The sequence below is a fragment of the Ferrovum sp. PN-J185 genome (assembly GCF_001581925.1).
Classification (GTDB): domain Bacteria; phylum Pseudomonadota; class Gammaproteobacteria; order Burkholderiales; family Ferrovaceae; genus PN-J185.
The window spans coordinates 346,028-403,698 of sequence record NZ_LQZA01000001.1 but is presented as its reverse complement, the minus strand read 5'-3'; the positions used below and the strand labels follow the sequence as shown (position 1 = coordinate 403,698).

Sequence of the window (57,671 nt, the reverse complement as noted above, 5' to 3'; positions counted from 1 at the left end):
GAAACACTATTCCCACTAGTATGCAAGATGGCTGTGGATTATGGGGGTATGGCGCTGGCCACTGTTAGAAAACTTAATCCTTCAAATAATCGTTTAGAAACCTTTACAAATTATGGTCAAGGCTCAGATTTTTTTCAACATGTGATTATGTCCATAGATAAGAATATTCCCGAAGGAAAAGGACCAGCGGGAATCGCGTGGCGTGAAAATAAAATGGTTATTGTTAAGGACTATCAACACAGCGAATTAACAAGACCCTGGCATAAACAGGCAAAAATATATGGTTGGGGATGTAGCGGTACGTTTCCAATACAAAAGTCTAATAAGCCTTACGCAATTATTGCCGTTTATCATAAAGATAAAGATGCATTTGATTCGGAAATAGTCGAGTTATTAAATGAAATGACACGAGATATTTCATTTGCTCTCGATAGTTATGATCGCGAAAAAGAAAAAGAAAAAATTCGTGATGAATTACTGGCAAGTGAATTACATTTTAAAGCATATTTTGATAGAGCGATGGTTGGTATGGCTGCTATGTCAGCGGTTAATGGAAAGCTTATCGAAGTCAATGATGCGCTATGTAAAATGCTTGGCTACTCTGCAGATGAACTTACTAAGATGTCTTGGGCTGAAATCACCCATCCTGATGATATTGAAATGAGCATTTCTCCTTTAAATCAAGTAATAAGAGGTGAAATTACAGAGTTTGAACTAAATAAAAGATATATAAAGAAAGATGGGGAAATTATATATGCACATATAGCTAGCCGTGGAGTATACGATCTAAAGGGCAGAATTGATTATCTGGTTACCATCATCTCCGACATCACTGAAATTAGAAACAATAAAACACAAATAGAACATTTGATTAATCATGACCCTCTTACTGGTTTAGCTAACAGATCCTCACTCAATGAATATATAGAAGCATCTGTCCTTCGTTCAAATAAATATGGGCAAAATATAGCTATCTGTTTTATTGATATAGACAAATTTAAACATATCACAGATATTTTTGGACGTGTAATTGGTGATTTATTATTAGTCGAATTTGCTAAAAGAGTTAATCATGCAACGCGCTCAATTGATACGTTAGCTCGTTTAGGTGGAGATGAGTTTGTTTTACTGTTAAACGTAATTTCAGGTAAGGATCAATGTACACGAATATTAGAAAAAATTAGAGAATCAATAAAATTACCTTTTTATATTGAAGGAAATGAAATAAGAATTACAGTCAGTATTGGCGTTGCCATATATCCAGATAATGTTACAAATGGTTTGGGATTATTGCGTCGTGCAGATCAAGCTATGTATACAGCAAAACAACAGGGAAGAAATAGAACACATTTTTATGATGCTAAAAATGATTATGCAGTTGAGGCTAGATCTGAACTATTATCAAAAATAGAAATAGCACTCATAAATAACGAACTTGAATTATATTATCAACCGGTAATCAACATGACCACAGGTGACTTATTTGGAGTTGAAGCGCTCATAAGATGGAACGATCCACAGCGTGGCTTACTCTTGCCAAGTGAATTCGTACCATTTATTGAAAACACTGATTTTGAATTTACTCTAACACAATGGGTAGTTAATCAGGTTTCGCAACAAATTGGTCGTTGGCATAAAATTGGATTAAATTTATCAGTCAGTATTAACTTACCCGCCCGTTGTCATCACTCAGAAGAACTTGTAAAAACAATTAAAGAATTACTCCATAAGCAAAAAAAATATAATCTCAAACCCATAAGACTTGAGATATTAGAAACCGCGACACTGGGAGATTTACCTTCAGCTATTCAAAGAATGAACCAATGTGTAGAAGAAGGAGTAAAGTTTTCAATTGATGATTTTGGTACGGGCTACTCATCCCTATCTTATTTAAGACAACTTCCCGCTGATGTCATTAAAATTGACCGATCTTTTGTTTCTGATATGTTATCAAACCAAAGTGACTACTCGCTGGTAAAGGGAATAGTGAATCTTGCCGAAGCATTTAATAAACTAGTAGTAGCAGAAGGTGTTGAGTCTGTTGAACATGGTCAACAATTAATAGAAATGGGCTGTCATTTTGGTCAAGGATATGCAATTGCAAAACCCATGAAAAGTGATCAAATAGAAACCTGGATTAATCATTATGAATTACCTCAAAAGTGGCAAATTCATTAAAATATTTTTTTATAAGAAAAACTTCCGCAATTTCAAAAAGCAATAAGTTAAACTTATTATTATTTATAAAATACAAAAACATCTTCCACATAAAGTATTTGATATACTTTAAGAATAATATAATTAATATTTAATGTACTATTTATTTACTTTCTTTTTTAATAAATTACACAGAACATCGGGATTACTTTAAAACACTAAAAAATAACCTTGCCATTCATAATATAAATTGATACTAAATAATTTTCCTAACACACAACAAACGTTCTCTAAAAAAAGTAATTATTGGATCCTAACCTGGTTCGCGTTCTTTTTAACTATAGTATTTACAATACTCACGGTCACAGAGTTTAAACAATATACTGAGAAAAAAGCGTTTGATTATTTCGAAAACCAGTCAAATGTAATTTTGATAAAAATTACTAACCGTTTTAATTTATATCAAGAAGCACTATTTGGTGCAGGGGCATTATTTAATACCTCAAATTTAGTAACCAGAGAACGTTTTAAACAATACGTTGATGACCTTCAACTACAAAAATTTTATCCAGGTATTCAAGGAGTTGGATTTTCGCTAATTATCCCCGCAAATAAATTACAACAACATATTTCATCAGTGAGAAATGAAGGTTTTCCAAATTACCAAATAAAACCAGAATTCAAGAGACCTCTATATACCTCAATCATTTATCTCGAACCATTCGATTGGCGAAATCAACGTGCATTTGGCTATGACATGTATTCAGAAAAAATACGTCACGAAGCAATGGATAGATCAAGAGACATTGGTTTACCGGTTATGTCTGGAAAAGTTACTCTAGTACAGGAAACCAAACAAAAAACACAATATGGTTTTCTAATTTATCTTCCTATTTATAGACCAAACATACCTCATATATCAGAAGATGAAAAAGAAAAAAATATTATTGGCTGGGTATACTCCCCTTTTCGTATTGATGACTTCATAAATGGAATTTCAGAGTTAAAGCAAGAAGATGTAAATTTTAAAATTTATGATGGTTTAGAAAATACACCAAACACAATTTTATATGATGGTGAGAAAACAAGTCCTACAAATTCGCTTAATGTAAATTTTTCTGTGGTTAAGCATATCAATGTAGCACATCATGATTGGACAATTTATTTCACACCTTCTGCATCTATCAATAATCGGTTTGATTTTATTTTACCTTACAAATATGGCGGCTTTGTTTTTTTGATTGGATCATTACTAACAATCATTATCGGTATTTTAGCTAAAGGTATAAAACAAAAAATTGATCGCGAAAATGAAAATAGAATCGCTGCAGTAGCTTTTGAATCTCAAGAGGCCATGATCGTTACTGACGCAAATAAAAATATCTTAAAAGTAAATAAAGCCTTTTCAGATGTTACAGGCTATAGTAGTTTTGAAGTGCTTGGAAAAAATCCAAATATATTAAGATCAGGTCTACACGATAAAGATTTTTATGAAAATATGTGGCGTCAAGTCTCTACCTTAGATTCTTGGACTGGTGAATTATGGAATCGTCGTAAAAACGGTGAACTATACCCAGGTCAACTTACTATCACGGCAGTAAAAGACTCTAGTGGAGTAGTATTAAACTACATTGGTAGTTTTTTAGATATCTCAGTCCGTAAACAAGCTGAAGAGCAAATTCAACGTCTTGCCTATTATGACTCACTAACGGGTCTAGCTAATCGCCGTCTTTTTCAGGATCGACTCGAGCAAGAAATGAAAAGAGCAATACGTAATAAAACCACACTGGCTTTATTACTAATTGATCTTGATAAGTTCAAAGACGTCAATGACAGTTTAGGTCATGCCAAGGGGGACCTATTACTTATTGAAACAACGCGACGAATAAAAGCATTGATCAGAGACTCAGATACCTTTGCAAGATTAGGAGGTGATGAATTTACCATTATTCTTCCAGGCAATGATTCACTTATCAATATTAACAGGGTTATTGAGGATATTCTTAATGAAATTAGTAAACCCTTTGATTTGAAAGATGGTCATGTTGGATATATTTCTTGTAGTATTGGAGTTACATTATTTCCTAATGATGCAAAAACTGTTGATGATCTTCTAAAGAATGCAGATCAAGCTATGTATGCAGTAAAAGCAACAGGTAGAAATGGCTTTAGTTTTTTTACACTAGAAATGCAAAAAACCGTACAAAATAAAATCAAAATTGCCAATGAGCTACGTGAGGCTGTACGACTACATCAATTAGAAATCTATTACCAACCTATTATTGACCTATCAACTAATGAATTAGTTAAAGCAGAAGCCTTAATACGATGGAATCATCCTAAAAAAGGACTCGTTTTTCCTAATAAGTTCATACCTGTAGCAGAAGAAAGTGGTTTAATTGTTGAAATTGGCGATTGGGTATTTGTAGAAGCCATTAAAATGGCGCAGCGAATTCAACAATCAACTAATAAGTTAATCCCTATTAGTGTTAATAAATCAGCAATTCAGTTTAATAGACTAACAGATCAACATTGGCTTAATTTTTTAGACTCTTCAGGTCTACCAAGAGGAGCAATTATCGTTGAAATTACTGAAAGCTCCTTAATTACCGATTCTGAGAATGTGAAAAAACAACTTATGCTGTTTAAGGAGTTAGGTATTGAAGTATCTATAGATGATTTTGGGACAGGATTTTCTGCTTTATCCTATTTGAATAAATTTCATATCGATTATATAAAAATAGATCAATCATTCATAAAAAACATAAACGAAAATCAATCAAACAGAGCACTAACAGAAGCTATTATCAGTATGGCTCATAAAATAGGAATTAAAACTATCGCAGAAGGTGTAGAAACCAATGAACAACAGAATTTACTTAAATCCTTTGGATGTGACTATGCTCAAGGATTTTTATATTCTAAAGCCGTTAGTGCCAATGAATTTGAATCATTAATACGAAAAGCAAGTTTTAATTGAACCTGTTCATCTAATTTCATTATGTGGAATTAATTAATATTCCTTCTTTCTAGTAAATGAAGTAATAAAGTCATAACAAAAATTAGGGTCTTTCGCTAAGTCGAATAATGACACTGTCTCATCAATACTCATTTGATCAATTGTTAGTGATTCTGTCGTATAGTGCATTACCATACCCCAATCACGAAAAGCTCTATTAGTAACCGGAGACTCAAGAATTATTTTACAGTCAATATGTCTAGGATCACTTTTAATACGATCATATAAAGCTAAGACTTGTTGACGCTGCCCTTCAATTAGTTGCATAAACTCACCCTCTCTATAGAGCAAACAACCTGAAATACCTGAGTCAAGATTGTTATTAATAGTTTGTTTTTGCAGTGTCATAAGTTCTGTTTTTGTCATGGTTTGAGACGCTTTGCTCACATATATCAAGGCATACAGTAACAAAGTGGTCTCAGCGCTCGTAGTAATTAATAGTTGATTGGAAACCACCTTTGTAAAATCATTAATCATTAGTGGTTTATGAAAAAAATATCCTTGAATAAAATCACAACCATATGCACATAATCGTAATCTTTGATTACCTGTCTCAACACCCTCTGCAATCAGTTTCAAATCAAGCGAATGTCCAAGACCAATAATAGCGCGAATGATCGATCTTGATTCGTCACTGTTGTCCAGTTCTTCAATAAAAATACGGTCAATTTTTAAAACCGAAATAGGTAGACGGGTTAATTGTGCAAGTGATGAGTTTCCTGTACCAAAATCATCAATAGCTATACGTAACCCTAATGCTGAAAGCTGTCTTAATACTAAAATATTGTTCTCGATATCAGTCATTAACGAGGTTTCAGTAATTTCAAGTAAAATGCGATTTGGATTTGCATCAAACTCATGAATTATGGACGAAAACTCGTCTACCAACGTGACGTCACTTAATTGACGAACAGATAAATTCACTGAAACGGTGGGGGCTTTATCGCCCCATTTGATACGCCATTCTTTTTCAGCTTGGCATGCTGCACGAAATACCCAAATACCAATTTCTAGAATAATACGACTAGATTCTGCAATAGGAATAAACTGTGACGGTGTAATCTCTTCTCCAAGAAGATGCCAACGTAATAATAATTCTGCGCTGACAATGCGACCCGACTCAGACTCTACAATAGGCTGAAAACGAATAGACAATTCATTATTCTCTATAGCCAATCTTAGCCCATTGATTATTTCAAGACGTTTTTGTGCAAGTTTTTGTAAGTTTTCATTAAAAAACGCCCAACTGTCTCTCCCTTTTTCTTTAACTGAATACATGGCAGTATCTGCTTGACGTAATAGTTCGTCAGCATTCTGTGTATTACAGTTACCTAATGCAATACCTATACTTGCACTGAGAAATAATACTCTTCCCTCTGTCTCAATAGGCCTTCTTAATACTGTATTAATTCGTTCAGCAAGTGCTGATAATGATGAGGGTTGATCGACCTGTTCAAAAAGAATAACAAATTCATCACCTGATAATCGAGCTACAGTATCACTGGGTCTAACCTGTTCAGCCAATCTATTCGAAATTATTTTGAGTACTTCATCACCGGTTTCATGACCATATAAATCATTAATTGGCTTGAATCCATCAAGATCAATAAAGAGTATAGCTACTAAACTTCCATTTTTCTGAGAGTACTTTAATGCATTTGTTAATCTTTCTTGGATAAATATTCGATTAGGTAATCCAGTGAGCGGGTCGTGCATAGCACGTTGAATTAATTCTTGTTCGATTTTTTTTCTTTCTTCAATATCACGTAAGGAACAGGCAAGATAATCATAAATTTCGTTTTTAATTCTACTTACATTAATTTCTACCTCACGTTTTATATTGTCTTTTGTTTTTACTTTTATTGTTAATCTCTCAGAGGTCTTGCTCAAAATATTATCTAACAACGAATTTTGATGAGTTGATTCAAAAAATAAATCTTGTATTTCTTCAGGGATAACGTCTTCTAAAGACTTGCCAATTATTTCTGTAACTGAGTAGCCTAATAATTTTTCGACTTGTTGGTTCGCCATCTTTATAATCTTATCTGAATTGCAAACGATTATTGCATCTGGTGTAGTATCGAAAATGGAGTTCAGCCGAGATTCATTTTCCTTTAGTTCAGCTTCAATCTTTTTTTGGTTTGTAATATCACGGGCAATTTTTGATGCACCTACTATCTTTCCTTGTTCATCAAAAATTGGAGATATAGTTACAGATACGTTGATATAACGGCCATCTTTTCTTTTTCTAATCGTCTCAAAATGTGAGATTCTCTCACCCAATGAGATCTTTGATAAGATTTCTTGCTCTTCGTATTGACGTTCCTTTGGAATTAGGACCATCGTTGAACAACCAATTATGTCTTCTGCTCGATAACCAAATATTTTTTCAGCGCCAGGGTTCCAAGTGGTTATTTTCCCATCTAATGTTTTGGAGATAATAGCGTCATCAGATGATGAAACTATAGCTTCAAAAAAACCGGAACTATAATTTTTATTAGTAGAAATAGCGTTAGTCAACTAATACTCCATTTTAAAAATAATTATCTATAATTAGATTAACATTTGTAATTATAGTTATTTTTTAAAAAAGTTATCTCTTTATATTGGTTTTATAAGCGGTTACTTATCGATTAAAACACAATAGTCACCCAATTGATTAGGTTCCTTACTTTTTTGACAAATAACGACTTGAGTAAGTTAATAAAAGGATAGTTCTATCTTTTTATGCTAATTTGAAATACAAACACATTTCAAAAAGCGAGTTATGTAAATTATGAGGTCTGCTTGGAACAGTCAATTCAATCCCTAGTCTCAGGAACTATCAACGACTAAATGGCCCTAGCTATGGCCTAGGGGTGTACTATTTAATAACCAAACACTTATTTATTCGGACTGAAGTTTCTCAACAAAACCACAAAACGGAATACAAGTGTGATGAGTCTAACGATAAGAAGCTTATCAGTTATTATGTTACTTCGATTTACTGAAAATTCTAGTGGATTATCTGTCAAAACATACACTACCGTAAGCAGGATTCAACATTTCCACCAAGCTTAGAATCAAGCAAAATCATGCGGAGTAAGCGCATTTTACCCACATTTCCTCTGCTAAAATCCAGTTTCCTTTATAATTTCAAGCCTTGGTCTGGTAGCTCAGTTGGTAGAACAGAGGATTGAAAAGCTAGGATAAGGGACTAAAACAGTTCTGCACATTAGGTCTAATTATAGAAAGACTTACTGCCCGCCAAATACTGAATTTATTGGCTTTCAGCAGTTTCACATTTTTCCGAAATGACATCGACAGCATTTAGTTGTCAAATTATTTTGCGCTCAATTAGAAACAATACACCGCATCATGATCACCAACATTGATTAAAACAATTTCTATTTCGGTGATGATCATTTCTATGACGATGCGATATTTTAAGTTTAATAACAATACTTTGTAAGCCATCTAATTTTTCGGGCAAACCATATAACCGAAGTGATGGATGGTGTGGGTTGAGTTCTAGTAACTCTAATGTTTTGGCATATTGAGTTTCTACATCATGGTGAAGCTTTGAGAATTTCGCGGCACGCTTATTATATTGCTCGGTAAAGAAAAGCTGCCAAGTCATTGTGCAGATTTATTTATTTGCTTTAAACGCTTGATATGCTGAGCAACGGTCTCCTTAACAAATTTGCCGCTAGCTAATATTTTAAAAAACTTTAGACAAATATCCATCATTCAAACCAAAACTTGTTTGTGTAATTTGATAGTTGAGAAATAAAGATTAAGAAATCTGTTGATAATCATTAAGATAATAGATATTTTCTTATAGAAATAAAAATATAAGAAAAAGTAATGGTATGGATCAAAACTAATTGCGCTACTGCAACATAATCCAAACACAATTTCTTTATATTGAGTAGGTAATTACAACCCCCTGTAATTATTTTTAAGGACACATTGATTGTGTTCTTTTTTTATATTAATTCTAAAAACTTATAGCGTTTATTTTGAATATGTGTTCAAATAGTAAACATAATAATTAAATTAGTTAGATTGTTTTTCACGGGAAGACTTCATGTCTTCCTTTTTTATTTATTTCAAGTGAAAAGAACCACTTCAAGCTAAATATTATTAACTATTTAAGTTGAGCAGGAAACAAAAAAACATAAAGCTCCGGTGATTTATACTTACAGTAATTCGACAATGTTTGCTGGCCGGGTGAATGGTTCGAATATGAGTCTGCCACCTTCACGGTGGATCAGTACACGGTGCGACTGCAACTCGAACTCAACGGGTATGCGCACTTCCTGCCTGCAGTTGTTGCGAAATAGCTTGGCTATTTCGGGCTAGATGGTGTTGATAAAATAGTCATAGTATTCCCCACCCCCCGAAAAATGTATATGTAGATTGCGTATACCAAATTATGCCCTGTCAATTGAGCTGTGGTCGCCTCAAATAACGGTAAATTAAGCACGCTACCGACAGCTGATGGGCCTTAAGGCACTCACATCAAGTACGGGAAAGCTGCCTATGCCCATCAAGACGCAATTAGCCTCTTGGTAAATACATGTACTGGAATTCTACAGGGTAGCGACTTCAAACAAGTGCTGGTGCGCTTCCCCTTTGAAGAAACTCTTTACCGACTGAGCCAGTCGTCTTACGAAGATCACTTTTTCTCTCGGGTATACTTATTAATTTTATAAGTTTTTGATTTATTTAATGCTTCATTAAAAAATCATTTAAAAACAATGAGTTATTAATCTATTTGGAGAATTATAAGATATTTTGGAATGAAGTGAAAAAGGTAGGAAAATAGAAGATGATGGAGGTAAGCTCTACAAAAAAAATAATATAAGCCATTGTTTTTAAAACATAATATTTATTTTAAAAAATAACTTGCCCCCAAACTTGCCCCTATAAAATGAACTTGAAAAATAGGTGCTCATTTAGCTCACTTAATATTCTTTCTGCCTCGATTTGAACAAGTTTTCTTACTCTGCTTCCTTTCACTTGCGGCTAAGACTGTACTTCAACACTATGTGTCAGAAACTACATATTATTTACCCAAACTTAGAACTGTAATCCTTTTTTGGAGTTAATTCGTTAGTAAACGCAAATATTATATGTGTATTAAAATACTTGATGTCTCTGTTATAACAATGTTTAACAGGTACTAATAGATTGATTAAAACAATATCGCAATAAGTTGACCATTAGCCCTACATGGGCAATTCAGTACTTTCATTTCTACCCAATGTAGGATAAAACTGTATGATCAATTCCAGCGAAGTCAAAATGTGAAACCTCTCGCATACCCATCTTGCGATGTGCGCGCAGAGATGATTCATTATCACTGCGAATAAACAATACTCCCTCACGCCCTGGAAGCAAACATCGTAATCGTGTATACATTTCCTGCGCGAGACCCTTGCCACGCTCACTTGCCGCAATACAGATTGGACCATAGGCATAAGCATCATGAGTACGCTCAGGATACGCTTCAAGCATCGACTGAAGTATTGGAATATCTTTACACATTTCTACCGTAGAACTGAGTAAAAACCCAATCACCAACCCATTTTGTCTTGCCACTATCTGTGGTAGCGCTTCCATCATTAAAATCAATTGTGGATGCGGAATGAAGGCAGACAAACTTCCACCATTCGAAAAATGATTAACGCTTTGTAGAGCCAAAATGCCATTCAAATCATGTTCTGTCGCAACATCTATTTTCACACCAATATTTTTGTCGATACTCATATGAGTGAAATGACCTTTGTTAATTTAGATCTAAATAATACAATGAATCATTTACTCTATTATTCTGCTAATACATATTCGATTACTAAAAAAAAGGATTGTAAAACTGGGGTGGCCTCACTCTCTCTTCACTCAATTCTCTTGTCCATAACCTGTAATTGTAAAATGATTATTGTGAAAAAAGTCGTAGATTGGAGCATATGGTATTTCAAACGATAGCTTAATTTGCATTTTCAAGTAATTTCATCTTTATCGAGCCTATTGTAAAACGTATAAGTTTTGATACAATACTGGAAGAGAAAAATTTATGAATGAAAAGCCAATTGACTGGAGAGGTTCATCGCTTCGAGATATTAAGAATAATGATATTTTCACGCCCAGTGCACGCAAAGAAGCCGGTCATCAACTTAGCCAAGTCCAGGTTGGGCTTGAGCTTGATGACTGGAAGCCATTCGATATTGTCGGTCCGGGTACTAAAGAAATCCGTATCAATCTGGGTGACGGTTGGTTTCGTGTAATGTATGTAGCTAAGTTTCCTGAAGCAGTTTATGTATTACACTGCTTTAAAAAGAAAACCACATCAACCAGCAATCATGATAAAGAAATTACTGCCACAAGATACAAGGCACTAATACAGGAAAGGAGTAAAAAATGAAAAATACCAAGTCCGTACACATCACCCCTGTTGGTGGAAACGTATTTCTTGATTTAGGATTCGAGCCAAAAGAGGCGGCTTTACTAAAAGCAAATTCAGATCGCATCATTTCTGAAAAGCTGGCCATCAAAGATTCTTTAATGACAGAGCTGTCAGTTTGGATTGATACAAAAAAACTAAAACAAGCAGAAGCTGCAGAAATCCTCGGTGTAACACGTCCGCGAGTTTCAGACGTAATAAATAAGAAGGCCTTTAAGTTTACTATTGATGCATTAGTAGACATGCTGGCAAGAACAGGTAAGCACGTTCATTTGTCTGTTCATTAGATTTTTGCCAAAATTTGAGCATCTAAATAGTTATTACATCAGCATTGGTAAGATGCAAATACGTCTACAGCATACTTACCAACGTAAGCTGATGTTGGCTAGACGTCTAGCAGGACTTGCTCTTTCAGCCATATGGTATCTTGGTAAAACGGAAGTAACACCTACTCTAATCGAGAAAATTAGCCACAAACTAGGTGCAAAAGAATTTGAAATCCTTAAATCAGCGACCTCATCAATGCCAGCTTGGATGAGCGACGCCATCTTCCGTAACGAATAGAAGATGACTCACGCCTTAATCCTTATTGATGTTGCGGGTAGAGAATACCAATAAGCACTTAGTCGATAGTAGCCAATCCTTTCAAGACAAGACAGCCAAACAACATTGTCTGTGACTTACTAGCCCCGATACTTAAGCAGCAGTAATTACTTTCAGAAACTTAGAAAAGGTTTATTGTAGATTGACATGTATCCCCAGAAAATAAAACCCATACGTACATCTATTGACGCAGAGGTAACTAATCGTATTGACTACAGCAATATACTTATTTTTTGTCAAACGTCTATAATCTAACGCCACGACCCAACCACCTCTAGCCACATTAAATGAGTAACATCATCAAAACATAGGCTATTACTTTCATTCTCAAAAGCGAGTCACTCATAAATATCTTAAAAAGATATTCTTTGAACAGAATCTATGATAGCGTGGTAGAAAACATATTGTTTTCCAACTTGTATTCAATTACGAAGCGCAACACCGTCTAAAAACTCTTGTAGCACCTGATGTGGCGTTTTAAAGCCAAGTCTTTTTCTAGATCGATGATTTAAGCGGTGTTCAATCATTTCTAATTCTTCGTTCGTGACTGTTGATAAGGGTCTCTTTTTGGGTATGTATTGCCTAAGTAAACCGTTCAAGTTCTCGTTACTGCCTCTTTGCCAACTACTAAAGGGATCGGCAAAGTATGTGGTACTTCCCAAGGCTTCGTCAATTCTTGCATGGTCCGAAAATTCTCTACCATTACAAAAGTTATAGTTTTTATCAGTACTTAACTTCTGGACAACGTTCCATAACGATGAATCGGCACTAAAAGTAATCTATTTAGCGATTTCTCAAGCATCGAAAAAGTGGACCATGCCAATTCAACATTGGCGTATGGCATTAAATAGATTTATGATTGAGTTTAGTGAGCGTATTGAAAAACATGCTTGCTAATTTAACCCGTGGTATTTACACAGAATCTTTTACAGGGTCCCACAAACCCCGGGAATTCTAATAGCACTAATAAAACCATATCATTTTCAAAGAGCTAGAAATAAAAAAGTTTATAGAGGTTGTTTAAGTTGCAACAAGATTTTTGTTTTGATTTAATAAATATGTAAGTAACTCTTCAACAGATTGAATTTTATTTCCAAACGGTAATGCTTCTGATCCTCGAAAAAACAAACCCTTTTTTAAATCGCCCTTTAATGCGGCTGTAAGATGTACATCAATACAAAATTGACCGGTTTTAGCATTTCCATCCCTTAGACCACAACGAATTAAACAATTTAAGCCAGCCGCACACTTACGTCCTTCACTTCTTGCACGAGACTGTAATTTAACTACTCGCTCTAAATATTTTTTTAACCATGGAGTCATAACTCCTCTTGCAGGTAATCCTGCAACACTCATAAAAGTAGTGATTTGATCAACAGATGCATTGGCTAATACCATTTTAAAGTTTTCATGTGCATCACACTCTTCAGTAACTGCAAATGGTGTACCGATCTGTACAGCCTGCGCGCCAAAAGATATTAAATTATTTATTTTCTGATAAGAATTAATCCCTCCCGCAGGTATAAGAGGAATAGTCTTTTCAGTAATTCCTAGTTCTTTAAATAATTGAAAAGTTTCAGATATGACAGTTTTAAAATCAAATCGAGTATCAAGTAATTGCGATCGATCAGCAGCGCCCAAATGGCCACCTGCATATTTAGGATGTTCAATCACTATAGCATCTGGTAAACGATTCTTTCTTAACCATTTTTTTAAAACTAAAGAGATTCCTCTCGAATCAGATAAAATTGGAATGAGTGCCACATGAGGAAAATCTTGTGTCATATCAGGTAAATCAAGCGGTAATCCTGCACCCATTACAATTGCATCTGCACCACTTTCACAAGCTTGTCTCACTAATGCCGCATGGTCTGTTACAGCTTTCATAACATTAACTGCAATCATCCCATTTTTATTTGATAACTTAATTGCTTCTTTAATTTCTCTATCTAGTGCAATTAAATTCATTTTATTTAAAATACTATTATCTTTACATCCGCTCATCTCCAAGTCGGGATGATGGTGTCGCAAATCAATACTTGCAATAGTACCTATAGCACCATATTTAGCAACAGTACCCGCTAAACGGTGTGCAGAAATTCCTATTCCCATTCCCCCTTGTACAATAGGTAATAATTTTTTATCTTTAAACTTAAATATTGGTAATGTGGTATGAATCATGATAATTTCTAATAGTTATGAAACCTTACTAGGCTATAACAATTTACCCATTAACATATTGATTATGATCAATTTTTATCAAAATTCATGTCTTTATAATTAACAGAGCCCCTTGCAAGAGGGTTCCCTTAAGGCTGAACTTTCAAAAATAATTAAGTTATGTAAATTGGAGCGTTAACTATGATGTCTTGAAAGAATCTCAAATAACAAAGTTTTACCGAAGCCCTGCTTGTTGAGCATCATGCACTAACTGAACTAGATGGTGTGCATAAGCTCATTGATTAATCTCATATTGAAACCATACTCTCAGGTATTCACAATAAAGCGAGTGGAGAGCAAGCATAGCCGCCATTGTTAATGTTCAGAGTAGTGATACTACAATCATGGTGTAAGCTCAGTGATCCGCAACTAGACAAGTAGGTAGCACGTGATTTGTTGTTTCGTCGCTTTATTGGTTTAAGTCTTTCTGAAGCAGTTCCTGACCATAGTAGTTTCTGTCGTTTTCGTAATTACCCACAAGTTGTTGCATTACAAGCCTACTTATTGGCGGAGATTAATCGTCAACTGAGCGAACAAGGTCTTTATATCCATAGTGGTGAAATCAGCATTTTTGACGCTAGTGTGATTCAGGCACAGCTTCATCATCCGGGTAAAGGCAAAGAGGAGTAAAATAAACGGAGCGCCGAAGCGGGATATAACGTAATAATGGCTTCAGATGGAAATTAAAAAGTACGTATAGTAACAAAGCTTAATGCAATGTAGATTAAGAAGGATTTATGAAATTCACCAACCTATTTTGTCTTGCTACTATCTGTGGTAGCGCTTCCATCATTAAAATCAATTGTGGATGCGGAATGAAGGCAGATAAGCTCCCACCATTCGAAAGTTGATTAAGGCTTTGTAGAGCCGAAATACCATCTAAATCATTTACTGTTGCAACATCTTTACAAACTTCTTTCATATTAACGCACTTAATAAAAGTATCCGTTTTATTGAGGGAAGCCCACCCTTCGTTTTAATAAAAACTACTGTTAGTTTAGTAAAACTGAACAGCACATAAAATTTAAGGTAATTTGTTGTATTCCTCACTCTTTAGAAGATTAACATTTGCAATTTGTCAGAAATTCAACTATATTTTCATACATGAAGCCTATTTATAAAACTGCTAAGTTAATTCGACAACGCATTGAGAATATACCGGTTGGTGAACCTTTTTCACCAACGTTACTTCTAGAATGCGGTACACGTGCGTCTGTTGATCAGAACCTTTCTCGCCTTATCAAGGCAGGTGTGATTGAACGTGTAGCACGCGGTATCTTCGTACGCCCTGAAATCAATCGTTTTGTTGGTAAGGTAATGCCTGAGCCTTTGAAAGTTGCGGAAACCGTTGCCAAGAGCGTGGGGGCCATCGTTCAGGTTCACGGAGCTGAAGCAGCCCGTTGTCTTGAATTAACTACACAGGTTCCAACACAGTCAGTATTTATGACTTCTGGTCCATCGAAACGAATCCGCATGGGTAAGATGGAAATACGTCTGCAGCATACTTGTCAACGTAAGCTGATGTTGGCTGGCCGTCCAGCAGGACTTGCTCTTTCAGCCATGTGGTATCTTGGTAAAACGGAAGTAACACCCACTCTTATCGAGAAAATTCGCCACAAACTGGGTGCAAAAGAATTTGAAATCCTCAAATCAGCGACCTCATCAATGCCAGCTTGGATGAGCGATGCTATCTTCCGTAACGAACAGAAGATAACTCATGTCTGAATTCTTTCTAAACCTAGAAACCCAAGAGCAATCCCAAATTTATCGTGCATTGGCTCCTAAACTGTCGCGATCTCCGATAGTGTTAGAAAAGGATGTATGGGTATGTTGGGTGCTACAGGCACTTTTCTCAATGCCCGGTCGTCTTCCTATGGCATTTAAAGGGGGTACTTCTCTTTCTAAAGTATTTGGCGTCATCGCCCGTTTTTCTGAAGACGTGGACATCACACTGGACTACCGAGGCCTTGACAGTACTATCAATCCATTTGCTGAAAGGATATCAAAGACAAGGCTTAAGAAATTCAGTGAAGATCTCAAATCTTTTGTTCGTGATCATGCTTTGGATATTGTTTTGCCATACATTAAAGAGAGACTAGCTAAAGATTTTAATGGTAACGCCGAAACGTTCCGGCTTGAACTCAGCGAAAACGGCGAGCAGATGCGTCTATACTACCCAAGCGTACTGGAAACGTTGGGAGACTATATGGGTAACAACGTGCTAATAGAATTTGGCGGTCGTAACATAACCGAACCAAATGCTGAACACAACATTAAACCAGATATCGCCCCTCACATAACGAACCTATTGTTTCCAAACCCAACAGTTACAGTCTTATCTCCATCACGTACTTTTTGGGAAAAAGTCACGTTGATTCACGTCGAATGTCAACGTAACGAGTTCCGATCTAGCGCAGAACGTCTATCACGTCATTGGTATGATTTGGCTATGCTGGCTGACCATAATCTTGGGCAGTTAGCCTTAGAAAATTTGGCTCTTTTAGCAGATGTGCTGAAATATAAAAAAGTTTTTTATAATGCGGGTTATGCAAACTATGATGCCTGCTTGAACGGTCAACTCAAACTTATCCCTGAAGAGACCATACTAGTTGCCTTACGTTATGATTTTCAGCGCATGATTGACGCTGGCATGTTTATTGGGACATGGCCCATTTTCGATACTATAATAGATCGTCTTCGCATCTTAGAGACCAGAATCAACGAGCGAATAAGAAATCATATTAGATGATAGGATTATTGATACAATTAAATCACTGGTTAAGGAAAAAATACTCTCATTTAGACACAATATTTATTTTATAAAACAAGGAAGTAAATTCTTTTTGTTGTGCAAAGGTCTAAGTGAAATTAAGCCTTCTTCAAAAAATATTTTTTAAGCCCTGTTTCCGTTATTGTTACTAGGTGTGTCACTGTCGCTGGGTGAGTTTTTGTCACCGAAATGATCTTTATAAAGGCTTTTGTTATTGGACTTAGCTCTCTCTTTTCCAGTCAATTTGTATTGCGAGTGTCCACTTTTTCTTTTGCCATAATGGATGATAGCGGTTTTGTCACTGGCGTGTCCCATAAAACCCGCAAGCTCTGTGGTATCGACTACATTCTTCATGTTGGCTGAAAACTGATGGCGGGCGGTGTACATGGTGATCTGTTTGCCACTGTTGTTCTTCATGTCGACGGTTTTAATCGCCTTCCTGATGTAGCGATAAAAAATGTTCCAGCGTTTACCGTTTTGAGTCTCTTTCCTGATCACGGCTATTATCTTTTCAATCAACTCAAAATCGTCATCGTTGCTGACTCGGATGTAGCGGTATTCCCCGTTGGCGCAGTTATTTGTGTTTTTGGCGTTTTTAATTTTTAGTACGAGTAGTTTCTCTACAACACCATCACTTTCCCTTTTCATCTCAGTCATGTCAAGGGTAGCCCATTCAATCGGCCTCATGCCGTAAACTAATGACATTTTAAACATGTCTCTGGTAATCTCGCCGTACTTGCTGTTTAACTGACTTAAACGTTTATATAAAAGCCCCAACTTATCCTCACCAATGCTCTTAGCCTTATTGGTTGCCGTACCTCTAATGTCCTTATTATTTACGGTTTCAAGTTCCTGCTCGGTATGATGAATTTCTTTGATCTTGTTGATGCCGTTAATTCTATCCTCTTCGTATTTTATTACCGACTCAATGAGGTAAACAGCACTGGCTTTGTATTGTCTTAAGCTCGCTTTAGACCAGACTGGGCTTCCCTCTATAAATCGAACACTTTCATTTTTGAATGATAATAACCCGGTAAAGTTTGAAAAACGCTATTTAAGCTTACAGGGGTGTCAATAATATTGGGGGAAGCTCTACAAAAAAAATAATATAAGCCATTGTTTTTAAAACATAATATTTATTTTAAAAAATAACTTGCCCCCAAACTTGCCCCTATAAAATGAACTTGAAAAATAGGTGCTCATTTATCTCACTTAATATTCTTTCTGCCTCGATTTGAACAAGTTTTCTTACTCTGCTTCCTTTCACTTGTGGCTGAGACTGTACTTCAACACTATGTGTCAGAAACTACATATTATTTACCCAAACTTAGAACTGTGATCCTTTTTTGGAGTTAATTCGTTAGTAAACGCAAATATTATATGTGTATTAAAATACTTGATGTCTCTGTTATAACAATGTTTAACAGGTACTAATAGATTGATTAAAACAATATCGCAATAAGTTGACCATTAGCCCTACATGGGCAATTCAGTACTTTCATTTCTACCCAATGTAGGATAAAACTGTATGATCAATTCCAGCGAAGTCAAAATGTGAAACCTCTCGCATACCCATCTTGCGATGTGCGCGCAGAGATGATTCATTATCACTGCGAATAAACAATACTCCCTCACGCCCTGGAAGCAAACATCGTAGTCGTGTATACATTTCCTGCGCGAGACCCTTGCCACGCTCACTTGCCGCAATACAGATTGGACCATAGGCATAAGCATCATGAGTACGCTCAGGATACGCTTCAAGCATCGACTGAAGTATTGGAATATCTTTACACATTTCTACCGTAGAACTGAGTAAAAACCCAATCACCAACCCATTTTGTCTTGCTACTATCTGTGGTAGCGCATCCATCATTAAGATCAGTTGTACATGCGGAATGAAGGCAGACAAGCTTCCACCATTCGAAAAATGATTAACGCTTTGTAGAGCCGAAATACCATCTAAATCATTTACTGTTGCAACATCTTTACAAACTTCTTTCATATTAACGCACTTAATGAAAGTATCCGTTTTATTGAGGGAAGCCCAGGTGAGTCCTTCCAGCTCGCCGCGCTCGTCTTGTTCATAGGCTTCCAAATCGCTCAGGGTTTCGGCGACGACGCGACGCGTGACATCAGCGAGTTCGGCCTTGTCGAAAACGCCTAGGTGCACATCGAAACTGCTGAGGCTAAGCCCCTCTGGCACAGGCGTGGACCACAGCGCCTGTGTTGACAGCCGTGCCAACTGATCCACCGAGAACAGCTGGATACTCCATTCTGCGTCCTTGGTCTCCAGGACCTAACGCTGAAGGTCGTAGGGAATGAAGAATTAGATCTTGTGCTAAGAACTGAGAATCTGGTGGTGGCTGGCCTGTGACGAACCTTGTCGTTTTTCTTGCAACTAACACTCTCTTCCATCTTTCTATCGCTCTGTGTAGCGGTGTCGTGTGGTCTGCCGTGTGGCGGTGAGGTGCACTGGTCACTCTCTACCAAATTCGCTACGCAGCGAATATTGTCTTTCAGTCGAATATTTGGTATATTTCACTTATTTACTGAACAGGAAATAACGTCTATTTTGACCGAATTGCCCTATATTGAACATGTCCTGATAGAACATCTCTTGGATTCGCTCAGGGAGTTGCCGGACGTGCATGCTGAGCTGGCTCAGTCGGAATTGACTGTTCAGGCTACCGGTCGAGTCGACGCGAAGATTGATCTACACATTGCCGGTAGATCGATCGTCTTGCTGGTTGAGGTAAGGAAGTCTGTCTACCCACGAGATGTGCGCCAGGTTTTGTGGCAGTTGAAGTCGGTCCAGCACAGGCACCACGCCGATGTGCAGCACCTGCTGATCGCCGAGTCGCTATCACCGGGGGCGAAAGAATTGCTAAGAGCCGAGCGCATTGGCTACTTCGATAGCGGCGGCAGCCTGTTCCTGCCGGGCTCCAGCGCCTACATCTACATCGACAAGCCGGTTCCGAAGACTTTGGAGAAGTCGGTGCGGTCGCTCTTCTCCGGGCGACGCGCCCAGGTTTTGTACGCGCTTCTGGTCAATCACGAGGAATGGTTTGGTGTTACCGAAGTAGCCGAACGGGCACAGGTGGCTCCATCCACGGCCTCAGACGTATTGAGTGAGTTGGAGCGGTTCGACTGGTTGGTGTCTCGTGGACAAGGGCCAAGCAAGGAGCGGCATCTGCGCGAACCAAGTGCGTTGCTCGACGCTTGGGTGAAGCAGTTCGCAGCGCAGCGCGCGCCGGTGCTACGCCGGTATTTCGTACCCGGATTGAAATCTGATGCGCTGATTGAACGGCTCGGCCAGATGTTCGATGCGCATCATATCGCTTACGCGGTGAGCTACGAAGCAGCTGCACAGCGCTATGCCCCCTTTTTGTCCGGTATCTCACAGGTGCGAGTTCGACTACTACCCAGCACCAGTACCGAGACGGCAATAGCTGAGCTGGGTGCTCGCGTTGTCAATGAAGGGGCGAACCTCGCGGTCATCGAGACGAAGTCGGCGGGAGAACTACTGTTTCGGCAAAACGTCGAGGGCGTTTGGTTGGCCAGTCCGGTCCAGGTCTATCTCGACCTCTTGCGCGGCGAAGGCCGCGCTAAGGAAATGGCCGAGCACTTACGTAAGGAAAGGATTGGCTTCTGATGGCAAAACCCGCAATATTCGATGGCTACAGCGATCAGTACACAGTGGACTGTGAACGCGTCCTCGTGACGCTGCTGCGCGGACTTGGGCCGTGGAAAGAGTCTGTCTACCTGATCGGGGGACTCACGCCACGCTATCTTGTTGCCGCACGGCCGCCGGTAGTGCCGGCGCATGCAGGCACTCTGGACGTGGACATCGTGATCGACCTGCAAATCCTAGCGGATACCGAGGCGTATCACACACTTGAAGACAACCTCAAGAAGATGGGGTTCGAGCGGGCCGAGAACAGCGCCGGTACAAAGCTTTCCTGGCGTTGGCAGACCCGCACTGAACATGGCGCTTTGATGGTGCTGGAACTGCTGGCGGATGCACCGGAGATCGCTGGTGGCAATGTACAGCCATTGCCCACCGAAGGCACGATCTCCGCACTGAATATCCCGTATTCGTCCATCGTTTTTGACCTTCACCAAGTCACCGAGATACAGGCCGAACTCCTCGGCGGCAACGGAATCGCGACGGAACAGATCAGGCATGCCAACCTGATCAGCTTTACCTGCCTGAAGTCGTTCGCATTCGATCAGCGCTTCGAACGCAAGGACGCGCACGATCTGATCTATTGTATTGAACACGCATCCGAAGGACTGGACGCCGTGGCTGCGGCTTTCCACAAGGAGCGCAACGGCAAGCACGGTGACGTCGTCGACGCTTCGCTTGCGATCCTGCGTAGCCGCTTCGCAAGCGACGAAAAAGCCGAGGGCTATCGCAAGGATGGTCCGGTGTCTGTCGCCAAGTTCGAGTTGGGTGAAGGCGACGAGCCAGAGCAACGTGAGGCGAGGACGTTGCGGCAGCGGCAGGCCTGCGACGTGATCGAACAACTCCTTGCTCGAATTGGATGAGGAGCACATGTGGCGATCAAGGCGATATTCGTAGGTATCAACAAGCATCTGGATACTGGGCTTTCCACAATATTACTGACATCCCTGTAAGCTCAAATAGTGTTTGCAACGCTTGAGTGGCCTAGACCTCCATCGGCAGCGTACCGCGCCCCCCTGCCCACTCGAATCGGTCAGCATTCGCTAATCTTAGCGTTACAGCCACAGTAAGGGTTGCGTGTAACGGTTGACATTCTCCACCAGGCCCACCGGCGAAACTGCACACCGAGCGCCGACTTTACCCTGTACCCCTAGTAAATGGTCACATCTAGATTGTAGTGCTCAAATACTCGCTTAACCTGCCGCGAACCATCCTGTTAAACTATCCGGAATTTCCGGATAGTTGGCTCACAGCTGACTTCCTTATCGTCATACACATTTTGTATGTGCTCATTGACAGTACGCACATCCTTGTCTAAAAGACTCAAAAAACCGAACCAATTTAGTTTTAAAGGAAAAATCAGGGATAGGTCGTAAAGCTCTTTTCTTGTAACAAGCTACCCTGTTCTTTTTGAGTGATAGTTGGCATTTGAAAGATTTTTGCATTTTTAGCCCATCCCAAAAAAAGTAACCCGCCGGTTTGAGGATACTCTGATGAGCATAGCCTTGGCGGGTGTTATTATAGCAATGGTAGTCAGACACCTATATATTGTCAATTTCGTATACTACCTCCTATTTATTATTGTCGTATATGGTCACTAAATTAGTAGTTGAAAGCCGATTCATTTAAATTGTTTTATGGCTATTGATATGATTGTTAGACGTCAATTAATACTAATATGATTAGAAGTTTATATTGGCGTTTATTGACCAAATGTTAAGTGTTTGAGGCGATGAGCAGATTACAGGTAAGCATTAAAAATTCTATCCTCCCTATGTTATATACACTTAAATAACAACTTAACCAGGAAGACAGTAACGCTTTTTAGTACGATTAGTGGCCTTATGAATGATTTAAGTATACAAAAAAGATCCCTAGTCAAATCTTCCTTTGTTTTATGACATAAAAACATACTGTTAATATATCCGTCGAGGTAGCTGACCCTAAGTAGTCAATTTATATGTAGCATTTCATCCTCTCTTACTCTCAACCTGTAGGATCACGTTTGCCGTTCCAGTAAATAAAAGAACCTTAAAAGGCTGAATTGATTCATGTCTTGAACGCTTCAAACAGATCACTTGTTTTTTAATCAGCATATTGCCATGCATAAGCTTCAAGTGTTGCACTTGCTTACCCATACTGTTGTAACGAAGCTATCGCCCACCTCTTATTACTATTGGGTGATAGAACCCTTTGATTTATCGAATTAGTCTAGTTATATCGCCCGCTATTTATCACTCAACTATCGACGATACGGCACCCGTTATCCAATAGAATCCTCATAGCATCGACAAGTAACGCCGCCAATGATTTTCTTCATTGCATGTTAAGTGATTTAAAACGCTAAATATGTAAGGTGAGCTTATGTTGTTTTCACAAAAATTATTGTGACTATAGTGGTCTCGATTTCGATATTCATATGTTTCTTTAATTCGTCACTAACTTGCATTTAACGAAAATATGGAACATGCTGTATTAACTATGAGCCACGATACCCATACCCAACGCGTCCTTAATCTAGTCAACCAGAAGGGGATGCTACGCCCTAGTGATCTCGCTATTATTGGAGCTCCTCGGGTTGTGCTGACACGAATGACGGCTAGCGGCCTGCTAGAAAAGACTGGTCGAGGTATTTACCGTCTGCCCAGCAATCAAGGTTCCGAATTTGAAAGTCTAACCACTATCGCAACCAAAGTGCCACAGGCTGTCTTTTGTCTTCTCACTGCCCTGCAGTTCCATGAACTGACTACCCAGCTTCCACATCAGGTATGGATCGCCATGCCTCGTGGTAGTCATACGCCCAAAATCGACTGTCCGCCAGTCAAAATGGTTCAGTTCTCAGATGAGTCCTACTCAGAGGGAATCGATCTTGTTCAGCGGGATCAGATCAAACTACGAGTCTACTCGGTAGCCAAAACCATCGCTGATTGTTTCAAGCACCGTAATAAGATCGGCCTTGATGTCGCACTTGAGGCGCTAAAGGATGCTCGCGCTCAGAAGAAGGCGACCAATGATGATCTCTGGCGCTTTGCCAAAATTTGTCGCGTTGCTAACGTAATGCGCCCTTATCTGGAGACGGTAGGATAAACGGTAATCTTGCTGCATCGGTACGGGCACGCTTGCTTAACCTTGCCAAGGTGTAGTTTCAATTGTTGCCTCAGCTGGCATTGTTGTTCTTTTAAAAGTAAGCATGAGAAAAAAGGAGCCTTTTTTGAAGACATAAATCAAACACTTATACCAAAGCAATCGCATCACATTTTATTGCTTTATAAACATTAAGATAGGCTTGTATGTTACTGATCTTATAGTATAAACAGTTACAAATCGTCAACAACAGTTCTTGTTATATTCAGGCTGATCCGCTATTATCAATAATAAATGGGTTGCGACTACGCGGCCGGCGTTGGGCTTCTGATACTACAGAGCCCCTTCTGCTTTCTAGGATTCGGTTTTGGGTTTTATGGAAACACCTTCAGCCCCACGCCTAGCTTGTTACCTGAGCTATCCCTATAAAATTTTTCATCCAGTACCTCCGCCGCCCGATTCATGCTCAAATAATATATAAACACCGGAATTGCTACCCTCTTTCAGTTGGTGGAATATATCTCCAGAAAAAGCCCACCTTCATCAAATAGCTTATAGCTAGTATCTTTTGGCTTAGCATTCTTTATGGCTACATCTGTAAGTGGTATTTTGGGGGCAAGTAAATTATCAATTGATGTACTTGCCCCCATTTTTGCCCCCAAATTTCTTGGCTGTCATAGAACAAAACTGGATTTCGTCGGAAAAAATTCTTTATAAAAAGAAGAATAATTGTTAAAAAAACCGTTTAAAAACAATGAATTATTAAGCTATTTGGAGAATTGCGAGATATTTTGGAATGAACTGGAAAAGGTGGGAAAATAGAAGATGGTGGAGGTAAGCGGGATCGAACCGCTGACCTCTTGCATGCCATGCAAGCGCTCTCCCAGCTGAGCTATACCCCCTATCAACTAAGCCTCAAATGATAGCCTAAACTGGGACTTTTGACAAACAAAATACAAACTTATTGTTAGCGCAAAAATGATAATGTCCCCTCTGTGCTAAATAGAAATGTCCCCTGAGTGAGTAAACTCATAGCCAGTTATAAATTAATGGTGGGCTTTTTTGAATGGATAGGATGATGAGTCAGAAAGAAGCGTTAAGAGCACAAGTTATGGAATTGTTGACGGCAGGTAAAATAGGCCAGAAACAAGCAGCAGATCGCCTGTCTGTGAGTGTTCGTCAAATCAAACGTATCCTGAAGCGCTATCGCGAAGCAGGTTTAAAAGGGTTAATCAGTAAAAAGCGTGGTATGCCCTCAAACCGCCGTCTGACTGATGTGCTACGACACCAGGCGATTGAAGTAATTAGCACGCATTACCGGGACTTTGGGCCAACTCTAGCTTGTGAGAAGTTACAGGAACGTCACCATCTATCACTCTCTGTTGAGACTACACGCCAATTAATGATTGAGGCTGAACTCTGGATGCCTCGTAAAGGGGCACGTCTCTACACCCACCCAATGCGGGAGCGCCGCGCCAGATTGGGTGAGATGATTCAGATCGATGGCAGCCCTCATGACTGGTTCGAGGGTCGTAGTGAATACTGTACGCTGCTGGTGTTCATCGACGATGCAACGGGTAAACTCATGCAACTGCGCTTTGTCTCCATTGAGACCACCTTGGGCTACATGCACATCTTATATGATCATATTAAAGAGCATGGCATACCAGCCACGCTATATAGCGATAAACACAGTATCTTTCGCATCAACGCTCGTGATGCCAACCCTAGTGCAGAAACCCAGTTTTCAAGAGCAGCCAGAGAATTAGGCATTGAATGCATCCACGCCAATACCCCTCAAGCCAAAGGACGTGTGGAGCGAGCTAACCAAACATTACAAGACCGGTTAGTTAAGGAAATGCGCCTAGCAGGAATTAACTCCATGGATGAGGCCAACGCCTGGCTTCCTGTATATATACAAGAATATAACCAACGCTTTAGCGTAGCGCCACAAGATACGCAAGATGCTCATCTACCGTATCAAGGCACAGAGGACTCTTTGCGCCATATTCTGTCTGTGCATGTAGCCAAGAGACTATCTAACAACCTATCCTTTCAATATGAAGGGCAATTGATACAGGTTCAGACAAACGGTCAAGGATTGGCATTACGCCAAGCCAATGTAACGTTATGCCAGCATTTTGATGGTACTCAGGAATTACTTTGGCAAAAACGGAGAATGGCATTTACAGTCATGACCAAAGCACAAAAACAGGCAGCTGAGGCTGATAGTAAAACAGTAAATACACGTGTTGACATTGCACTGGCACAACGAACTAGGTCAAACATGGGTCGTAAACCCTCAGCTAACCACCCTTGGAGACATACACCCGTCAGCAAACCCACCACTGACGGACAAACCGTTACACAGTTAAGCAAATAAAACTGAACAAGGTGACATTTCTACTTTGCAGAAAAGGGGACATTTCTATTTAGCGTTGACAACAAAATACAAACTTATAGCGCTTTTCGCCGTCAAAGTATTTGTAAGTTATTAAATTCTACAAATCTAAGACAACGTTAATTCTATTTAACACTTCCTCACGACCAATCAAGTACAAAGTAGCATCCAGAGAGGGGGTTTGTGTTTGTCCGCACACAGCTACTCTTAACGGAATACCAATCTGTGGCATTTTAATTCCCAACTCTTTTACAGTTTGTTTTAAGCATTCATTGATATCAGTTGGTGTCCATTCAATGAATTGAATCATTTCTTTAAAATGACGGATAGTATTTAGGTTTGTTTCATTCAAATGCTGGAGACGTAACTCTTCAGAAATACTGCTCCTTTGGTAAAAATACAATGCTGCATCAGCCATTTCTGGAATCAAATTAACACGCGCTTTAAGTAGGCCAACTACCTCTGAGAGTTGTGGGCCATGAGAAATTTCTATTCCTCTTTTATTTAACTCAGGCTCTAATAATTGAGCGAGCTCAAAATCACTAGATTGTTTTAAGTATTGTTGATTTAACCAAGTTAGTTTCTCAGGATTAAACCGTGCAGGAGAACGGCTAATATGTCCCAAATCAAACCATGAAATAAATTGTTCCTGTGTGAACATTTCCTCATCACCATGTGACCAGCCTAAACGCGCTAAATAATTCATTAATGCTTCGGGCAAATATCCTTCTTCTTTGTATTGCATCACACTCACAGCACCATGGCGTTTAGATAGCCGTTCACCATCAGAACCAAGAATCATTGGAACATGAGCAAATTGCGGGATAACTGCATCTAATGCTTTCATAATATTAATCTGACGTGGCGTATTATTTACGTGATCATCACCTCTAATTACATGGGTAATGCCCATATCCAAATCATCCACAACCACACCAAAGTTATAAGTAGGTACTCCATCAGCGCGCATGATAACCAAATCATCAAGTTCGCTATTAGCTACTGTAATGGGTCCTTTTACTAAATCATGAAAAGTGACTTCACCTGTGAGCGGTGTTTTGAAGCGAATTACGGGTTTAACACCTACGGGTGGAGACGCTTTACTATCACGCCAGCGGCCATCATAGCGAGGTTTTTCACCTCGCTCACGTTGAGCGGTACGAAGAGCTTCAAGCTCTTCTTTTGAAGCATAGCAATAATAAGCGTGACCAGAATTCAACAATTGATCAACTATCTCTTGATAACGAGCAAGGCGTTTCATTTGATAAAACGGACCTTCATCATAATCTATACCTAGCCACTTTAAGCCATCCAAAATAGCTTGAGTTGATGCATCAGTTGAACGTTCAAGGTCTGTGTCCTCAATACGAAGAATAAATTGTCCTCCGTTATGACGAGCAAAAGCCCATGAAAATAATGCAGTACGAGCACCCCCTATGTGGAGATAACCGGTTGGACTAGGAGCGAATCGAGTACGAATCATGGCTGTTAATATTACCAATAAAGTATAAAGTTACTATTGTAACGGAGGCTGATGTATTTCGTCAGTCATGAGATAATAAAAAAATGATACAGCCTACTACTCCTTTAGCTGAGCAATTAAGACCTCGCAATATCGATCATGTAATCGGTCAACACCATCTTCTTGGTGAACAAGGCCCTTTGCGTCTTGCCTTTACTACAAAACAACTGCAGTCAATGATTCTATGGGGACCACCTGGAGTAGGTAAAACCACACTGGCACAACTTTACGCTCAACATGTGGCGGATGAGTTTATTGCACTTTCTGCTGTATTAGCCGGAGTCAAAGATATACGAGAGGCAGTAGATAGGGCGCAGCAGAATTTACAATTAGATGGTAGAAAGACTGTTTTATTTATTGATGAAATACATCGTTTTAGTAAATCACAGCAGGATGCACTCCTTCCACATGTGGAATCTGGACTTATTACTTTTATTGGTGCCACTACTGAAAACCCCTCTTTTGAGGTCAACTCAGCACTGTTATCACGTGCACGGGTATATGTTCTACATTCCCTTAACAATAATGAGTTAGAGCAACTGTATCAACGCGCTTTAACTCATCTAATTCCACCAATTCAACTGGATAAAGAAGCGCAAACCATTCTTCTTGAGAGCGCTGATGGCGATGGTCGACGACTGATCAATTTGATCGAGCAAGTCCATCATTTCGCTCTACATCATAACAAAACACTGGTTACCACCTCTGATCTTAAGCCACTACTTCTTAATGCGTTAAGGCGTTTTGATAAGGGCGGAGAACAGTTTTATGACCAAATATCAGCATTACATAAATCGGTAAGAGGATCTGATCCTGATGCGGCGCTGTACTGGTTTTGTCGTATGCTTGATGGCGGAGCGGATATCCAGTATTTAATGCGTCGTATTATTCGTATGGCTTGGGAAGATATTGGTCTTGCTGATCCAAGAGCAATTCAGCTTGCTAATGATGCTGCGCAAACCTATGAGCGATTAGGCTCTCCAGAAGGTGAGTTGGCCTTGGCTCAAGCACTCATCTATCTGGCAGTAGCACCAAAATCAAATGCAGGATATCAGGCTTTTAATCAAGCAAAGGCTTTTGTCAGTCAAGATAAAACAAGGGATGTTCCCCATCACTTACGGAACGCTCCAACACAACTTATGAAGCAGCTTGGTTACGGTAAAACCTACCGTTACGCTCATGATGAACCTGAAGCCTACGCAGCAGGTGAGAACTATTTCCCAGAGGGCATGAACAAGCCACAGTGGTACCAACCTACGCCGCGCGGTTTAGAACAAAAAATACAAGAAAAACTCTCTCACCTCAGAGCATTAGACGAAGCCTATTTTAAGCAATACAACAAAGACAAGAGCTAGTTAACTGAGTAAATATTGATATACCCACGTCTCAGAAATCACTTTTCCTTGTGACTTCAAAGTTAAACGTAACTCAACAGGGTCACCTTTGTCTTGTTTTGGCAAAATGAGATCAAAAATAATACGCCACTGATTCGGTTTTCCATCAGGAACGCGTTCAACATAAATTAAATCAAACCGACCTCTCGAGGTCCAAAGATCGGCAAAAGGATCAGTATTTGGTGGGAGTGTTGAAAAAATATCGCCGTGAAATTCCACCATAAACTTATGAGCCTCTGGTGGACGGCTCACCCCAGGCTCTCCTCCGCGGCCAATACTAGTACGGCACACCTCAGCAAGCGGGAGAGGAAAAGGATAATCGGCTTGCCAATATAGACGATAGTTTAAATGAAACGATTGTCCAGCACGGGCTTTTTCTTTTGGTACCCACATTGTTACCATATTGTCGTAGAGTTCCTCTGAGGTATGTAATTCAACCAATTGAACTGCTCCCTCCCCCCAGTCACCAAGGGGTTCTAACCATAAACTAGGACGTTTTTCATAGTGCACAGCATCTTGATACTCACTAAAACGGCGCTCACGTTGCATTAAGCCGTAACCTTTTGGATGATTATCAACAAAAGAAGAAATCTGAATTCCTGAAGGATTATTTAGCGGACGCCAAACATGCTCATCTTGACCGGTCCATAACATTAATCCATCAGAGTCATGAACTGCAGGACGCCAATCCTCAGCAGTCTTTTTATCTTTCTCAGAAAACCAATACATAGATGTCATTGGGGCCAAACCAAGACGATGGATATCTTTTCTCAAGAAAAGATGGTTTTCAATTTCCATAATCACTTCGTGGCGTCGAGTAATCTTAAATCGATAAGCCCCTGTAATGCTTGGACCATCTAATAGTGCATAGATAATCATTGAGTCACTATTGTCTTCAGGTGGAACAAAATAAAAATGAGTGAAATCAGGAAACTCTTCTTGAACTCCTTCAACCACCACATTCACTGCTACTCCTCTTGCAGATAAACCGTACTGGTATTCATCACCGATTGCCCTGAAATAAGACGCTCCTAAAAATGCCGCCCAATCATTGGTACGCCAATTTAATTGCGCGGTATTATTGAGCCTACTCTCTTGAATACGAAATCCTGCGAAGGCAGCAGGAGAGGTTAAACGGCGTGCCGGGCTATTTTCCGGCATGGTAAATAAATGGGAGTTATAAAGTATTTCTTTTGCCTGGGTAGTTGACTCATTACTATCCAACACAAACATTCTAACCGGGACTCTAAAAAATCGTCCTTGATGGAAAAAAGAGATTGGAAATTGACCAGGACCATTAGCAAAAAGAGCATGATCTGTATCAAACTGAATTTTTCCGTGATTCTCCCAATCAATCTCATCTAACACATGAGCATCCGGTTTGGGTGGAGCCTGATACGTATTATGGGCTAACTGCTTTGCCTGCTTAATTAATTCTTCAAATGAAAAATCAAACGCATCTCCAGTCTGATTTGTAGCAAACCCAGCCAAAGTACTGTTTGTAAAACCTATGCCTGTAGTCGTTGCAAAAAGACTTACCCAAGATAAAAATTGACGACGTGAAATACTCATGGTTGTTATCCAAATACTAGTGATTTTCTGAAGGTTTTGATAATAAATTACTTTCCAAGGCTTTTAATTCTTTGATTTTTTTTTGTAGAGCCGTAATTTTTAATTGAGCCTCTGATAATTGTTGCGTCACATCACGCATTTGACTATCTTGAATAATTTGATTTTTTGCTAAAGCCGTCTGCCATTCAACAATAGGCAATAAGTCTGTTTTTTGTGTGTCTGGCATGCTGGTTAATAATCGCAGTGCCTGAATATGTGATTGGGTATCTACATTAAGAAGTAATAACGCAATTAAGCGGACGCGATCTATACCGTTTAATGTGTCTGTACCACTTAACCATTGATTTACCATCTGCTGTTTGGTAATTGTGGATACTTTTAAATCTTGGTTAATCTGTAACCAAGTAGTTCCAATTAGGTTCTCTTCTTGCCGGTGTTTCAATCTTGTTTCACTTTGACTGTGTAACTGACTGGCTGTATCATTTTCTTGATGAATACTACACGCACTCAATGATACGATTGCGGCTATCAGCATACTATATTTAACAAGCTTCATAGGGAATCTCAATAGAAAAATGCGAACCTTGTTCGCCGGAAATTAACAATACCTGTCCGCCATGAGCAGACACCAATTCTTTCACAATAGACAAGCCGATTCCACTACCTTTACGAGAGCTAGTAGGTTGCCTTGAGCCTTGATAAAAGGGGTTGAAAATCTTGTCTCGATCCTCTGGTGCAACACCAGGCCCTTGATCCTCACAATCTATACGAACCATTGACTGGTTAAGTGATAAGGTTAGTTTAATCAAGCCATGTTCTGGACTAAAACGTACTGCATTAGATAATAAATTATTCACAATAATTTCTATTTTATCTGAATCTAATCGTGTTTTTAGTGATTGCCCAATCAAATCAATGGTAAGAGAACGAGATTGTAGTTGCAGCCGATAACGAGTAATTAATTCCTTCAATAACTGGTAAATATCTACACACTGTAAATCTAATCGACGCGTGTCTTCTGAAAAAGCATTGTACTGTAACAAACTTTCAATTTGTTGCTGAAGAGACAAAGCATTATCTCTTAAAATATGAATAATCTCTGTTTGTTGTGTATTCATCTGCCCCATCACCTGATCTTCTAGTAAAGCGATTCCCTCACGAAGATTAGCGAGTGGAGTCTTTAATTCATGAGAAATATGGCGCATAAATAATAATTTATCAGCTTCCAATTCATTTAAGCGTTGGCGTAAAGTATCAATTCGTTCACCTAATCGCCTCATATCGGCGGGACCACCTATAAATATAGGTTGGTCCTTGTCAGCAGTACCGAGTTGATCGATTGCTGTTTCCACTTCTCTTAATGATTGAGATAACCACATACCCAAAATAAGCGCTAACATAACGGCAAATAAGGAAGCAAATATTCCAAATGTAATTAAGGTATCTCGTTGACGTTTAAACGCAATCACTAGTGTTTCATTGTATTTTTTTAAATAATCGCGAGAGGAAGAGTCAATCTGTTGAATAAGATCACCTAGCTGACCGTACGTATTTAATATTTCCTGTTGTCGGTTTGGTGTCACTAGAGAGTCATTAATTAATGAATTAGAGGCAAACTGGGCTAGTTTTATCCACTGCTCCAAAAGAGGCTCTAAATCAATATCTGGTACAGCCTCTAATGCTTTCACTACCTCAATTCCATGGGTAAAGTTTTTCTTAATGTCCCCACGCATTGTAGGATCATTAAGTACCATGAATTGCCGTGACTTCCTCTCCAAAGAGACCGTTGTGTCTTGTAATTCATGAATCTGTTCTAAAACGAACAGCATTTTTTTGGGATATTCAACGTTTTGTTGTGAAAGGTTTTGTAGCGATACAAGAGTACGGATTAGAGCACCACCAAGTAATAAAATAATGCTCAAAAATGCGAGAAGCAACAATTGCCTAAATGATAAAGGAAAATGTTGCCCCCAAATAAAACTGTCAGTTTTTTTTATTTCACTGTTAAGCTGTTTTGAGTCTCTCATGCATTAGCGTAAATGGTAAGCGGTTGCGCCTGAACGAGCTTTTGGCTGTCGTAACCAACGTAAAAGTCTATTCAATTTTATATAGCGTCCACTATAGTACCATGCTTGTTGCATAACAGCCGGTGCGGTTGATTCCTCAGGAGTGATAAACACGTTTCTAACACGTAACCACAATCCCACATAACTACTACTGGTAATCACTGCAAAGGGCGTAGCTAATATTACTGGAATAAACACTGGTAATAGCCAAGGTAAATTTCCAGGAGCAACAACCAAGGTAATTAATGCTAATAAAGCCATTGGCCACATGTAGGGAATAAAGTACTTAAATGTATCGCGCCATTGTAATGATTTAGCTTCACGAAGAGGAGACTTCCACTCTAACCCAAGTCCAGTTAAAGCAGAAACAACATAATAGGTATGTGCCATCATTCTTAACGGAGCAACCATAGCAGAATACAGTGACTCAAATAACGTACTTTTAAGCAAAGCAAACACACCACCGTATTGAATACTTTCTCTCTTATAGAAAATCACCAATAAAGACATGATGCGCGGTGAAAACAACAAGACCAATGTCACGTACCACAGTTCAGTGTAATGTGATAACAGTAAATTATCCGTTAATCCACTACCAAAGAAATAATCCAGAGCATAAACGAGAGTACTTATTAAGATCAATAATAACCACAATGGAGAGGAAGCATAGGCCAATACCCCCGTTAGCAACATAAAGCGATGAACCATTGCAAACCCAGGCTCTGCTATAAGGCGGATATTTTTAATGTTACCCTGACACCAACGTCGATCACGTTGTAACTCTTCAGGTAAATTAGCTGGTTGCTGTTCGTAACTACCCTCAATATCAGTCACAAGCCACACGTCAAAACCCGCTCTTCTCATCATTGCAGCTTCAACAAAGTCATGAGACATGATGTGTCCACTCAATCCACCTGTACCTGGCAAATCAGCTAAAGCACAATGCTTCATAAATGGCTCGATACGAATGATGGCATTGTGCCCCCAATAATGTGACTCCCCAAGTTGCCAATACAGCATTCCTTTAGTAAAGAGCCGTCCAGAAACTCGAGCGGCAAATTGTTGAACGCGGGCATGTAAAGTATCTACACCACAGGGTTGAGGAACTGTTTGAATAATTCCTGAGCGTGGATTCTGATCCATTAATTTAGCTAACGTCACCAATGCGTCACCACTCATGACGCTATCAGCATCAAAGACCACCATATACTGGTAATTTTTACCCCAGCGACGACAAAAATCAGCCACATTGCCGGCTTTACGTCTGGTGCGACGTTGGCGAACACGATAGTAGAGATTAACCTGGCCTTGTAATTGATCACGCAGAGTAGACCACGCACTAAGCTCTTCTGCCAGAATAGCGGGATCAAACGAATCAGATAAAATGAAAACGTCAAATTGTTTAGCTTCAGGACATTGAGCCAATGACTCACAGGTAGCTCGTAATCCTGCAAAAACCGTGTCAACAGATTCATTACAGATAGGCATAATTACTGCTGTTTTGGTATTTACCGACAGGCTTTGGTGTGCCACTTGTCTCGCACTCAAGGCAAATCCATCTGCAAACAACTCAACTAAAAAACCCATAATTGCAGTAAAAAAACCTGCAGCAACCCAGGCAGTTAATAATAAAAACAAAGTTAATTGTAATAAGCGTAAAGGCAAAAAATCCCAATTACTTTGATTATCAATCCACAAATAAGCAACGGTTGCGGTCGTTAAAGTCACTAGCAACATGAGTACACGGCGTCGTTCTATGGCCATTTGCTGCCATGGGTAAGTGGCTTTAATGGTTTTTTGTTTGATGCCTTGCATTAGCAAAGAAAACCCCTGTCTAAAGCTTGACCAAGGCTTGGCTACCATTGAGCCGCGATTAATAGATGGCGCTAATTGCGCTGACTGAGAAATATGTGTATGTTCATTTGGATTCATGCCAACTACAAAGCAACATCCATGCCAACCAAATTTTAAAACCTAACACACTGTTTTTAAAAGGATTTATCAGCATCGTTAGTTTTCAAACTTTCAGGATACGTTGGTTTTGTCGCTAGTTAACGACAACCATATTTCTTTTTTGAAAAAGATTAATTAAAACAAGTAGTTAGGGTTGTCGCTCAATAGTGACAACGCCAGTTTGACCTTCCAATCTCTTAAATGTATCTGGAGTAAGCCCGTGTTTTTGTAAAAGGCGATAAAACTCCGTTCGGTTTCTCTCAGCTAATCGAGCTGCATCTGCCACGTTACCACCTGTGACTTTTAATAAACCAATTAAATAATCTCGTTCAAAACGCTCCCTAGCTTCTGCTAGACTGAGAATCTGTACCGATGGGACTTTAAGCGCTCGCTGAACTAACGTATGAGAAATCAGAGATCCTGTGGATAATGCTGATACCTGTTCAATTACGTTATAAAGCTGACGAATATTACCAGGCCAAGAATAAGTCGTTAGTGCTTCAATCGCATCAGGGGTAAAACCATTAATTGTTTTGTGGTATTTCACTGCTAAGCGATTTAGGAAATGGTTAGCTAAAAGTAAAATATCTTCACGTCTTTCTCTAAGCGGTGGAAGTGTTAGCTCAACAACATTTAATCGATAGTATAAATCTTCTCTAAACTGGTCTTCGCGAATAGCTGTTTCTAAATCCTGATGGGTTGAAGACAGAATACGTACATCAACATCAATACTCTGACTTGATCCTACCGGGCGAATTTTACGTTCTTGTAACACACGCAATAATTTTGCTTGCAGATTAACAGGCATATCACCTATTTCATCTAAAAATAAAGTTCCTCCTTGTGCTGCACGAAATAACCCTTCATTAGAATGGGTTGCGCCTGTAAAAGCACCTTTCACATGACCAAATAATTCAGACTCTAATAAATGCTCCGGGATAGCACTACAATTTAACGCTACAAATGAATGCTGTGCCCGGGGGCTGGCTCGGTGTATAGCTTGTGCTAATAGCTCTTTTCCAGTGCCGCTCTCGCCTCTAATTAACACACTGGCATCTGACTGAGCAACCATTTTGGCTTCATTAAGCAGTTCAGCAACTCGGTCAGAACGACTAATAATATGACTGCGCCACTCCTCTTCCATAGTACTGGGTTCTTCCGAAGACACATGATAAACAGATAAGGCTTCGGCTATCTTATCGAGCAACACTTTCCCTTCGAACGGTTTAGTTAAATAACCAAAGACGCCTCGCGTAGTAGCTTCAACCGCATCAGGAATGGTGCCATGTGCAGTAATTAGAATAACAGGGAGAATTGGATGGCGCTGCCTGATTTCATCAAATAAACGCAATCCATCAAGGCCTGGTAACTGTACATCACTTACCACAAGCTGTGGCCGCTCAATTGCAAGTTTAGCCAAAGCTTCTTCAGCAGTAGTGGCAGCAGAAACACGGTATCCCGCTGCTTCAAGACGCATGGTCAAAAGACGCAATAAGTCTGTATCATCATCAACAAGTAAAATATGGGCGTTCATAAGTGAAAGATACCATTTTTTGCTTATTTAGTAACACTTTTCAAATAACAGTGATTGAAGCTGTACCTAATTAACTTAATGAGTTAAGTACGCTCGCAATTCTCTCACCTGCATCAGCATTACCATAAAGTGTTGATTGAGGATAACATTGGATACTTAATTGTTGTAATATAGCAGCCGTAATTTCATATTCATCCCAAGCTACATCCAAAACATTATTAGCTCGTTCACGCCCGCTCTGACGTTCACCAACATTAACAACAGGAACACCCAAATAGGCACATTCTCTAATGCCAACACTTGAATTCCCGACGAGGCATGAACTTAATGTTAATAATTTCAAGAAAACATGTCCCTCAAGATTGTTAATGTAATAAAAACGGCTTTGTTCATATCCTTTTTTAAAAAACTCTAGAGCTTGCCACATCGAATCCGAGCCACTATCAACGTTTGGATTAAATACCAATACGTTGATATCAAGTTTGGTAAGTAGCGCTAATAATAAAAACATATTATTAAAGCTTTCTTCATGATGATTGGTTTCGGGATGAATCAATAAAACAATAAACGGTTCAGCCAAATTAAAAATGTGACTACCCAATTGAAGTTGTAAAGAATTAACCAAAACTTCTTGGGAAATCTGCTTGGCTTCTTCAGCAATATCAATTGATGGACACCCTGTTATAAATATATTTTCAGGCGATTCACCTAAAGAATGTACGCGTTGTGCAGCATACTCATTTGAAACAAGATGAAAATCAGATAATTTTGTGACTGTATGTCTTACTACCTCATCAATATTCCCACTCACTTCACCCCCTTGAATATGTACCAAGGGTATATTCATATAACTTGCTGCTACCGCTGTACCCAATGTTTCATAGCGATCGGCAATCGTAACAATATAATTTGGGGCTAGCTTTTTAAATGCTTGCGCAGAAAGACTAATAGTGTTGGCGGTAGTTAACGCCATATTAATAGACTCATCCCCTTCAACGTAAGTGTATAACTCATCATAAACGTGAAATCCATCACGTTGAATATAGTCGACAATACGTCCGTAACGACTCAATAAAGCGGATCCAGAACAGAGAATATGTAAATCTATATCTTTATTTTTACTTAAAATAGATAAAGCACTTCTAATGCGAGAATAACTAGGACGAGCAGTAATAGCAACACAAATGGTTTTATTCAAAATCTTCAACTCTTAAACAATGGTTTTCTGGGAGATCCTTCTTGGCTTTTCGTCCTAAAATTAAATTCTTTTGTTCATAGGTTAGTCCACCTCCTGGTTTTTTATAGCCAATATGTTTCTCAGTCAAAATCTCTCCTATTCGTAAAGATGTTTGAGTGTAAAGGCTTCTTGAAAAAATAATGCGTGTACAACTTAATTGATCAATTTGCGTGTCTTTATTTACTGGATTATTTCGCATAATATGCGCAAAATTAACTGCTCGTACCATTTCTTTGAATTGATCTGGAGTCAAAGAAGATTTAACATCTGGGCCGAACATAGAATGATGAAAAGTTAAATGAACTTCGATTATGCAAGCACCTAAGTAGGTGGCTAAAACAGCTGGGTAGACTTCTCCTGAATGGTCAGACAAACCTAACGGAAGAGTGGGAAGTAATGCGTGCATCTCTTCCATTACATTCAAACCGACCTCTTCTGCCTGCGTTGGGTAACGTGTTGTACAATGCAACAATGCTACACTGCGTTTTTGTACTTGAAGGCCCTTAACTAATCCAATCACCTCATGAGTTCGACTTAAACCGCTAGATAGGATTATGGGTTTATTTGATTGAGCGAGCCGTTGCATTAATTGTTGATTATGGATTTCACCTGAGGCTACTTTCCAGGCACTAATATTCATCTCTTCTAACCAATCACAGGCCTTTAAAGAAAAGGGTGAACATAAAAAAACCAAACCTAAATGTTCAGCATGATGTTTAAGTTTTTGCCATTCATCAAAGAGAAAGGCAGTTCGTTGCCAATAGTCAAAACGAGTTTTATCTTGATGGCTAAATGGCACTCTCCACGGTTCCCATGGTGTACTCTCTTCATGTGCCAAATGCATTTGAAACTTTACTGCTGAAGCACCACATGATTTGGCTAAATCAATATAAGCCATTGCCATACCAAGACTTCCTTCATGACCTAAGGCTATTTCAGCAATAATAAAAGGAGCGTTACTTGATGTGATGTGATATCGATCTATCTGCACTTACTACTCACTCCCCTAATAATTTTTGTCCGATAGGTAGAGTAACACTGACTCAGAACTATATTGGTTACACCAAGGTGACAAAATTGTAAAAAATAACAACTATTCAATTGTAAAAATTTGAAAAGATATGATTTTTTAAATATTAGGTCCGCACCAACATTAAGATACCAACCTATAAGTTCTCCTTATAAATTAGGTTGCAAAATATATTTCGACATAAATTAACAATTAAAAACATTTTATAGCGCATGCATGAGCACAATTGTCTCCGGAAGAAAAGGGAGATAAGTTATGCATCAATTACAAGAAATTAAAATTGCCATTATTGGGTTAGGATATGTGGGGTTACCTTTAGCTTTAGCCTTTGGAAAACAGCGCTATGTTATTGGCTTTGATATTAAAGAGAAAAGAATTAAACAACTTATTGCAGGAATCGATGACCAACATGAAATAGATCAATCTGAGTTTAAAACAGCACGTTTTTTAACGTTTACACATAATGAAGAACAGTTGAACAATGCTAACTGTTACATTATTACAGTACCCACGCCTATTAAACATAATAATCAACCCGATTTAACTCCATTAATTCAAGCATCAACGTTAGTAGCTCGCCATTTAAAGAAAGATGACATCATCATTTATGAGTCAACCGTATACCCAGGTGCAACAGAAGAAGAATGTGTTCCTATCTTAGAAAAAGTATCAGGATTACGCTTTAACGAAGACTTTTATTGTGGCTATAGTCCAGAAAGAATCAATCCGGGTGATAAAAATAGACGAGTTGAAAATATAAAAAAAATTACTTCAGGCTCAACACCAGATAGCGCACAGTTAATAGACCGTCTATATCAAGAAATTATCGTTGCAGGAACGTACTTGGCGGAAAATATAAAAATTGCTGAAGCTGCAAAAATTATTGAAAACACACAACGTGATATCAATATTGCGTTTATGAATGAAATGACTGTATTTTTCAATCAACTTGGAATAGATACAGAATCCGTCTTAAAAGCTGCAGAAAGCAAATGGAACTTTCATAGTTATCGCCCAGGGCTTGTGGGTGGCCACTGTATTGGGATTGATCCTTATTATCTGTCTTACAAGTCACAAATGATTGGTCTTTACCCTGAGATGGTTAATAGTGCACGACGCATTAATGAGAATATGCCTCGACATGTAGCCAATCAAATGATTAAAACAATGATTCAAAAGAAAATAAATATTGCTCATGCAACTATTTTAATTCTTGGTTTTACTTTCAAAGAAAATTGTAGCGATATTCGTAACACGCAAGTGATTAAATTAAGCAAGCTATTGCAAGCTTACGATTGTCACGTTGATATTTTTGACCCTCACGCCAATTCAGAGGAGGTGAAAGAGGAATACAATCTGGCACTAATTGATGAACCAAAACAATATTATTATGATGGAATTATAATTGCAGTTGGTCACCAATCATTTCAGCGTTTTACATTTGAACAATACAAGAGTTGGACTAAACCCAATCATGTCATTTATGACTTAAAACATATTTTAGCTTTAGACCAAGTTGACACACGCTTATAAAAAAAGGAGCAAAGTTAAACTGCTCCCCTTTTAATCACTTTAAGTTATACTAATTGTGTAAACGTGCTAATGCGTTATCTCTTATTGCTTTGACTTTTAAAAAGGCGCTATTGGTTTTTGCCACTGTTGTATCACCAGAATAAAACTGAGCCAGTATTTCATCAGTAGCATTCATATAATCACTTACAATATTAGCTTGTGCCACAGTGTTAATTTGCTTTTCAAGCTGTTTAAAGCAAGCATAGTGCTCCTTAGCAAAAGCTTTTACTAAGGGTTTTTGCTCATCTGTAATTTTGTTATGGTTTGACAGTAAATCAAGTTTATTATCACTTTGTTCATTGGCAACCAATAGTTTACCAATTACTTTTTCTCGTACCGTAGGCGCTGACTGTAGCTCATCACATTGTTTAACTCCTTGCATTAAGTCTGATACCTGTGCCGTTACGACAGGGGCTGTAGCTAAAGGTACTGTTGAAGCTGATGTAGCATTATGCTGGGTTGTCTGCACAACATTATTTTGCGTTGCTTGCTGTTGCACTGATGACATTGCTTTGGCTACATCTTTTTTATATTGACTTGAATACTTGTACATATTCACATCACGATTGGCATTGGCTTGCTTTAATAAACATTGATTAAATTCAGGTGATCCTTCTTTGAGAGAATAGCTTCTACATTGCTCTTTCAAAAAAGACAAGTAAAAAGGATCTAACTCGCTAAGGTTAATGGGTGGAGCGGGTATGACAGGTGCACTATTCATTGCACAAGCACTTAATAAACCAACTAGTATTATCAAACCACATTGCTGAAAAAGATTTTTTTTGTGACTACTGTACATATAAAACCTCTAACCAATAAAATAAATGCTAGCTTATCACTTTTAATATAGGAATAGTCATGGATAACGATAATCTTTCTTGGCAACATTGGAGTGAGAGGGAGGCAAATAATGCCTATGACAATGGCGCTGCTGTATTGAATGTAAATGAAATTACTCAGCAGTGGCGTGTTAAAAGTGATCTCTTTGCAGCAATCCATCCTCAACAAGAAAAGATAATTTTTGGCCAACATGACAGGCAGCAAGTACAACTCTTTTTTCCCAAACAACATACATCACGAATCGTTATTTTTATTCACGGCGGCTATTGGCAAAATCGTGCTAAGGAAGACTTTTATTTTTTAAGCGACGGATTCATTCAACAAGGAATATCTATTGCACATCTTGGCTATCCCCTAGCTCCAGAATTCTCTTTAAAAAATATTATTGATAGTATTAACTTAGGACTTTCTGCATTACATCAACACTACATGAATCAATTCGATCATTGGACTATTTGTGGTTGGTCGGCGGGAGCCCATCTTGCATTAATGAGTCATGACTACACATGGATTAATAAACGTTTATTAATCAGTGGTATTTACGATCTAACACCATTACAAAAAACCCGTTATTACCGTGCTTTAAAAATAAACGGTGATGAAATTAATCTACTTTCTCCTATACAATCAAAGACTCATTCTTCTATTGATACTGAACTATGGGTGGGAACAGCAGAACTTGCTGAATTAATAAGGCAAACTAAGGACTATGCAAAGGTAGCTGGATTAACTCAGTCACTTACTCTTTGTGAAGGTGATAACCATTTCACTATTTTAGACCGACTAACTAAAACAACTCTTAAACATAACCATTTAAATAAGAAATGGATTGGTTAATCATCACTCCTATCGTAATAGCAAGAGCATAAGGGACTGTTTGGTGCGCTGATTTTAGACGATAATAAGCGCTCACTAGTCCCCCTGCAGCCAAAACATAAACAACCAGTTTAAGGAATAATAATGCTCCCACAAAGGAAGCCACCATGATCATTAATTTTATATCCCCTGCTCCACACCAACCACGTTGATATAATGGAAAACCTAATAACAATGCCAAACCCATTGCCTGTAAGGTTGACTCAATAGTCATCACACCATTCAATCTGGCAATAAAAAATGCTATCCCACAGCCCATTAAAATTAACCAATTAGGAATTCTGCGTTGGCTAAGGTCGAACACAGACGCTATAACAAGCAAACTCAACAGACTTAAGTTATTACACATATTAAAAAAGTTCTTCTTATCATTTACAGTATGTTTAACCATTATTACTTATAAAAAAATCACGAAATTTATAAAAAAGAATGATTATTTAGTCTTAACTTACTATAAAATGTAACAATATATTACAAGAGGTATGTGCAATGAAGTCACTGTTTCGTTTTTATACTCTAGCTAAAGAACTTGAGTCTCAAGCTCCTTACCAAGATATTGATTCTGTAGGAAAAGAAATCTTATATATGATTGGCAATGCACGGCAGCATAATCAAATGATTAGTGTGAGTGATATTTTACGTCAACAGGATTTAGCCTCACCGGCAACACTGCACGCACGATTAAAACATCTCAGAGAGGCTGGCTTTATTGAGATTCTCCCGGGCGAAGATAACCGATTTAAATTTCTAAAACCCTCACAAATTACTCTTGATTACTTTAATCAACTCACAAAATATCTCAAAAAATCAGCCCAAATTAACTAAATAATCAGTCACAAGACCCACTGTCACAAAGGATCCTGTCACGACGATACGATCTAGAGCTTCTGATGTATTTAATGCATCAGTCATGGCTTCTTGAAAGGAGTCATGTGTCTTTACTTTACCACCCACTTGCTCGATAAAATGAGCAAGCTCGCTGGCATTTGCTCCCCTTAGATCAGGAACCGGGGCCACATGCCATTCATCTGTTACAGGGTGTAATTGCTCAACCACACCTCTGATATCTTTATCCCGTAACATACCAAAAACCAATTTAGTACGACCATAGCATGGTTGTTCAATAAGGTTTTTCTTTAACTGCTGTGCACCATGAGGATTATGTGCTACATCGAGAATAATAGTGCAGTGATGAGTTAATTGTTGATAGCGACCGGCAATAAACACATTTTTCAAACCATATTCAATATGCTGTGTAGTAATGTGAATGCGATCAGATAAACTCAATAGCGCACAAATCGCTGCCGCAGCGTTATGTAACTGAAAGCCTCCTTTGAGCGCCGGGTAAGGAAGAGAGTCAATGCACCTATCGCAACCCACAAATACTAACGACTCTCCTGCATTAGTTAGAGAAAAATCTTTTCCCCATAATTTTAACGGTGCATTAATTTGCTTGGCATAATTAATAATACTCTGCGGTGGATCAGGATCAGCACAGATTGCAGGTGTCTGTGGCCTAAAAATTCCTGCCTTCTCTCGACCTATGTCTTCGCGGTTATCACCTAAATATTCAATATGATCAATCCCTATACTGGTCACAATAGATACCGTGGGGTCAAAAATATTTACTGCATCCAGCCTTCCGCCAAGTCCCACTTCTAGAATCATCACATCAACCTGTTGCTCGATAAACAAAGAGACTGCTGCTAACACTCCAAATTCAAAGGGCGTCAAACTAACCTCTTGTCGAGCTTCTTCAATTTTCTGAAATTGTTGACACAACTCTTCATCACTAACAAGACGATCATTGATGGCTATTCGTTCGTTGTAACGAACTAAGTGAGGAGACGTATAAATACCCGTTTTATAACCGGCAACAGATAAAATAGAATTTAAAAACGCACAGGTAGATCCTTTACCGTTCGTACCGGCAACAGTGATAATTGGACAAGTTGGGTGAAGTGACATGCTGCGTGCCACTTCCCTAACCCGATCAAGACCAAGCTCTATGACCTGTTGATGTAATGACTGCTGATAATTCAACCACTGCTGTAGCGTAAAAGTGTGAGTAGAAGAACGCTGCACAGTTAAAACAAACCCACTACCTGTCCGTTGGCATCAATATCAATTTTTTCTGCCGAAGGAACCTTTGGTAGCCCAGGCATAGTCATCATATCGCCACAAATTGCCACTACAAAACCCGCCCCATTTGCTATCCGAACTTCCCTCACATGAACCGTATGGCCAGTTGGAGCCCCTTTAAGTGATGGGTCTGTTGAAAAAGACATTTGTGTTTTTGCCATACAAACGGGGAATGATCCATGATGTTTGTCCCATTCTCGAAGTTGTTTTAATGCACTATCAGCGAAGGTCACTTGTCCTGCACGATAAATTTTTGTAGCAACAGTTTTTATTTTTTCTTCTAGGGACATTTCACTTGGATAGACAAACGTATATGGAGTATGGGTCTGCTCAATCATCTGTACAACAGTTTTCGCTACCTCTTCAGCGCCCTTACCGCCCTCAGCCCAATGCTTAGCAAGAACAAATCGTCCACCAAGCTCTTCTACACGTTCACGCAACACTTGAATCTCAGCTTCTGTATCAAAGTTAAAGTGATTAACAGACACCACACAAGGCAAACCGAAGTGAGTACGAATATTATCCATATGACGCTCTAAATTCACCAACCCTTTTCTTAAGGCCTCAACATTTTCTTTATTGAGATCGTCTTTAGCCACACCACCATGGAATTTTAATGCCCGTATGGTTGCTACCAAGACCACTGCAGCTGGATTTAATCCTGCCATACGACATTTAATATCGACAAATTTTTCAGCACCCAAGTCTGCACCAAAACCCGCTTCTGTAACCACATAGTCAGCCATTTTAAGACCGGCTTTGGTGGCAATAACAGAATTACAGCCATGGGCGATATTAGCAAAAGGACCACCATGAATAATGGCAGGATTATTTTCTAACGTTTGAACTAAATTAGGCTTAATTGCATCCTTTAATAATGTCGCCATCGCTCCATGTGCTTTCAAATCACTGGCATAAATTGGTGTACGATCTACCTGCCTGTAACCAATAATAATGCGTCCCAATCTTTCTTTTAAATCTTGCAGAGAACTCGCTAAACACAAAATTGCCATCACTTCTGAGGCAACAACAATGTCATAACCATCTTCTCTCACAAAACCATTAGCCGTTCCACCTAATCCTACTACGATTTTTCGTAGTGCTCGATCATTCATGTCGACCACTCGTTTCCATTGGATTAAGCGTGGATCAATTTTTAAGTCATTACCATGATTAATATGATTATCAATTAAGGCAGACAATAAATTATGGGCAGCGGCAATCGCATGGAAATCTCCCGTAAAATGAAGATTAATGTCTTCCATGGGAACGATTTGCGCATATCCTCCTCCGGCAGCTCCTCCCTTCACACCAAACACAGGCCCCAGAGAAGGCTCACGCAAACAAATCATGGTTTTTTTACCAATGCGATTTAGGGCATCTCCCAAACCCACAGTGGTTGTGGTCTTGCCTTCTCCTGCAGGGGTAGGACTGATAGCTGTTACCAATATCAACTTACCATCAGGGCGACTTTCTAACGATTTTAAGTACTCTAAAGAGATCTTTGCCTTATAGTGACCATAGGGCTCTAAATGTTCATCGGCAATATCTAAACGATTTTTTGCAATTTGCGTAATTCGTTCTAATTTAGCTTGTTGCGCAATGGCGATATCAGATTGCATTATCCTGCTCTCCCAAAAAATAATTATAAAATTAATATAGCTCTAAAATCATTTACATTGGTTAAGGTGGGTCCAGTAATAACCAAATCACCTAACCGTTCAAAAAATGTATAGCCATCATTGTTGGCCAAATAACTTTTAGCAGAGAGTCCGAGATGATCTGCACGACTTAGCGTATCAGGAGTAATGACTGCTCCAGCATTATCTTCCGTACCATCAACGCCATCCGTATCACAGGCCAGCGCATAAACGTTATCAAGGCCTGCTAAGGCAACACTCAAAGCCAACAAAAACTCCGTATTTCGTCCACCACGTCCCGTCCCTCTTACCGTCACAGTCGTCTCTCCACCTGACAATAATAAACAAGGTCTGTTAATGGGTTGACCATGACGTAATACTTGTTTGGTTATTCCAGCATGAACCAAGGCCACATCGCGTGCCTCACCTTCAAGCGCATCACCTAAAATCATCGGTGTGATGCCCTGTGACCGGGCAAATTGGGCGGCAGCTTCAAGTGACATTTGTGGGGTTGCAATCATGTGTACCTCATTTGTCTCTAGACGCGAATCACCAGGTTTTGGAGTTTCTTTGGTTGCTGAACGTAAGTAGTGAATCGCCGCTTGAGGCTCTGTAATACGGTATTTCTCTACAATAGCCAAAGCATCGCTGAAAGTGGTAGGGTCAGCGACAGTGGGTCCTGACGCGATGACTGAGGGGTCATCACCGGGAACATCTGAAATCAACAGCGTCCATACTCTAGCAGGAGCACAGGACAAGGCCAATTGTCCTCCTTTAATTGATGATAAATGCTTACGCACACAATTCATCTCATCAATGGTGGCACCACTTTTCAGTAAAGCTTGATTAATCGTTTGTTTATCATGAAGTGTAAGTCCTGGTGCAGGAGCGGTGAGCAGTGCTGAGCCTCCGCCTGATATCAAACATACCACCAAGTCATCTGCTGTTAAATTATTCACCAAGCTTAAAATTCTTTGGGCAGCATGAAGTCCTGCTTCATCAGGGACAGGGTGACGTGCTTCTACCACTTCAATAAAGCGTGTAGGTACTTTATGTCCATAACGTGTTACCACTAAACCTGTCAGAGGAGCCTGCCAATTCTCCTCAAAAGCTTGTGCCATGGATGCCGCCGCCTTTCCTGCACCAACAACAATTGTTCTCCCTTTTGGTACGGGAGGTAGATAATGTGGGAGAGACAGTTTAGGATCAGCAGCGTTAATAGCTTGTTGCATTAACTGTTTCAGCCATTCTCTGGCATTTTTTGAATTGACCACGACAGGTTCCAATGAATTAATTGCGTTAACTGTAATTGATTATTGTAGTGATATAAAAAGAATATGACCAACAATTTGACTTATAACAATTCTAAACATTTCTTAATTTCTTTATACTCTTAGTTATGAGTTAATTAAGTTCATTGATAAGTTTTTGTTTTTAAACGTTTTACATTGCAACGCAACATTAGGAGACAACGCTGTGTTTGATTCAAGAAAATTACTTGCCGATACTGATGCTGAATTATGGAGCGCTATTCAAAAAGAGTATCGTCGCCAAGAGGACCATATTGAGCTTATCGCTTCAGAAAACTACGCTAGTCCTGCCGTACTTCAGGCACAGGGATCTGTTTTAACCAATAAATACGCAGAGGGCTATCCTGGTAAACGCTATTATGGTGGTTGTGAGTTCGTGGATATTGCCGAAACGCTTGCTATTGAACGCGTCAAGAAACTATTTGGTGCCGAATATGCAAACGTTCAGCCTCATTCTGGTTCACAAGCCAATGCGGCCGTGTATATGGCTATGCTCCAACCAGGCGACACGATTTTAGGTATGTCTCTTGCTCATGGTGGCCACTTAACTCATGGTGCGAGCGTTAATTTCAGCGGTAAGCTTTACAAAGCGGTGAGTTACGGCTTAAATCCTGAGACTGAATTAATTGACTATGATGAAGTTGCACGCCTTGCACAAGAACATAAACCTAAAATGATTGTTGCAGGTGCTTCTGCCTATTCTATGGAAATTGATTGGCAACGCTTCAGGGATATCGCAGATAGCGTTGGCGCTTATCTCTTAGTTGATATGGCTCATTATGCTGGCCTGGTTGCAGCAGGAGAGTATCCAAGCCCAATTGGTATTGCCCACTTTGTCACCTCCACCACACACAAAACATTACGTGGGCCAAGAGGCGGCATTATTTTATCTTCAAATGAGTTTGAAAAACCTCTGAATTCTTTGATTTTTCCTGGTATTCAAGGTGGTCCATTGATGCATGTAATTGCTGCTAAAGCCACGGCATTCCAAGAAGCACTTCGCCCTGAATTCAAAACCTATCAACAACAGGTAAAAGCTAACGCCAAAGCCATGGCGGAAACCTTCATTGAAAGAGGACTTAGAATTGTATCAGGCGGTACCCAAAGTCATGTGTTCCTTATGGATTTAAGAGCCAAATCTATCACCGGAAAACTTGCTGAAGCAGCCTTGGGTAAAGCACATATTACAGTGAATAAAAATGCTATCCCGAATGACCCAGAAAAACCCTTCGTCACATCAGGTATTCGTATTGGTACCCCTGCTGCAACCACACGTGGTTTTGGTATTGATGAAATCAAACAGGTTGCTCATTTGGTCTCAGACGTACTCGAAGCACCTGAAGATCAAGCAGTGATTGATAAGGTTATTACCCAAGTCAGTCAATTATGTCAGCGATTACCTGTGTACCGTTGATACAAAATTGATATTTATAACAATATAAAAATAACAAAAACCACATTATTCCTAGAATAAAGTAGGAGGAGATTACTATGGCAGGTCAGCATTTTTTGTTTGTACCGGGACCCACTAACGTTCCGGCTCGTGTATTAAGAGCAATGGCAGTTCCTATGGAAGACCATCGTTCACCCACTTTCCCTCAATTAACTCTTGAGGTATTAGCTGGATTAAAAAAAGTATTCAAAACACAACTCGCTTATCCCATTATTTTCCCTTCATCAGGGACGGGATGTTGGGAAGCTGCATTAACTAACACCTTAAATCAGGGCGACAAAATATTGGTATCCCGCTTTGGTCAATTTAGCCATTTATGGGCTGATATGTGTGTTCGTTTGGGCTTTAATACAGATATTCTTGAAGTAGAGTGGGGGGAAGGTGCTCCTGTAGATAGATATCGCGCCGCACTCAGTGAAGACAAACAGCATGCAATCAAAGCAGTACTAGTTTGCCATAACGAAACGGCAACGGGAGTTGCAAGCGATATTAAGGCCATTAGACAAGTTATGGATGAATTAAACCATCCTGCCCTACTTATGGTTGATGCCGTGAGTAGTCTTGGTAGCCTTGATTTTCAGATGGACGCCTGGGGAGTTGATGTCTGTGTCTCTGGTTCACAAAAAGGGCTGATGTTACCTGCTGGTATGGGCGTGACCTGTGTAAGCCAAAAAGCAATAGATGCCAGCAAAACCAGCACTTATCCGCGTTGTTATTTTGATTATCAAGATATGCTGAACAATAATGCTAAAGGTTATTTTCCTTATACCCCCTCAATCCCTATGCTCTATGGTTTACGCGAATCGTTAAAAATGATCGAAGAAGAAGGATTGGACAATATACTGGCCCGCCATGAACGTTTAGCGAAAGGAGTGCGCGCGGCGGTAATGGATGGTTGGCAGTTATCCTTATGCGCCTCCGCACCTCAATGGTACTCTAACTCAGTTTCAGCTATTCGCGTTCCTGAAGGAGTGGATGCCGTCAAAGTTATTGCCCGTGCTTACCAGCGTTATCAGCTATCTCTTGGAGCAGGCTTAGCGAGATTATCTGGCAAGGTATTTCGTATTGGCCACTTAGGGGATCTAAACGAATTAATGCTGATGGGAGCTATTGCTGGGGCTGAAATGGCTATGATTGATGAAGGCGTTAAAGTTGAACCTGGTAGTGGCGTTGCTGCTGCCATGAAAGTATGGCAATCCTAATATAAATCAAAGGAGTACATGTATCGTGAGTCACCGTGTTGTATTTTTAGATCGTGCATCTCTTAAGGCTACTGTCAGAAAGCCTTTTTTTGCTGACGACTATGTGGAATATCAAAAAACAGATAGCCAATCCGTTGTGGAGCGCCTGAAAGGTGCGACTGTGGTAATAACTAACAAAGTGCCCTTAAGAGAAGAGACGCTCAAACAACTACCAGATCTCAAAATGATCGCGGTGGCGGCAACTGGTTATGATGTGATTGATGTGGCTTACTGTAAAGCACATGGAATAGCCGTAGCCAATATTCGTAATTATGCTGTGCATACAGTTCCTGAGCATGCTTTTTCTTTGATACTGGCTTTACGAAGAAACATCTTGGCTTATCGCCAAGATGTGGAAGCAGGAGTGTGGCAGCGTTCGGATCAGTTTTGTTTTTTTAATCACCCTATTGGCGATCTCCATGGAGCGACGCTAGGAATCGTAGGTGAAGGTGTACTGGGAGAAGCCACCGCTAAAATAGGCAGTCACGGTTTTGGTATGAAAGTGCTATTTGCAGATCATGCTCCTCCCAAAAAGCCTGGCGTTGAGTTCACTCCCTTCGAACAGGTATTAAGAGAATCAGATATCATTTCATTACACTGCCCTCTCACAGCCGATACACGCAATGTGATTGGAGAAAAAGAATTAAAAATGATGAAACCCACTGCTATTCTCATTAATACTTCGCGCGGTGGTTTAGTTGATGAGCAGGCCTTAATTAAGGCTCTGGATGAAGGGTGGATTGCAGGAGCAGGCTTTGATGTATTAACCACAGAACCACCCACTCAAGGTCATCCATTACTCGATGTTCGCCGTCCAAACTTTATTCTTACCCCTCATGTGGCTTGGGCGTCAGATGGCGCTATGCAATTTTTGGCTGACCAATTAATCGATAATATCGAACTGTGGTTTAAAGGAACACCGCAACATCTAGTGACCTAAGAGCGTGTTGTGTTAATCACCCATTGAGCGATGGCATCAAGTAACTCTGGTGCATCGCCGATGGCACTTGTTTGATGGAACTTCACTTCGGGATGATGTTCTCTTAATTGTGCCAAAATTTTTGGTAAATCTTCTCTTAAATGACCACCTTGAGCCATAAACAAGGGGACGATAGTTATTTCTTTAAATCCTAGATAAGCAATATCAGCCACAGTGTCAGTTAAGCTGGGCTTCATTAATTCAAGAAAGCACAAACGAACCTCTTCATCGATTAACACACTTTGTAGCCGCTCAGTAATCTTGTTGAAAGGTTCAGCCCAGCGAGGATCACGTGCTCCATGAGCGAATAATACTATCGCGCGTGTCTTCATGCTCGCCCTGTACTGCCAAAACCACCACTGCCACGATGACTATCAACAAACTCATCCACCACGTTAAGCGTAACTTGCATAACAGGGACAATAACGAGCTGAGCAATACGCTCTAAGGGTTTGAGTTCAAATTCATTCTGACCGCGATTCCAAAGGGAAACAAATAATTGTCCTTGATAATCTGAATCAATGAGCCCTACAAGATTACCTAACACAATGCCATGTTTATGTCCCAAACCTGAACGCGGCAATATCATGCCAGCATAATGAGGATTATCGATATGAATAGCAATACCGGTAGGAATTAGTTCTGTTTGACCTGGTTTAAGATAAATAACTTGATCAATGCATGCTCTTAAATCTAGTCCTGCAGCGCCAGCAGTACCGTAGGTAGGTAGTAATTCCTTGGTAATACGACTATCAATTATTTTTACTTGTAACACTTCCATCATTTTTTCCTATTTAATAGCTTAACGACATGATCGATAATTTGTTCAGCAATTACCGATTTATTGGCTTTGACAAGAGGATATTGTCCACTGTCATCGATTATCATTACTTCGTTATCATCATGACCTAAGGCTTGTTGGGCATGATTGGCAATAATCACCGGAATATTTTTTATAAGCCGCTTTTGCTTGGCATAGTCTTCAACGCTATTGGTTTCAGCAGCAAAACCGACACAAAAAGGAGCATGTGCTAAAGAAGCTACCGTGGCAAGGATATCCACAGTAGGCATAAGCTCTAGAGTCAAGTCTTGCGTATTTTTTTTGATTTTTTGTGAGTGACTCGTAGCTGGTTTGTAATCTGCTACGGCCGCAACCGAAAAGAATACCAGGCAATCAGTCACATACTTCATGACTGCATTCAGCATTTCCTCTGCACTCATCACAGAGATTAACCGAACGCCATAAGGAGGAGTAATTGCAACAGGTCCGCTAATAAGAGTTACGTCAGCACCCTTTTTAATCAATGCTTCTGCTAGGGCATATCCCATTTTACCAGAGCTATGATTGGTTATTGCACGCACAGGATCAATGGCTTCCATGGTAGGTCCTGCTGTGATTAATACCTGGCGCCCAGCCCAGCTTTTGCTAGTAAGTGCTCGGTCAATGACCGTTGCTATGATCTCTGGCTCCTCCATCCTCCCTTCACCTATTTCTCCACATGCTTGAGAGCCTGATGCAGGGCCAATAACAATAATGCCATCTTGTTCTAATTGTTTGATATTGCGTTGTGTGGCAGCTTGTGCCCACATCTCTCTATTCATTGCCGGTGCTACTAACAAAGGACAATTACGAGCCAGAGCGGTAGTGGTAAGAAGATCGTCAGCAAAACCTGCAGCAAGCTTTGCAATCACATTGGCGGTTGCAGGCGCTATTAGCATGGCATCAGCTTGTCGTGTGGCCTCAATATGTGCCATACGATTGGGAATTCTTGGATCCCAAATATCTGTCAATACCACTTGATTGGTTAATGCTTGGAAAGTAACGGGTGTCACAAAATGGGTTGCTGCCTCAGTCATCATAGCCTGTACTTGATATCCTCTATCTTGTAACAAGCGAACTAAGTAAGCTGATTTATATGCAGCTATACCACCACAAATACCCAATAAAATACTTTTATTCTGTTTGTTATTCATGGAATCATTTAGGAGAAGACAGATTGCTAATATAGCCTAATAACATCAAATTAAATACCAACAGCATACAAGATGACTGCCAGGACAATAATCACGACCACCAAGGTTTGTACCATTTCCATCCACATAATTAGGAGCTCTTTGTTTATTTATCTCATTGTATTCTAACAAATTAAATATGCGGATGTGACTCTAACCATCTGACTCTTTCAACTAAAGTATTTGACCAACGCTTGGCAATTCCCTCAGCGTTACATATATGATCCAAATCATCAATTTCAGGTCTATGTTGACGACAAATATGTTGAACTTCTCTTAACGTGAATCGACAATTACTACTCCCCACCTTTACCCAATTATCATCGGGACATATAACGCCTGGTTCTAGTACTTTAAAATACCAGCCAGTCAATAATTGCTCCACTATAAATGCAGTTAATCCTTTTGTTTCAAATTTAGCATCAATTTTCCAGCAAGGGTGACGCGGTTGAGTTATTTGTAAAAAGGCTTGGCCAATTTGCCACACATCGCCAATATGAACGTTACTCTCATCAAATTGGTAATGAGATAAATTTTCCCCTAATGAACCGGGTTGAAGTTGATGAACTATCTCCGGGAAAAATTGCTTTAACACTTGGTAATGTCGATCAGGATAATAATGAACAGCTTTATCAGGACCACCGTGCACTGACAAATCAGCCTGTTTGTCACCGGTAAAGCCGGTAAGAGTACAGAGCACAGGCTCCCTCACCTCTTCTTTATAGATTCCGGTAGGCGTACCTGTTTGGCGTATGGCTTTGATCGACCCAATAAAAATGCGCGTCACATTCTCTCCTTTTTTAATAATCACCTTACGCCTATAAACAAAAAAAGTCATTAAAATCAGACGATTAACAATTCAAATAGAGAATATTGGTAGAAAACGCAACAAAACTTGAATGAAATCGCCCTTTATGCCATAATTTCGGTTTAATTTTAGTTGTTCTTGGAGATAGCCATGGCACGCGTATGTGCAGTGACAGGAAAAAAACCAATGGTTGGCAACAATGTTTCTCATGCCAATAATAAAACCAAACGCCGTTTTCTGCCTAATTTGCAGTATCGTCGTTTTTGGGTTGAAAGCCAAAATCGCTGGGTTCGCTTACGCGTATCCAATGCAGGTCTACGTTTGATCGATAAAAAAGGCATCGACGTAGTATTAGCTGAATTAGGTGAGAAAGGTCTTCAGGCCTAATATAAAGGATACTTATCATGCGTGATAAAATTAAACTTGAATCAACAGCAGGTACCGGTCATTTTTATACCACTACTAAAAATAAAAAGACCACTCCTGAAAAAATGGAAATCAAAAAATACGATCCCGTTGCTCGTAAGCACGTACCTTACAAAGAAGCAAAAATCAAATAGTTTTGACTTTGTATTTTTAATAAAAAACGCCGCTTAATTGCGGCTTTTTTTATGCATAAAAAAACCGCCATGAAATCGCTAAAAAACATGACGGCTATAGATAATGAACAGTTAACTCAACAATTATTCGTCACTGTCTTTGCCATTTTGTAATACAGTACCATCTTTAGCATCTACACCCACTTCATGGGTTTCATGTTTGCTTGAACGAATATCAAACGAGTAACGTAAGCCACTACCGCCTGTTTTATGTTCTAATTCTTCTTCAACTACTGTTCCTGGAAACGCTTTCAAAGCAATTTTACGTGCTTCATCAATAGTAATCTTAGCGTCTTTTGCGTAACGTTCACCACTGTATGCCAATGCGTTAGACATAACGGCTACTGCTAAAGAGGCAAAAGCCAATAATTTAATGGTTTGTTTCATTTGTTTCTCCTTGGTTAAAAAATCGGGGTAGCATTCTACTTATCAAATTGTCTTTAAAAAACCATTGATGAATGATTGCAGCGCCAACATGTAATAACGCTACATACATTAACCAATTACCTAAATATTCATGAATTGATTTAGCCGTTTTTGCATAAGGCAAACCCACATCATCACTAATTAAAACTGGTAATAATGTTCCAAACCACAACACATCATCCCCTCTCATTTGCTTGGCTAATAAACCAATCAAAGGAGCAAAAACCAATAACAAATATAAAATCACATGCACAAGATGAGACAACAGTTTGCTATAAGGAATAGATATTTCCGGTGGCGGTGATATTTTAAAAAAGAGTCGTTGCAGTATTCTCACACTAATAAAGAAAAGTACTGTCACACCTAATTCCATATGTAAGGTTAATAACTCCCGACGAACTGAGGCTGCATCAAATAAATCTCTGACCTCAATCATGACTAATACCGAAGCAATTAATAAAGCGGTAATCCAATGGTTAATTTGGAAAAAAAATGGATACCTAGTCATTACACTTGAATATTTAGTTAGCATAGGAAATTATAGTAATAGAAGCCTTAAATAAAACTTAATTAATCTGCAGCTTGAGTAAATTTAACCCAAATCTCAAAAGGTAAATCACGATCAGCTAATTCTTTAGTAGGCATTGGATATGAAGCGCTACTTACTGCAGCTAGCGCAGCACGATCGAGCATGCCAGATCCACTACTGGTCAAAATTCTAGGTGAATTCACTCTGCCATCTCGATACATGAACCATACTTGGGCTTGACCAACCAAATGAGCAATTTTCGCAGCAGCAGGATAAACCACCGCATCTTGGACTGCAGAACGTACTTTCTCTCGAAATACTGCATTGATATCCGGCTTCCCCTGGGTTGCTGCAACAGGTTTAGTTGGTTGAGTAATGGTTTTTGTCTCTGAAGTTGTAGGCGTAGGCTTAGTCACTTCTTCAGTTTTTGTTGGTTTCGGATCAACCTTTTTAACCACTTGTTTTTTTATTGCGTGAGGATCAAGTTTAGGTTTTGGAGGCGTTTTCACAACAGGTTTGGGTGGTGCTGGTGTAGGTGGCACAGGCAATGCTGCATTCATTGTCATCATCATTACCGGTTGAGGTTTAGGTAATGGGATAGGTGCTGTACGGTTAATTAGAATAAAAATACCTAAAACCAGCACGCATTCCATGACGAACGCGGCTGATACAGATCGAGTTAAAGACAATTTCACGATCACAATTCCTTGTTAGATTTTTTGAGCAGCTAAGCCAACTTGAGTCACTCCTGCCTCACGACAGGCATCCATCACCTTCATCAAGGTTTGCATCGGTGTATCTTTTGTGGCTGCGATGGTTACTACCGTTTTTGCAGGATCACCCTTTGACTCAATTAACTTATCTAACTGTTCCATATCAAGATGCTTATCATCCACAATAATTTCACCAGCAGCATTAACGCTTACTATTACATTAGGATGATTCAAATCTGAAGCAGTGGTACTTTTAGATAGATTTGATGACACACCACTCACAGGAATCATATGAAGTGTAATCATGATAAAGAACACCAAAAGAAAGAACATAATATCGATCATAGGAATGATCTCAATGCGTGCTTTTTTAGTTTCAAAATACTTAAGGGAAGACATACTTACACTCCCTTAAGAGTAACTCTTTCATTTATAGCACGCTCTGTAACCATATCTGGGTAATGATGATACATACGGTTTAAAAGCATCTTTTTAATCGTTTCAAGTTGATGCATTATGATACGTACACGATTATTTAAAGCGTTGAAGAAAAAGAGTCCAATAATCGCTATAAACAATCCAGAGGCAGTTGCAATCAAGGCTTCTGCAACACCACCAGTAATCTTAGTAGGTTCTCCACCAGCGGTACCTAATACTTGGAAAGCATTAAACATACCGATAATTGTTCCCAACAGCCCCAACAAGGGGGCCATGGTAACAATGGTATCTAAGATCCAGAGAAAGCGATCAATACTGGGGGCTTCACGCATAATTGATTCATCAAGTTTGTCAGAGATACGATCAAAATCATGATTCAAGTTATGATCTAAAGCAGTTTTCACTACTTTACAATGAGGGGTGTGTGCAAACCCCCCACCTAGTTTATCTAATAACCCTTGATCCAGGGTTTCAGACCCCTCTAAAGCCATCATCACATGTTGACCCTGGGTATTTATTTTCCAGAAGTAATAACTTCTTTCAATAATTACTGTAAGTCCCACAAGTAACATTACAGCCATTAAATAAACTATACCGCCTGAATCACCAGCTACTCTTTGTATCGATGCTAAATCCATTTTAGTCTCCTTAAATATAATTAGAACGTTGTAGTTAAATTAACATTGAAGGTACGACCGAATAATGTATAAAGTAAAGGATTAGAATTAACTGCTGTATTCCCATTAAACCAAACTGGATCAAAACGATTAGCAAGGTTATTAGCCTGGAATTGAATTTCAGTTTCGTGGTTATATCCATAAAGATGATTAAATTTATAACCAGCTGCAAAATTCACTAGGGTATAACTGCCTAAATAATAGTTATTATTATTTTGATCAACACCGCCAATACGTCTACCAACCTCTTTAGCAATTAAATTAGCATTAAAGTTGTCTTTTGCGTATAAGAGACCAAGTGCAGAAGTAACAACTGGAGCGTTATAAATGGGAGACCCTGCATCTGACTGCGTTCTTTCAAAGGAATAGTTTCCATAAAGACTATAACCGTAACCCACCTTGTACGTTGCTTCGGTATCTATACCACTAAAATTTGTATTTCCTGCATTGGTATAAACAGTATATCCACCAGGACCAATACCGGCACTTTGAGTCAGATTATTATTATTAATAAAATATGCATCAGCAGAGATACTATATCTATTTGCTTTATAAACAGTTCCTAACTGTAAGTTTTTAGTATTTTGTGGATTAAGATTATTGTTTACACCAAATATATTATTAGCTCTAAAAGCTTGTTTAGCTAAAGGTGGCAAGAAACCTTCTGCAGCTTGTGCATATATACTCCAGTTCTTTCTTAAGTAATAATGTATATCCAAG

Annotated in this window: 52 protein-coding genes, 1 tRNA gene and 3 pseudogenes (2 of these 56 running past the window's edge); 22 read left to right on the top strand and 34 right to left on the bottom strand. The window is 39.3% G+C overall.

Annotated features, from left to right (window positions below; translation table 11 throughout):
- Together FV185_RS01945 and FV185_RS01940 are read left to right on the top strand one after the other, a co-directional pair.
- Positions 1-2,178, top strand: the 3' portion of a protein-coding gene (locus FV185_RS01945) for a bifunctional diguanylate cyclase/phosphodiesterase (protein ID WP_067493029.1). It extends 462 nt beyond the left edge of the window; 2,178 of the gene's 2,640 nt are visible here — the last part of the coding sequence; the start codon falls outside the window, past its left edge; its stop codon occupies positions 2,176-2,178.
- Positions 2,179-2,587: 409 nt separating this feature from the next.
- Positions 2,588-5,137, top strand: a complete 2,550-nt coding sequence (locus tag FV185_RS01940; protein WP_067493027.1) for a bifunctional diguanylate cyclase/phosphodiesterase — start codon at positions 2,588-2,590, stop codon at positions 5,135-5,137.
- A 33-nt stretch (positions 5,138-5,170) separates the two neighbouring features.
- On the opposite strand, the gene FV185_RS01935 is transcribed toward FV185_RS01940, so the two are convergent.
- From FV185_RS01935 to FV185_RS01925, 4 genes and pseudogenes are all read right to left on the bottom strand, one after another.
- Positions 5,171-7,696 (bottom strand): EAL domain-containing protein, encoded by a 2,526-nt coding sequence (locus FV185_RS01935; protein WP_082786984.1) that lies wholly within the window; start codon positions 7,694-7,696, stop codon positions 5,171-5,173.
- Between the two features lie 841 nt (positions 7,697-8,537).
- Positions 8,538-8,795 (bottom strand): hypothetical protein, encoded by a 258-nt coding sequence (locus FV185_RS01930; RefSeq protein WP_197457720.1) that lies wholly within the window; start codon positions 8,793-8,795, stop codon positions 8,538-8,540.
- Positions 8,796-9,360: 565 nt separating this feature from the next.
- Positions 9,361-9,510: pseudogene (locus FV185_RS09825) on the bottom strand (antitoxin); the annotation flags it as partial.
- Positions 9,511-10,417: 907 nt separating this feature from the next.
- On the bottom strand, positions 10,418-10,930 hold the full coding sequence (locus FV185_RS01925) for a GNAT family N-acetyltransferase (RefSeq protein ID WP_197457719.1): 513 nt from the start codon (positions 10,928-10,930) through the stop codon (positions 10,418-10,420).
- A 307-nt stretch (positions 10,931-11,237) separates the two neighbouring features.
- Between FV185_RS01925 and FV185_RS01920 the strand changes: the two genes are divergently transcribed.
- Genes FV185_RS01920 through FV185_RS01910 form a run of 3 tightly spaced genes read left to right on the top strand, consistent with a single transcriptional unit; the run spans position 11,238 to position 12,188 of the window.
- On the top strand, positions 11,238-11,585 hold the full coding sequence (locus FV185_RS01920) for a type II toxin-antitoxin system RelE/ParE family toxin (RefSeq protein ID WP_067493025.1): 348 nt from the start codon (positions 11,238-11,240) through the stop codon (positions 11,583-11,585).
- Entirely contained in the window at positions 11,582-11,911 is a 330-nt protein-coding gene (locus FV185_RS01915) for a helix-turn-helix domain-containing protein (RefSeq protein ID WP_067493023.1), read from the top strand. Before FV185_RS01920 ends, FV185_RS01915 begins: the two co-directional genes overlap by 4 nt.
- Before the next feature lie 4 nt (positions 11,912-11,915).
- Entirely contained in the window at positions 11,916-12,188 is a 273-nt protein-coding gene (locus FV185_RS01910) for a hypothetical protein (RefSeq protein ID WP_197457718.1), read from the top strand.
- A 461-nt stretch (positions 12,189-12,649) separates the two neighbouring features.
- On the opposite strand, the pseudogene FV185_RS09350 reads toward FV185_RS01910, so the two are convergent.
- A pseudogene (locus FV185_RS09350) lies at positions 12,650-12,931 on the bottom strand (IS30 family transposase); the annotation flags it as partial.
- Between the two features lie 43 nt (positions 12,932-12,974).
- Between FV185_RS09350 and FV185_RS09635 the strand changes: the two are divergent.
- Positions 12,975-13,124: pseudogene (locus FV185_RS09635) on the top strand (IS256 family transposase); the annotation flags it as partial.
- A 123-nt stretch (positions 13,125-13,247) separates the two neighbouring features.
- Here FV185_RS09635 and FV185_RS01905 read toward each other — a convergent pair.
- Positions 13,248-14,408 carry an NAD(P)H-dependent flavin oxidoreductase gene (locus FV185_RS01905; RefSeq protein ID WP_067493021.1) on the bottom strand — a complete coding sequence of 387 codons (1,161 nt, stop codon included), beginning with the start codon at positions 14,406-14,408 and terminating at the stop codon, positions 13,248-13,250.
- 435 nt (positions 14,409-14,843) lie between these two features.
- Here FV185_RS01905 and FV185_RS01900 point away from each other — a divergent pair, with 435 nt between their 5' ends.
- The gene (locus FV185_RS01900) at positions 14,844-15,077 is read left to right on the top strand and encodes a transposase (RefSeq protein ID WP_197457717.1); all 234 of its coding nucleotides are present in this window, start codon (positions 14,844-14,846) and stop codon (positions 15,075-15,077) included.
- 94 nt (positions 15,078-15,171) lie between these two features.
- Here the strand turns inward: FV185_RS01900 and FV185_RS01895 are convergent, their stop codons facing one another.
- Positions 15,172-15,369, bottom strand: a complete 198-nt coding sequence (locus FV185_RS01895) for a hypothetical protein (RefSeq protein WP_067493018.1) — start codon at positions 15,367-15,369, stop codon at positions 15,172-15,174.
- A gap of 182 nt (positions 15,370-15,551) precedes the next feature.
- Here FV185_RS01895 and FV185_RS01890 point away from each other — a divergent pair, with 182 nt between their 5' ends.
- The gene (locus FV185_RS01890; RefSeq protein WP_067493016.1) at positions 15,552-16,172 is read left to right on the top strand and encodes a DUF6088 family protein; all 621 of its coding nucleotides are present in this window, start codon (positions 15,552-15,554) and stop codon (positions 16,170-16,172) included.
- Positions 16,165-17,196: a nucleotidyl transferase AbiEii/AbiGii toxin family protein gene (locus FV185_RS01885; protein WP_067493014.1), complete on the top strand. Its 1,032-nt coding sequence runs from the start codon at positions 16,165-16,167 to the stop codon at positions 17,194-17,196. Before FV185_RS01890 ends, FV185_RS01885 begins: the two co-directional genes overlap by 8 nt.
- 144 nt (positions 17,197-17,340) lie before the next feature.
- On the opposite strand, the gene FV185_RS01880 is transcribed toward FV185_RS01885, so the two are convergent.
- The 3 genes from FV185_RS01880 to FV185_RS09510 form a co-directional block, all read right to left on the bottom strand.
- Complete coding sequence (locus FV185_RS01880) at positions 17,341-17,874, bottom strand: site-specific integrase (RefSeq protein WP_197457716.1); 534 nt, start codon at positions 17,872-17,874, stop codon at positions 17,341-17,343.
- 847 nt (positions 17,875-18,721) lie between these two features.
- Positions 18,722-19,219, bottom strand: coding sequence for a GNAT family N-acetyltransferase (locus tag FV185_RS01875; protein ID WP_197457715.1), 498 nt, complete (start codon positions 19,217-19,219; stop codon positions 18,722-18,724).
- A 184-nt stretch (positions 19,220-19,403) separates the two neighbouring features.
- Complete coding sequence (locus FV185_RS09510; RefSeq protein ID WP_156474146.1) at positions 19,404-19,697, bottom strand: hypothetical protein; 294 nt, start codon at positions 19,695-19,697, stop codon at positions 19,404-19,406.
- A gap of 92 nt (positions 19,698-19,789) precedes the next feature.
- Between FV185_RS09510 and FV185_RS01870 the strand changes: the two genes are divergently transcribed.
- From FV185_RS01870 to FV185_RS01860, 3 genes are all read left to right on the top strand, one after another.
- A complete protein-coding gene (locus FV185_RS01870) occupies positions 19,790-20,869 on the top strand; it encodes a type IV toxin-antitoxin system AbiEi family antitoxin (protein ID WP_197457714.1) in 1,080 nt (359 codons plus the stop codon).
- A complete protein-coding gene (locus FV185_RS01865) occupies positions 20,869-21,765 on the top strand; it encodes a hypothetical protein (protein WP_067493010.1) in 897 nt (298 codons plus the stop codon). The genes FV185_RS01870 and FV185_RS01865 overlap by 1 nt, the downstream gene beginning before the upstream one ends.
- Before the next feature lie 1,618 nt (positions 21,766-23,383).
- Positions 23,384-23,989, top strand: a complete 606-nt coding sequence (locus tag FV185_RS01860; RefSeq protein WP_067494198.1) for a type IV toxin-antitoxin system AbiEi family antitoxin domain-containing protein — start codon at positions 23,384-23,386, stop codon at positions 23,987-23,989.
- An 823-nt stretch (positions 23,990-24,812) separates the two neighbouring features.
- Here the strand turns inward: FV185_RS01860 and FV185_RS01855 are convergent.
- A tRNA-Ala gene (locus FV185_RS01855) sits at positions 24,813-24,888 on the bottom strand.
- Positions 24,889-25,064: 176 nt separating this feature from the next.
- Between FV185_RS01855 and FV185_RS01850 the strand changes: the two genes are divergently transcribed.
- Entirely contained in the window at positions 25,065-26,369 is a 1,305-nt protein-coding gene (locus FV185_RS01850) for an ISNCY family transposase (RefSeq protein WP_067493008.1), read from the top strand.
- Positions 26,370-26,487: 118 nt separating this feature from the next.
- Here FV185_RS01850 and gltX read toward each other — a convergent pair whose 3' ends face one another.
- Positions 26,488-27,870: a glutamate--tRNA ligase gene (gene gltX / locus FV185_RS01845; RefSeq protein ID WP_067493006.1), complete on the bottom strand. Its 1,383-nt coding sequence runs from the start codon at positions 27,868-27,870 to the stop codon at positions 26,488-26,490.
- 83 nt (positions 27,871-27,953) lie between these two features.
- Between gltX and FV185_RS01840 the strand changes: the two genes are divergently transcribed.
- Entirely contained in the window at positions 27,954-29,264 is a 1,311-nt protein-coding gene (locus FV185_RS01840) for a replication-associated recombination protein A (protein ID WP_067493004.1), read from the top strand.
- Here FV185_RS01840 and FV185_RS01835 read toward each other — a convergent pair whose 3' ends face one another.
- The 7 genes from FV185_RS01835 to FV185_RS01805 all read right to left on the bottom strand — a co-directional run bounded on the left by FV185_RS01835 (position 29,265) and on the right by FV185_RS01805 (position 38,656).
- Positions 29,265-30,875, bottom strand: coding sequence for a glucan biosynthesis protein (locus tag FV185_RS01835; RefSeq protein WP_067493002.1), 1,611 nt, complete (start codon positions 30,873-30,875; stop codon positions 29,265-29,267).
- 16 nt (positions 30,876-30,891) lie between these two features.
- Positions 30,892-31,410, bottom strand: a complete 519-nt coding sequence (locus FV185_RS01830; RefSeq protein WP_197457712.1) for a hypothetical protein — start codon at positions 31,408-31,410, stop codon at positions 30,892-30,894.
- A gap of 7 nt (positions 31,411-31,417) precedes the next feature.
- A complete protein-coding gene (locus tag FV185_RS01825; RefSeq protein ID WP_067492998.1) occupies positions 31,418-32,902 on the bottom strand; it encodes a sensor histidine kinase in 1,485 nt (494 codons plus the stop codon).
- 3 nt (positions 32,903-32,905) lie between these two features.
- Positions 32,906-34,873, bottom strand: coding sequence for a glucans biosynthesis glucosyltransferase MdoH (gene mdoH / locus FV185_RS01820; RefSeq protein WP_082786982.1), 1,968 nt, complete (start codon positions 34,871-34,873; stop codon positions 32,906-32,908).
- A 169-nt stretch (positions 34,874-35,042) separates the two neighbouring features.
- The gene (locus FV185_RS01815) at positions 35,043-36,428 is read right to left on the bottom strand and encodes a sigma 54-interacting transcriptional regulator (RefSeq protein WP_067492996.1); all 1,386 of its coding nucleotides are present in this window, start codon (positions 36,426-36,428) and stop codon (positions 35,043-35,045) included.
- 70 nt (positions 36,429-36,498) lie between these two features.
- Complete coding sequence (neuC, locus tag FV185_RS01810; RefSeq protein ID WP_197457711.1) at positions 36,499-37,626, bottom strand: UDP-N-acetylglucosamine 2-epimerase; 1,128 nt, start codon at positions 37,624-37,626, stop codon at positions 36,499-36,501.
- Positions 37,619-38,656 (bottom strand): N-acetylneuraminate synthase family protein, encoded by a 1,038-nt coding sequence (locus tag FV185_RS01805; protein WP_082786980.1) that lies wholly within the window; start codon positions 38,654-38,656, stop codon positions 37,619-37,621. The genes neuC and FV185_RS01805 overlap by 8 nt, the downstream gene beginning before the upstream one ends.
- 294 nt (positions 38,657-38,950) lie before the next feature.
- Here FV185_RS01805 and tviB point away from each other — a divergent pair, with 294 nt between their 5' ends.
- Positions 38,951-40,228 carry a Vi polysaccharide biosynthesis UDP-N-acetylglucosamine C-6 dehydrogenase TviB gene (tviB, locus tag FV185_RS01800; RefSeq protein WP_067492995.1) on the top strand — a complete coding sequence of 426 codons (1,278 nt, stop codon included), beginning with the start codon at positions 38,951-38,953 and terminating at the stop codon, positions 40,226-40,228.
- Positions 40,229-40,277: 49 nt separating this feature from the next.
- Here tviB and FV185_RS01795 read toward each other — a convergent pair whose 3' ends face one another.
- A complete protein-coding gene (locus FV185_RS01795) occupies positions 40,278-41,066 on the bottom strand; it encodes a hypothetical protein (RefSeq protein WP_067492993.1) in 789 nt (262 codons plus the stop codon).
- Positions 41,067-41,125: 59 nt separating this feature from the next.
- Between FV185_RS01795 and FV185_RS01790 the strand changes: the two genes are divergently transcribed.
- Positions 41,126-41,944: an alpha/beta hydrolase gene (locus tag FV185_RS01790; protein ID WP_067492991.1), complete on the top strand. Its 819-nt coding sequence runs from the start codon at positions 41,126-41,128 to the stop codon at positions 41,942-41,944.
- Here the strand turns inward: FV185_RS01790 and FV185_RS01785 are convergent.
- A complete protein-coding gene (locus FV185_RS01785) occupies positions 41,907-42,332 on the bottom strand; it encodes an A24 family peptidase (RefSeq protein WP_197457710.1) in 426 nt (141 codons plus the stop codon). The genes FV185_RS01790 and FV185_RS01785 overlap by 38 nt on opposite strands.
- Before the next feature lie 140 nt (positions 42,333-42,472).
- On the opposite strand from FV185_RS01785, the gene FV185_RS01780 reads away from it, so the two are divergent.
- Entirely contained in the window at positions 42,473-42,808 is a 336-nt protein-coding gene (locus tag FV185_RS01780) for a hypothetical protein (protein ID WP_067492987.1), read from the top strand.
- Here FV185_RS01780 and folC read toward each other — a convergent pair.
- The 3 genes from folC to FV185_RS01765 are packed head-to-tail and all read right to left on the bottom strand — an operon-like array spanning position 42,791 to position 46,997.
- A complete protein-coding gene (folC, locus tag FV185_RS01775) occupies positions 42,791-44,068 on the bottom strand; it encodes a bifunctional tetrahydrofolate synthase/dihydrofolate synthase (protein ID WP_067492985.1) in 1,278 nt (425 codons plus the stop codon). The genes FV185_RS01780 and folC overlap by 18 nt on opposite strands.
- Before the next feature lie 2 nt (positions 44,069-44,070).
- Positions 44,071-45,747: a formate--tetrahydrofolate ligase gene (locus FV185_RS01770; protein ID WP_067492983.1), complete on the bottom strand. Its 1,677-nt coding sequence runs from the start codon at positions 45,745-45,747 to the stop codon at positions 44,071-44,073.
- A gap of 23 nt (positions 45,748-45,770) precedes the next feature.
- Positions 45,771-46,997, bottom strand: coding sequence for a glycerate kinase type-2 family protein (locus tag FV185_RS01765; protein WP_067494188.1), 1,227 nt, complete (start codon positions 46,995-46,997; stop codon positions 45,771-45,773).
- 244 nt (positions 46,998-47,241) lie between these two features.
- On the opposite strand from FV185_RS01765, the gene glyA reads away from it, so the two are divergent.
- The 3 genes from glyA to FV185_RS01750 all read left to right on the top strand — a co-directional run bounded on the left by glyA (position 47,242) and on the right by FV185_RS01750 (position 50,709).
- Positions 47,242-48,489, top strand: a complete 1,248-nt coding sequence (glyA, locus tag FV185_RS01760; protein ID WP_067492981.1) for a serine hydroxymethyltransferase — start codon at positions 47,242-47,244, stop codon at positions 48,487-48,489.
- A 77-nt stretch (positions 48,490-48,566) separates the two neighbouring features.
- Positions 48,567-49,730: an aminotransferase class V-fold PLP-dependent enzyme gene (locus FV185_RS01755; protein ID WP_067492979.1), complete on the top strand. Its 1,164-nt coding sequence runs from the start codon at positions 48,567-48,569 to the stop codon at positions 49,728-49,730.
- Positions 49,731-49,755: 25 nt separating this feature from the next.
- Positions 49,756-50,709 carry a D-2-hydroxyacid dehydrogenase gene (locus FV185_RS01750; RefSeq protein WP_067492977.1) on the top strand — a complete coding sequence of 318 codons (954 nt, stop codon included), beginning with the start codon at positions 49,756-49,758 and terminating at the stop codon, positions 50,707-50,709.
- On the opposite strand, the gene FV185_RS01745 is transcribed toward FV185_RS01750, so the two are convergent.
- The 4 genes from FV185_RS01745 to FV185_RS01730 form a co-directional block, all read right to left on the bottom strand.
- Complete coding sequence (locus FV185_RS01745) at positions 50,706-51,080, bottom strand: sirohydrochlorin chelatase (RefSeq protein ID WP_067492975.1); 375 nt, start codon at positions 51,078-51,080, stop codon at positions 50,706-50,708. The genes FV185_RS01750 and FV185_RS01745 overlap by 4 nt on opposite strands.
- The gene (dut, locus tag FV185_RS01740) at positions 51,077-51,529 is read right to left on the bottom strand and encodes a dUTP diphosphatase (RefSeq protein WP_067492973.1); all 453 of its coding nucleotides are present in this window, start codon (positions 51,527-51,529) and stop codon (positions 51,077-51,079) included. Before dut ends, FV185_RS01745 begins: the two co-directional genes overlap by 4 nt.
- Positions 51,529-52,722 carry a bifunctional phosphopantothenoylcysteine decarboxylase/phosphopantothenate--cysteine ligase CoaBC gene (gene coaBC / locus FV185_RS01735; protein WP_067492971.1) on the bottom strand — a complete coding sequence of 398 codons (1,194 nt, stop codon included), beginning with the start codon at positions 52,720-52,722 and terminating at the stop codon, positions 51,529-51,531. Before coaBC ends, dut begins: the two co-directional genes overlap by 1 nt.
- Positions 52,723-52,894: 172 nt before the next feature.
- Positions 52,895-53,548, bottom strand: coding sequence for an MOSC domain-containing protein (locus FV185_RS01730; protein ID WP_197457708.1), 654 nt, complete (start codon positions 53,546-53,548; stop codon positions 52,895-52,897).
- Between the two features lie 171 nt (positions 53,549-53,719).
- Here FV185_RS01730 and rpmB point away from each other — a divergent pair, with 171 nt between their 5' ends.
- Together rpmB and rpmG are read left to right on the top strand one after the other, a co-directional pair.
- Positions 53,720-53,956, top strand: coding sequence for a 50S ribosomal protein L28 (gene rpmB, locus FV185_RS01725; RefSeq protein ID WP_067492968.1), 237 nt, complete (start codon positions 53,720-53,722; stop codon positions 53,954-53,956).
- A gap of 17 nt (positions 53,957-53,973) precedes the next feature.
- Positions 53,974-54,129: a 50S ribosomal protein L33 gene (rpmG, locus tag FV185_RS01720; RefSeq protein ID WP_067492966.1), complete on the top strand. Its 156-nt coding sequence runs from the start codon at positions 53,974-53,976 to the stop codon at positions 54,127-54,129.
- A 123-nt stretch (positions 54,130-54,252) separates the two neighbouring features.
- Here the strand turns inward: rpmG and FV185_RS01715 are convergent, their stop codons facing one another.
- The 6 genes from FV185_RS01715 to FV185_RS01690 all read right to left on the bottom strand — a co-directional run.
- A complete protein-coding gene (locus tag FV185_RS01715) occupies positions 54,253-54,555 on the bottom strand; it encodes a PepSY domain-containing protein (protein ID WP_067492964.1) in 303 nt (100 codons plus the stop codon).
- Positions 54,539-55,102 carry a cytochrome b gene (locus tag FV185_RS01710; RefSeq protein WP_067492962.1) on the bottom strand — a complete coding sequence of 188 codons (564 nt, stop codon included), beginning with the start codon at positions 55,100-55,102 and terminating at the stop codon, positions 54,539-54,541. The genes FV185_RS01715 and FV185_RS01710 overlap by 17 nt, the downstream gene beginning before the upstream one ends.
- Positions 55,103-55,164: 62 nt before the next feature.
- Complete coding sequence (locus FV185_RS01705) at positions 55,165-55,818, bottom strand: energy transducer TonB (protein WP_067492960.1); 654 nt, start codon at positions 55,816-55,818, stop codon at positions 55,165-55,167.
- Positions 55,819-55,833: 15 nt separating this feature from the next.
- Positions 55,834-56,235 (bottom strand): ExbD/TolR family protein, encoded by a 402-nt coding sequence (locus FV185_RS01700; RefSeq protein ID WP_067492958.1) that lies wholly within the window; start codon positions 56,233-56,235, stop codon positions 55,834-55,836.
- Positions 56,236-56,237: 2 nt separating this feature from the next.
- Positions 56,238-56,912 carry a MotA/TolQ/ExbB proton channel family protein gene (locus tag FV185_RS01695; protein WP_067492956.1) on the bottom strand — a complete coding sequence of 225 codons (675 nt, stop codon included), beginning with the start codon at positions 56,910-56,912 and terminating at the stop codon, positions 56,238-56,240.
- Between the two features lie 20 nt (positions 56,913-56,932).
- Positions 56,933-57,671 carry the 3' portion of a TonB-dependent receptor gene (locus FV185_RS01690; protein WP_067492954.1) on the bottom strand. Its footprint extends 1,508 nt past the window's final position, so only the last 739 of its 2,247 coding nucleotides appear in the window; its start codon lies beyond the right edge, outside the window; its stop codon occupies positions 56,933-56,935.

Excerpts from the sequence above, each read along its gene's own strand:
- FV185_RS01930 (WP_197457720.1), bottom strand. The coding sequence starts at position 8,795 with ATGACTTGGCAGCTTTTCTTTACCGAGCAATATAATAAGCGTGCCGCG.
- FV185_RS01925 (WP_197457719.1), bottom strand. The coding sequence starts at position 10,930 with ATGAGTATCGACAAAAATATTGGTGTGAAAATAGATGTTGCGACAGAA.
- FV185_RS01920 (WP_067493025.1), top strand. The coding sequence starts at position 11,238 with ATGAATGAAAAGCCAATTGACTGGAGAGGTTCATCGCTTCGAGATATT.
- FV185_RS01915 (WP_067493023.1), top strand. The coding sequence starts at position 11,582 with ATGAAAAATACCAAGTCCGTACACATCACCCCTGTTGGTGGAAACGTA.
- FV185_RS01905 (WP_067493021.1), bottom strand. The coding sequence starts at position 14,408 with ATGATTCATACCACATTACCAATATTTAAGTTTAAAGATAAAAAATTA.
- FV185_RS01895 (WP_067493018.1), bottom strand. The coding sequence starts at position 15,369 with ATGAAAGAAGTTTGTAAAGATGTTGCAACAGTAAATGATTTAGATGGT.
- FV185_RS01890 (WP_067493016.1), top strand. The coding sequence starts at position 15,552 with ATGAAGCCTATTTATAAAACTGCTAAGTTAATTCGACAACGCATTGAG.
- FV185_RS01885 (WP_067493014.1), top strand. The coding sequence starts at position 16,165 with ATGTCTGAATTCTTTCTAAACCTAGAAACCCAAGAGCAATCCCAAATT.
- FV185_RS01880 (WP_197457716.1), bottom strand. The coding sequence starts at position 17,874 with ATGACTGAGATGAAAAGGGAAAGTGATGGTGTTGTAGAGAAACTACTC.
- FV185_RS01875 (WP_197457715.1), bottom strand. The coding sequence starts at position 19,219 with ATGAAAGAAGTTTGTAAAGATGTTGCAACAGTAAATGATTTAGATGGT.
- FV185_RS01865 (WP_067493010.1), top strand. The coding sequence starts at position 20,869 with ATGGCAAAACCCGCAATATTCGATGGCTACAGCGATCAGTACACAGTG.
- FV185_RS01860 (WP_067494198.1), top strand. The coding sequence starts at position 23,384 with ATGAGCCACGATACCCATACCCAACGCGTCCTTAATCTAGTCAACCAG.
- FV185_RS01850 (WP_067493008.1), top strand. The coding sequence starts at position 25,065 with ATGAGTCAGAAAGAAGCGTTAAGAGCACAAGTTATGGAATTGTTGACG.
- gltX (WP_067493006.1), bottom strand. The coding sequence starts at position 27,870 with ATGATTCGTACTCGATTCGCTCCTAGTCCAACCGGTTATCTCCACATA.
- FV185_RS01840 (WP_067493004.1), top strand. The coding sequence starts at position 27,954 with ATGATACAGCCTACTACTCCTTTAGCTGAGCAATTAAGACCTCGCAAT.
- FV185_RS01835 (WP_067493002.1), bottom strand. The coding sequence starts at position 30,875 with ATGAGTATTTCACGTCGTCAATTTTTATCTTGGGTAAGTCTTTTTGCA.
- FV185_RS01830 (WP_197457712.1), bottom strand. The coding sequence starts at position 31,410 with ATGCTGATAGCCGCAATCGTATCATTGAGTGCGTGTAGTATTCATCAA.
- FV185_RS01825 (WP_067492998.1), bottom strand. The coding sequence starts at position 32,902 with ATGAGAGACTCAAAACAGCTTAACAGTGAAATAAAAAAAACTGACAGT.
- mdoH (WP_082786982.1), bottom strand. The coding sequence starts at position 34,873 with ATGAATCCAAATGAACATACACATATTTCTCAGTCAGCGCAATTAGCG.
- FV185_RS01815 (WP_067492996.1), bottom strand. The coding sequence starts at position 36,428 with ATGAACGCCCATATTTTACTTGTTGATGATGATACAGACTTATTGCGT.
- tviB (WP_067492995.1), top strand. The coding sequence starts at position 38,951 with ATGCATCAATTACAAGAAATTAAAATTGCCATTATTGGGTTAGGATAT.
- FV185_RS01795 (WP_067492993.1), bottom strand. The coding sequence starts at position 41,066 with ATGTACAGTAGTCACAAAAAAAATCTTTTTCAGCAATGTGGTTTGATA.
- FV185_RS01790 (WP_067492991.1), top strand. The coding sequence starts at position 41,126 with ATGGATAACGATAATCTTTCTTGGCAACATTGGAGTGAGAGGGAGGCA.
- FV185_RS01785 (WP_197457710.1), bottom strand. The coding sequence starts at position 42,332 with ATGTGTAATAACTTAAGTCTGTTGAGTTTGCTTGTTATAGCGTCTGTG.
- FV185_RS01780 (WP_067492987.1), top strand. The coding sequence starts at position 42,473 with ATGAAGTCACTGTTTCGTTTTTATACTCTAGCTAAAGAACTTGAGTCT.
- FV185_RS01770 (WP_067492983.1), bottom strand. The coding sequence starts at position 45,747 with ATGCAATCTGATATCGCCATTGCGCAACAAGCTAAATTAGAACGAATT.
- FV185_RS01765 (WP_067494188.1), bottom strand. The coding sequence starts at position 46,997 with ATGCAACAAGCTATTAACGCTGCTGATCCTAAACTGTCTCTCCCACAT.
- FV185_RS01755 (WP_067492979.1), top strand. The coding sequence starts at position 48,567 with ATGGCAGGTCAGCATTTTTTGTTTGTACCGGGACCCACTAACGTTCCG.
- FV185_RS01745 (WP_067492975.1), bottom strand. The coding sequence starts at position 51,080 with ATGAAGACACGCGCGATAGTATTATTCGCTCATGGAGCACGTGATCCT.
- dut (WP_067492973.1), bottom strand. The coding sequence starts at position 51,529 with ATGGAAGTGTTACAAGTAAAAATAATTGATAGTCGTATTACCAAGGAA.
- coaBC (WP_067492971.1), bottom strand. The coding sequence starts at position 52,722 with ATGAATAACAAACAGAATAAAAGTATTTTATTGGGTATTTGTGGTGGT.
- rpmB (WP_067492968.1), top strand. The coding sequence starts at position 53,720 with ATGGCACGCGTATGTGCAGTGACAGGAAAAAAACCAATGGTTGGCAAC.
- rpmG (WP_067492966.1), top strand. The coding sequence starts at position 53,974 with ATGCGTGATAAAATTAAACTTGAATCAACAGCAGGTACCGGTCATTTT.
- FV185_RS01715 (WP_067492964.1), bottom strand. The coding sequence starts at position 54,555 with ATGAAACAAACCATTAAATTATTGGCTTTTGCCTCTTTAGCAGTAGCC.
- FV185_RS01710 (WP_067492962.1), bottom strand. The coding sequence starts at position 55,102 with ATGACTAGGTATCCATTTTTTTTCCAAATTAACCATTGGATTACCGCT.
- FV185_RS01700 (WP_067492958.1), bottom strand. The coding sequence starts at position 56,235 with ATGTCTTCCCTTAAGTATTTTGAAACTAAAAAAGCACGCATTGAGATC.
- FV185_RS01695 (WP_067492956.1), bottom strand. The coding sequence starts at position 56,912 with ATGGATTTAGCATCGATACAAAGAGTAGCTGGTGATTCAGGCGGTATA.